Annotated in this window: 50 protein-coding genes (2 of these 50 cut by a window edge); 28 read left to right on the top strand and 22 right to left on the bottom strand. The window is 69.2% G+C overall.

Features of this window, described 5'->3' with window-relative positions; all coding sequences use genetic code 11:
- Positions 1–37 carry the 3' portion of an RluA family pseudouridine synthase gene (locus GTZ93_RS14015; protein WP_121781816.1) on the top strand. It extends 926 nt beyond the left edge of the window, so the window shows 37 of its 963 coding nt (coding positions 927–963); its start codon lies off the left edge, out of view; the stop codon is at positions 35–37.
- A gap of 30 nt (positions 38–67) precedes the next feature.
- A complete protein-coding gene (locus GTZ93_RS14010) occupies positions 68–2,641 on the top strand; it encodes a penicillin-binding protein 1A (RefSeq protein ID WP_139916605.1) in 2,574 nt (857 codons plus the stop codon).
- Positions 2,642–2,672: 31 nt separating this feature from the next.
- On the opposite strand, the gene pyrF is transcribed toward GTZ93_RS14010, so the two are convergent.
- On the bottom strand, positions 2,673–3,524 hold the full coding sequence (gene pyrF / locus GTZ93_RS14005) for an orotidine-5'-phosphate decarboxylase (RefSeq protein WP_139916606.1): 852 nt from the start codon (positions 3,522–3,524) through the stop codon (positions 2,673–2,675).
- A 14-nt stretch (positions 3,525–3,538) separates the two neighbouring features.
- Complete coding sequence (locus GTZ93_RS14000) at positions 3,539–4,300, bottom strand: SDR family NAD(P)-dependent oxidoreductase (protein ID WP_120581071.1); 762 nt, start codon at positions 4,298–4,300, stop codon at positions 3,539–3,541.
- 152 nt (positions 4,301–4,452) lie between these two features.
- Between GTZ93_RS14000 and GTZ93_RS13995 the strand changes: the two genes are divergently transcribed.
- Entirely contained in the window at positions 4,453–4,851 is a 399-nt protein-coding gene (locus GTZ93_RS13995; protein ID WP_139916607.1) for a response regulator transcription factor, read from the top strand.
- 6 nt (positions 4,852–4,857) lie between these two features.
- Here the strand turns inward: GTZ93_RS13995 and GTZ93_RS13990 are convergent, their stop codons facing one another.
- Complete coding sequence (locus GTZ93_RS13990; RefSeq protein ID WP_139916609.1) at positions 4,858–6,675, bottom strand: AsmA family protein; 1,818 nt, start codon at positions 6,673–6,675, stop codon at positions 4,858–4,860.
- A 140-nt stretch (positions 6,676–6,815) separates the two neighbouring features.
- Complete coding sequence (locus GTZ93_RS13985) at positions 6,816–8,315, bottom strand: arylsulfatase (protein WP_139916611.1); 1,500 nt, start codon at positions 8,313–8,315, stop codon at positions 6,816–6,818.
- Positions 8,316–8,487: 172 nt separating this feature from the next.
- On the opposite strand from GTZ93_RS13985, the gene GTZ93_RS13980 reads away from it, so the two are divergent.
- The 8 genes from GTZ93_RS13980 to GTZ93_RS13945 all read left to right on the top strand — a co-directional run bounded on the left by GTZ93_RS13980 (position 8,488) and on the right by GTZ93_RS13945 (position 17,713).
- Positions 8,488–9,444 (top strand): hypothetical protein, encoded by a 957-nt coding sequence (locus GTZ93_RS13980; RefSeq protein WP_139916613.1) that lies wholly within the window; start codon positions 8,488–8,490, stop codon positions 9,442–9,444.
- A gap of 72 nt (positions 9,445–9,516) precedes the next feature.
- Entirely contained in the window at positions 9,517–9,867 is a 351-nt protein-coding gene (locus tag GTZ93_RS13975; RefSeq protein WP_139916615.1) for a DUF2019 domain-containing protein, read from the top strand.
- 67 nt (positions 9,868–9,934) lie between these two features.
- The gene (locus GTZ93_RS13970; protein WP_139916616.1) at positions 9,935–10,906 is read left to right on the top strand and encodes a CorA family divalent cation transporter; all 972 of its coding nucleotides are present in this window, start codon (positions 9,935–9,937) and stop codon (positions 10,904–10,906) included.
- Between the two features lie 318 nt (positions 10,907–11,224).
- A complete protein-coding gene (locus tag GTZ93_RS13965; protein ID WP_219629052.1) occupies positions 11,225–12,220 on the top strand; it encodes an HAD family hydrolase in 996 nt (331 codons plus the stop codon).
- Positions 12,220–13,122, top strand: a complete 903-nt coding sequence (locus GTZ93_RS13960; protein WP_139916618.1) for a bile acid:sodium symporter family protein — start codon at positions 12,220–12,222, stop codon at positions 13,120–13,122. The genes GTZ93_RS13965 and GTZ93_RS13960 overlap by 1 nt, the downstream gene beginning before the upstream one ends.
- 109 nt (positions 13,123–13,231) lie before the next feature.
- Positions 13,232–14,989, top strand: a complete 1,758-nt coding sequence (locus GTZ93_RS13955; protein ID WP_139916620.1) for a SulP family inorganic anion transporter — start codon at positions 13,232–13,234, stop codon at positions 14,987–14,989.
- 4 nt (positions 14,990–14,993) lie between these two features.
- Entirely contained in the window at positions 14,994–16,445 is a 1,452-nt protein-coding gene (locus GTZ93_RS13950) for a hypothetical protein (RefSeq protein ID WP_139916622.1), read from the top strand.
- Complete coding sequence (locus GTZ93_RS13945) at positions 16,442–17,713, top strand: threonine/serine exporter family protein (RefSeq protein WP_139916624.1); 1,272 nt, start codon at positions 16,442–16,444, stop codon at positions 17,711–17,713. The genes GTZ93_RS13950 and GTZ93_RS13945 overlap by 4 nt, the downstream gene beginning before the upstream one ends.
- On the opposite strand, the gene GTZ93_RS43415 is transcribed toward GTZ93_RS13945, so the two are convergent.
- From GTZ93_RS43415 to GTZ93_RS13910, 8 genes are all read right to left on the bottom strand, one after another.
- The gene (locus GTZ93_RS43415; RefSeq protein ID WP_390624874.1) at positions 17,595–17,912 is read right to left on the bottom strand and encodes an MgtC/SapB family protein; all 318 of its coding nucleotides are present in this window, start codon (positions 17,910–17,912) and stop codon (positions 17,595–17,597) included. The genes GTZ93_RS13945 and GTZ93_RS43415 overlap by 119 nt on opposite strands.
- Positions 17,891–18,136, bottom strand: a complete 246-nt coding sequence (locus GTZ93_RS13940; RefSeq protein ID WP_219629054.1) for a hypothetical protein — start codon at positions 18,134–18,136, stop codon at positions 17,891–17,893. Before GTZ93_RS13940 ends, GTZ93_RS43415 begins: the two co-directional genes overlap by 22 nt.
- A gap of 86 nt (positions 18,137–18,222) precedes the next feature.
- Positions 18,223–19,617, bottom strand: coding sequence for a DUF2254 domain-containing protein (locus tag GTZ93_RS13935; RefSeq protein ID WP_139916626.1), 1,395 nt, complete (start codon positions 19,615–19,617; stop codon positions 18,223–18,225).
- A gap of 63 nt (positions 19,618–19,680) precedes the next feature.
- Positions 19,681–20,682: a formylglycine-generating enzyme family protein gene (locus tag GTZ93_RS13930; RefSeq protein WP_139916628.1), complete on the bottom strand. Its 1,002-nt coding sequence runs from the start codon at positions 20,680–20,682 to the stop codon at positions 19,681–19,683.
- A gap of 122 nt (positions 20,683–20,804) precedes the next feature.
- Positions 20,805–22,472, bottom strand: coding sequence for an arylsulfatase (locus GTZ93_RS13925; protein WP_139916630.1), 1,668 nt, complete (start codon positions 22,470–22,472; stop codon positions 20,805–20,807).
- Positions 22,473–22,556: 84 nt separating this feature from the next.
- Positions 22,557–23,309: a DUF5953 family protein gene (locus GTZ93_RS13920; protein ID WP_139916632.1), complete on the bottom strand. Its 753-nt coding sequence runs from the start codon at positions 23,307–23,309 to the stop codon at positions 22,557–22,559.
- 1 nt (position 23,310) lies between these two features.
- Positions 23,311–23,964, bottom strand: coding sequence for a DUF6310 domain-containing protein (locus GTZ93_RS13915; RefSeq protein WP_306464182.1), 654 nt, complete (start codon positions 23,962–23,964; stop codon positions 23,311–23,313).
- A 290-nt stretch (positions 23,965–24,254) separates the two neighbouring features.
- Complete coding sequence (locus GTZ93_RS13910; RefSeq protein WP_139916636.1) at positions 24,255–26,168, bottom strand: SulP family inorganic anion transporter; 1,914 nt, start codon at positions 26,166–26,168, stop codon at positions 24,255–24,257.
- 143 nt (positions 26,169–26,311) lie between these two features.
- Here GTZ93_RS13910 and GTZ93_RS13905 point away from each other — a divergent pair, with 143 nt between their 5' ends.
- From GTZ93_RS13905 to GTZ93_RS13880, 6 genes are all read left to right on the top strand, one after another.
- Positions 26,312–26,965 carry a glutathione S-transferase family protein gene (locus tag GTZ93_RS13905; RefSeq protein ID WP_139916638.1) on the top strand — a complete coding sequence of 218 codons (654 nt, stop codon included), beginning with the start codon at positions 26,312–26,314 and terminating at the stop codon, positions 26,963–26,965.
- Positions 26,966–27,041: 76 nt separating this feature from the next.
- Entirely contained in the window at positions 27,042–27,845 is an 804-nt protein-coding gene (locus GTZ93_RS13900; protein ID WP_139916640.1) for a hypothetical protein, read from the top strand.
- A gap of 41 nt (positions 27,846–27,886) precedes the next feature.
- Positions 27,887–28,510, top strand: coding sequence for an LURP-one-related/scramblase family protein (locus GTZ93_RS13895; RefSeq protein ID WP_139916642.1), 624 nt, complete (start codon positions 27,887–27,889; stop codon positions 28,508–28,510).
- Positions 28,511–28,554: 44 nt separating this feature from the next.
- Positions 28,555–30,126: an FAD-dependent monooxygenase gene (locus GTZ93_RS13890; protein ID WP_161662813.1), complete on the top strand. Its 1,572-nt coding sequence runs from the start codon at positions 28,555–28,557 to the stop codon at positions 30,124–30,126.
- Between the two features lie 17 nt (positions 30,127–30,143).
- On the top strand, positions 30,144–30,869 hold the full coding sequence (locus tag GTZ93_RS13885) for a hypothetical protein (protein ID WP_139916646.1): 726 nt from the start codon (positions 30,144–30,146) through the stop codon (positions 30,867–30,869).
- Between the two features lie 21 nt (positions 30,870–30,890).
- Positions 30,891–31,595, top strand: a complete 705-nt coding sequence (locus GTZ93_RS13880; protein WP_161662812.1) for a hypothetical protein — start codon at positions 30,891–30,893, stop codon at positions 31,593–31,595.
- A 7-nt stretch (positions 31,596–31,602) separates the two neighbouring features.
- Here the strand turns inward: GTZ93_RS13880 and GTZ93_RS13875 are convergent, their stop codons facing one another.
- Positions 31,603–32,649, bottom strand: coding sequence for a histone deacetylase family protein (locus tag GTZ93_RS13875; RefSeq protein WP_139923611.1), 1,047 nt, complete (start codon positions 32,647–32,649; stop codon positions 31,603–31,605).
- A 91-nt stretch (positions 32,650–32,740) separates the two neighbouring features.
- Between GTZ93_RS13875 and GTZ93_RS13870 the strand changes: the two genes are divergently transcribed.
- From GTZ93_RS13870 to GTZ93_RS13850, 5 genes are all read left to right on the top strand, one after another.
- On the top strand, positions 32,741–34,804 hold the full coding sequence (locus GTZ93_RS13870) for a methyl-accepting chemotaxis protein (protein ID WP_161662811.1): 2,064 nt from the start codon (positions 32,741–32,743) through the stop codon (positions 34,802–34,804).
- Between the two features lie 30 nt (positions 34,805–34,834).
- On the top strand, positions 34,835–36,136 hold the full coding sequence (locus GTZ93_RS13865) for an MFS transporter (protein WP_139923607.1): 1,302 nt from the start codon (positions 34,835–34,837) through the stop codon (positions 36,134–36,136).
- Between the two features lie 153 nt (positions 36,137–36,289).
- A complete protein-coding gene (gene tatB, locus GTZ93_RS13860) occupies positions 36,290–36,775 on the top strand; it encodes a Sec-independent protein translocase protein TatB (RefSeq protein ID WP_161662810.1) in 486 nt (161 codons plus the stop codon).
- 39 nt (positions 36,776–36,814) lie between these two features.
- Entirely contained in the window at positions 36,815–38,020 is a 1,206-nt protein-coding gene (gene tatC, locus GTZ93_RS13855; RefSeq protein WP_120578656.1) for a twin-arginine translocase subunit TatC, read from the top strand.
- A 12-nt stretch (positions 38,021–38,032) separates the two neighbouring features.
- Positions 38,033–39,124, top strand: a complete 1,092-nt coding sequence (locus GTZ93_RS13850) for a potassium channel family protein (protein WP_120578657.1) — start codon at positions 38,033–38,035, stop codon at positions 39,122–39,124.
- 15 nt (positions 39,125–39,139) lie between these two features.
- Here the strand turns inward: GTZ93_RS13850 and GTZ93_RS13845 are convergent, their stop codons facing one another.
- Positions 39,140–39,424 carry a DUF6289 family protein gene (locus tag GTZ93_RS13845; protein ID WP_139922315.1) on the bottom strand — a complete coding sequence of 95 codons (285 nt, stop codon included), beginning with the start codon at positions 39,422–39,424 and terminating at the stop codon, positions 39,140–39,142.
- 89 nt (positions 39,425–39,513) lie between these two features.
- On the opposite strand from GTZ93_RS13845, the gene GTZ93_RS13840 reads away from it, so the two are divergent.
- Complete coding sequence (locus GTZ93_RS13840) at positions 39,514–40,179, top strand: hypothetical protein (protein ID WP_139922317.1); 666 nt, start codon at positions 39,514–39,516, stop codon at positions 40,177–40,179.
- Positions 40,180–40,378: 199 nt separating this feature from the next.
- On the top strand, positions 40,379–41,197 hold the full coding sequence (locus tag GTZ93_RS13835) for a transglycosylase SLT domain-containing protein (RefSeq protein ID WP_139922319.1): 819 nt from the start codon (positions 40,379–40,381) through the stop codon (positions 41,195–41,197).
- A gap of 3 nt (positions 41,198–41,200) precedes the next feature.
- Here the strand turns inward: GTZ93_RS13835 and GTZ93_RS13830 are convergent, their stop codons facing one another.
- From GTZ93_RS13830 to GTZ93_RS13820, 3 genes are read right to left on the bottom strand one after another with little or no spacing between them, the layout of a single operon-like run.
- Positions 41,201–43,714 (bottom strand): amino acid kinase family protein, encoded by a 2,514-nt coding sequence (locus GTZ93_RS13830; RefSeq protein WP_161662809.1) that lies wholly within the window; start codon positions 43,712–43,714, stop codon positions 41,201–41,203.
- A complete protein-coding gene (locus GTZ93_RS13825) occupies positions 43,711–45,048 on the bottom strand; it encodes an alpha/beta fold hydrolase (RefSeq protein ID WP_139922323.1) in 1,338 nt (445 codons plus the stop codon). Before GTZ93_RS13825 ends, GTZ93_RS13830 begins: the two co-directional genes overlap by 4 nt.
- Positions 45,049–45,052: 4 nt before the next feature.
- Positions 45,053–46,345 carry an O-acetylhomoserine aminocarboxypropyltransferase/cysteine synthase family protein gene (locus tag GTZ93_RS13820; RefSeq protein WP_139922324.1) on the bottom strand — a complete coding sequence of 431 codons (1,293 nt, stop codon included), beginning with the start codon at positions 46,343–46,345 and terminating at the stop codon, positions 45,053–45,055.
- Positions 46,346–46,752: 407 nt separating this feature from the next.
- On the opposite strand from GTZ93_RS13820, the gene GTZ93_RS13815 reads away from it, so the two are divergent.
- Positions 46,753–47,679 carry an alpha/beta hydrolase family protein gene (locus GTZ93_RS13815; RefSeq protein WP_161662808.1) on the top strand — a complete coding sequence of 309 codons (927 nt, stop codon included), beginning with the start codon at positions 46,753–46,755 and terminating at the stop codon, positions 47,677–47,679.
- Between the two features lie 6 nt (positions 47,680–47,685).
- Here GTZ93_RS13815 and GTZ93_RS42290 read toward each other — a convergent pair whose 3' ends face one another.
- Entirely contained in the window at positions 47,686–47,838 is a 153-nt protein-coding gene (locus tag GTZ93_RS42290; protein WP_186820052.1) for a hypothetical protein, read from the bottom strand.
- Positions 47,839–47,915: 77 nt separating this feature from the next.
- On the opposite strand from GTZ93_RS42290, the gene GTZ93_RS42285 reads away from it, so the two are divergent.
- Both GTZ93_RS42285 and GTZ93_RS42280 read left to right on the top strand, forming a co-directional pair.
- Positions 47,916–49,913 carry an AHH domain-containing protein gene (locus tag GTZ93_RS42285; protein WP_186820051.1) on the top strand — a complete coding sequence of 666 codons (1,998 nt, stop codon included), beginning with the start codon at positions 47,916–47,918 and terminating at the stop codon, positions 49,911–49,913.
- Positions 49,910–50,557 carry a hypothetical protein gene (locus GTZ93_RS42280; protein WP_180946095.1) on the top strand — a complete coding sequence of 216 codons (648 nt, stop codon included), beginning with the start codon at positions 49,910–49,912 and terminating at the stop codon, positions 50,555–50,557. Before GTZ93_RS42285 ends, GTZ93_RS42280 begins: the two co-directional genes overlap by 4 nt.
- 112 nt (positions 50,558–50,669) lie before the next feature.
- Here the strand turns inward: GTZ93_RS42280 and GTZ93_RS13785 are convergent, their stop codons facing one another.
- Positions 50,670–51,293, bottom strand: coding sequence for a glutathione S-transferase family protein (locus GTZ93_RS13785; protein ID WP_139919525.1), 624 nt, complete (start codon positions 51,291–51,293; stop codon positions 50,670–50,672).
- 106 nt (positions 51,294–51,399) lie between these two features.
- Positions 51,400–52,395 (bottom strand): hypothetical protein, encoded by a 996-nt coding sequence (locus GTZ93_RS13780; protein ID WP_139919526.1) that lies wholly within the window; start codon positions 52,393–52,395, stop codon positions 51,400–51,402.
- Between the two features lie 87 nt (positions 52,396–52,482).
- Here GTZ93_RS13780 and GTZ93_RS13775 point away from each other — a divergent pair, with 87 nt between their 5' ends.
- Entirely contained in the window at positions 52,483–53,670 is a 1,188-nt protein-coding gene (locus tag GTZ93_RS13775) for a cytochrome P450 (protein WP_139919527.1), read from the top strand.
- An 8-nt stretch (positions 53,671–53,678) separates the two neighbouring features.
- Here GTZ93_RS13775 and GTZ93_RS13770 read toward each other — a convergent pair whose 3' ends face one another.
- Both GTZ93_RS13770 and pruA read right to left on the bottom strand, forming a co-directional pair.
- Positions 53,679–54,527: an aldose epimerase family protein gene (locus GTZ93_RS13770; RefSeq protein ID WP_120596020.1), complete on the bottom strand. Its 849-nt coding sequence runs from the start codon at positions 54,525–54,527 to the stop codon at positions 53,679–53,681.
- Positions 54,528–54,531: 4 nt separating this feature from the next.
- Positions 54,532–56,180 carry the 3' portion of an L-glutamate gamma-semialdehyde dehydrogenase gene (pruA, locus tag GTZ93_RS13765; protein WP_121760596.1) on the bottom strand. Its footprint extends 7 nt past the window's final position, so only the last 1,649 of its 1,656 coding nucleotides appear in the window; its start codon lies beyond the right edge, outside the window; the stop codon is at positions 54,532–54,534.

The following is a 56,180-nucleotide window of genomic DNA, read 5'->3' as shown; positions in this document are numbered from 1 at the left end:
ATTGACGGACGTGCTGAAGCGGGCGGCGCTCCTCTAAGCCTTGAGCCCAGGACTCGACACGACACGCATGGCCGACCCGAAGATTGACCGCAGCCGCTCCAAGCTGGTGCTCGACGGCGTTCCGCCCAAGCGCAACATCCTCTTGCGCTTGATGAAGCTCGTCGCCGTGCTGGGCCTCATGGGCGCCACCGCGGGCGTGCTCGCCGTCGTGGGCGCCTACTACGTCTTCTCCGACGGGCTGCCCGCCATCCCGAAGGTGGACGAGTACTGGCCGCCCATCGTCACGGAGGTCTACACCGACGACGCGGTGCTCGCGGGCGAGTTCTACAACGAGCGGCGCAAGGTGGTGTCCTACGAGCGCATCCCCAAGCGGCTGGTGCAGGCGTTCATCGCCAGCGAGGACTCCAGCTTCTTCGACCACTTCGGCGTGGACGTGCTGGGCACCACGCGCGCCGTCTCCAAGACGGTGATGACGAAGCTGGGCCTGCGCGCCGGCGGCGTGCAGGGCGGCTCCACGCTCACGCAGCAGACCGCGAAGGCGGTCCTCATCTCCGCGGAGGGCTACAAGGAGGCCACCGCGAAGACGCCCAAGCGCAAGATTCGCGAGGCCATCCTCGCCTTCCGGCTGGAGCAGGCGCTGACGAAGGAAGAGATTCTCTACCTCTACCTGAACAACGTCTTCCTCGGGCACCACAGCTACGGCGTGCAGAGCGCGGCGGAGAACTACTACCGCAAGGACGTGCGCGACCTGACGCTGGGGGAGATGACGCTCATCGCGGGCCTGCCCCAGGCGCCCAGCCGCTACTCGCCCTTCCTGCGTCCGGAGGCCGCGAAGAAGCGCCGCTCGTACGTGCTGGGCCGCATGCTGGTCGAAGGCATGATCTCCAAGGCCGAGCATGATCAGGCCAACGCGGAGCCCGTGAAGGTGTACCCGGTGGAGGACGTCTTCCACGAGTTCGCCCCGTACTTCGTGGAGCAGGTGCGCAAGGACGTGGTGGACCGCTACGGCAACCCCGTGCTGCTCAAGGAAGGCCTCAAGGTCTTCACCACCATGGACAGCGAGCGGCAGCGCGCGGCGCAGGACTCCGTGCTGGACGGCCTGATGTCCGTGGACAAGCGCCAGGGCTGGCGCGGTCCGGTGATGCAGCTGGCCACCGAGCCTGAGCGCAGCGCCTTCATCGCCAAGGCGAAGAAGGCGATGGGCAAGGAAGAGCTCGTCGAGAACCGCCTCTACATGGGCGTCGTCACCCGCATCGACGACGACGGCAAGGGCGCGGACGTGCAGGTGGGGCCGCACCAGGGCCGGCTGCCGCTGCTCGGCATGCGCTGGGCGCGCAAGGTGAACCCGGAGAGCTACTACCCGGCGAGCATGATCACCTCCGTCAAGAAGGCCGTGGCGGTGGGTGACGTGGTGGTGCTTCGCAACGTGGTGAAGAAGGAGCTCACGGACGACAAGGAGCAGTGGGACAAGAAGCTGGCGGAGGACATCCCCGAGGAGGGCGTGAAGCTCTTCCGGCTGGAGCAGACGCCGGAGGCGCAGAGCGCGCTGGTCTCCATCGACCCGCATCGCCAGTACCTCACCGCGATGGTGGGCGGCTACGACTTCGACGACAACGAGTTCAACCGCGCGTTCCAGGCGTGCCGTCAGCCGGGTTCGTCCTTCAAGCCGTTCGTGTACTCGGCGGCGCTGGAGCAGCTGAACTGGACGGAGGCCACCGTCATCGTGGACTCGCCCATCGTGGAGCACGACCCGGACAACAAGGTGTCGTGGAAGCCGGCCAACTACAGCGAGGAGTTCGTGGGTGACGTGCTGCTGCGCACGGCGCTGGTGAACTCCATGAACATCCCCGCGGTGAAGACGTTCGGCGCGGTGGGCGTGCACAACATGTCGGATTGGTCCAAGAAGCTGGGCCTGACGACGCCCATGAACATGGACTTCTCCGCGGCGCTGGGCTCGTCCTGCGTGTACCCGTTCGACCTGGCCTCCGCGTACGCGACCTTCAACCGCTACGGCCGCAAGAAGCCCACGTACTTCATCCGCAAGGTGGAGGACCGCTTCGGCCGCACGCTGGAGGACCACACCGCGTTCGACGACGCGTGGGCGCCGCTGCAGGACCGCGTGGCCGCGGGCTACGCGCGCCTCTTCGAGCCGGGCGAGCAGGTGATGAGCGCGGAGACGGGCTTCATCCTCACGCACCTGTTGCGCGGCGTGGTGCTCCAGGGCACCGGCGGTCCCGCGCAGAAGCTGGGCAAGCCGGCGGCGGGCAAGACGGGCACGACGAACGACTCCTTCGACGCGTGGTTCGCGGCCTACACCAAGGACCTGGTGACGGTGGCGTGGGTGGGCTACGACCTGAATCCGCACCCGCTGGGCCGCTACGAGACGGGTGGCCGCGCGGCGCTGCCCATCTGGCTCAACTACATGAAGCGCGCGCTGGAGGGCCGGCCCCAGTCGGAGTTCTACCCCTGGCAGTCCATGCAGCTGGCGCGGCTCTACATCGACAAGAAGACGGGCAAGGTGTCCAGCCCCGGAGCCAAGGGCGCGGAGCTGATGTTCTTCAAGAAGGGCACCGAGCCGAAAGAGGCCGTGCCCGACAAGAACCAGGTCGGCGTGGACCAGTTCATGATGGGCGCGCAGTAGCCCGCGCGCCGCATCGCAAACGCAGTGCCCTTCAGGCGCCTTCGCGGAATGCACGCGAGGGCGCCTGATGTGCTTCCAGGGCCTTCTTCAGCGCGGCCACGTCCGGGCCGGCCTCCAGCACGGAGCGCGCGGCGGTGGGCAGCACCTGCCGCTCGCGGCCGGAGAAGAGCTTGGGCAAGTCGTTGAAGCCCGCGCCCTGCGAGCCGATGCCCGGCGTGAGCAGCAGCGCGCCGCCCAGCCGCTCCACCACGTCGCGGTCGGCCGGAGGCAGCGTGGCGCCCATCACCGCGCCCGCGGGCAGCACGCCAGGGCCCGCCTTCTCGTTCAGCTCGCGCAGGCCGTCCGCCACCGCCTGGGCCACGGTGCGGCCGTCGCCGCCCACGGCGTTCTGCACGGGCACGCCCTCCGGGTTGGACGAACGCACCACCACGAAGGCGCAGGCCCCGTGGGCCCGCGCGCGCTCCACCGTCTTCGCCAGCGCGCCCAGGCCCAGGTACGCGGTGAAGGTGGCGGCGTCCACGTCGTAGGCGCTGCCCTTGCCGAACAGTGATTCCGCGTAGGCGTCCATGGTGGACCCGATGTCGCCGCGCTTCACGTCCAGCAGCGTGAGGGTGCCCGCGGCGCGGAAGCGCTTGAGCACGCGCTGGAGCACGACGAGCCCTTCGGGGCCGTGGCGCTCGAAGAAGGCGCTCTGGGGTTTCACCACCGCGAGCGTCTCTCCGGACGCGTCGGCCAGCCGGTCGCAGAAGTCGGACAGGCCCTGCACCGTGTCCGGCAGGTTCCAGCGGGCGAGCACGTCGCGGGACGGGTCCAGGCCCAGACAGAAGGGGGAGCGCTCATCGGCGAGCTTCGCGAAGCGCTGTGCGAAGGAAGGGGTCGTCATGGGAGGGCCCCCGCTCACTTCAACCGGCGCGCGGTGGCGTCGAACAGCGGATTGGGCATGACCTTCAGGAAGCGCATGGGCGTGGCCAGCTGCCAGGGGAAGCTCACCTCCGCGGCGCCCGTGAAGATGGCGCGGCCCATGCGCTCCACCGCGTCCTCGGTTTCCATGAGGAAGGGCATGGGGAAGGTGTTCTTCGCGGTGAGCTCGCTCTTCACGAAGCCCGGGTAGACGCACGTCACCTGGACGCCGGTGCCCTTGAGGTCCACGCGCAGGCTCTCCAGGAACGTGGCGAGGAAGGCTTTGGACGCGGAGTAGGCGGCGTGGCCCGCGAGCCCCCGCATCCCCGCGAGGCTGGACACGCCGACGATGTGGCCCCGGCGGCGCTCGACCATCTGCGGCAGCACCGCGCACAGCGTGGCGGCGGCGCCGGTGACGTTGGTGTCGATGATGGAGCGCGTGCGCTCCCAGTCCATGCGCTTGCCGTGCGTGGGCCCGCCGATGCCGGCGTTGGCCACCACCAGGTCCAGCCCGCCGCACTCCGCGTCGATGGCGCGGATGCGCTCCTGGGAGGCCTCCGAGGCGCTGACGTCCATGACGATGGGCTCCACCGCGCAGCCCGCGGCCTGGGCCTCCGCGGAGAGGGCCTGCAAGTGCGTCAGCCGCCGGCCCGTCGCGAAGACGCGCACGCCGTGCTTCGCCAGCCACAGGGCCAGTCCACGTCCCAGGCCGCTCGAGGCGCCAGTCACCAGCGCCGTCCGGTAGGTCATCTCCGCCATGCCATCCTCCGAAGGGTGTCGCAGCGGCCCGCCTTGTCGCACGGTTGCGCGTCCGAGGGCACGCAAAACACCTTCCCCCCACCGGAGGACGAGGTGCTGTCGCCAACGCGTTGACACCTGAAGGGAAGAGACGCTTCGGGAGTGTGCGACTCATGCCCTGGTGGAACTGCATCCTGGTGGTGGACGACGACCTGGACCTGCTCCGGGCCTACGAGGAGGCGCTAAATCTGGACGGGCACGAGGTGGCGCTGGCGCGCAACGGCTTCGAGGCGCTGCGCCTGCTGCGACAAGGCCTGCGCCCGGCGCTCATCCTGTTGGATTCGATGATGCCGGGGATGAACGCCTGGTCCTTCCGGCTGAGGCAGCTGGAGGACCCGGCGCTCGCCTCCATCCCGGTCATCGTCCTGTACGCGCTGGACGCGGGCGCCCGGGCGATGAACGCCCTGGGCGTGGACTGCTTCCTGGAGAAGCCGGTGGATCTGGACGTGCTGCTGGGCGCGGTGGCGGCCTATGTGAGGCCGGCCGGCTCCTCGGCCCATCCTCCCCAGTGACGGGCTTCAGCGGAACGGCGGAACCGGCTGGCTCTTGAACCACTCTGTCGCCTTCAAGAGGTGCAAGTCGTGCTTGCCGCCGGGCCGCAGCTCGATGCCGCCCGTCACCACGCCCAGCGACGTCAGCAGGGCGCCCGTGATGTTGCCCTGCACGAGGTCCAGGTGGCCCTCCATCGAGAAGCCCTCGCCCTTCGCTTTCAGCTCACGCAGCTGGAGTCCGCGCTCGTCAATTTGCACCTGCCCTGTCACCTCCACCTTGGGGATGTTGAGCAGGGACGTGAGGAAGCCGGGCAGCTTCTTGGACGAAGTGATCAGCGCGACGATGGGCTGCGTGTCGGTGAGCTGGCTCGCGAAGCGCGCCTTCAGCACCGTGGGGGACAGGGAGAGGCTGGCGCGCGGCAGGGTGAAGTTCCCGCTCCAGGCGCGGATGGGCACGTTGCCGTTGGAGGACACGTCTCTCAGCCGCAGCGTCGTCCCGCTCAGGCCCAGCTCCGTCATGTCCCAGGACAGGTGCCGCGCGTCTACCTCCACCTCCGCGCGCAGCAGGACCTTGTTGGGCCCCATGCGTCCGGAGACGAGGTCCGTGTCCATGCGCAGCTCCAGCGCGTTGCGCGCCTTCGCGCCCTTGGAGGGCTCCTCGCTGCGCACCGTCACGTGGCCGGCGTCGATTTCCAGCGTCTGGCCCAGCCAGGGATTGAGCACGCGCAGGTCCAGGGGCTTGCTCTTGGCCACGCGCAGCTCGGGCTCCAGGTCCAGGCCGGGCCGACCTTCACGCCGCCGGGCCTTCACGGTGAGGGCGACTTCTGGCACGTCCAGGTCGTAGCCCTTGGGGCCCGATACGTGCACGGGCGTGAAGGCCAGTCGCAGCGAGCCTGACGGCTGTCCCTTCGGCGCCTCGTCCATGGACGCCTGGAGACTCCACGGAGCCCGGGCCCGGACGGGGCCTGCTCGCAGGTCCAGCGCTTCACCGGAGGCCTTGAGCTGGCTGCCCGGCTCCAGCGTGTTGCGCTCCATGCGCACGTCCAGGTCCACCCGTCCCGCGCCGCCGCGCAGCGACACGGGGGCGCTCGCGCCCAGCTGGTCGTTGATCCAGTCCAGGGGCATCACGTCGATGCGCGTCTTCACCTGGCCGCCAAGGGCCTTGGAGAGATCGTAGCCCTTGTCGGCCTGGAAGGGCGCGTCGAGCCGGGCGCGCGAGTCGAGCGACTCCAGCCGCGCCACGCGCTTGCCGTCCACTTCGATGAAGCCCTCGGCCACGCGAACCGACGGCAGGTCCACCTGGAGCCGTTCGCGGGACTGGAGGTTCAGCATGCCGGTGACGTCCAGCGCGCCCACGAAGCGCACGCGGCTGAAGTCCAGCTCGCGCACTTCATGCAACGTGACGTCCTTCAGGTGGATGACCCAGGGCTTGCTGTTCGAGTCGGACGGTTGTTCGGGCACGCCGGACGGCTCCAGGTGGAAGCTGGCGCCGTGTCCGTCAATGCCGTCCACGTCCACGCGCTTGCGCAGCAGGCCCGTGAGCGACATGCCCGCCTCCAGCGCGTCCACCTCCACCTTCCACCAGACGTTGGAGTCCTGCTGGGTGAGCGTGAAGCCCTTCAGGTGGAGCCGGCCCACGGGCCACAGCCACCACGCGCGCTGCCACGTCAGCTGCGTGCGGTCCGTCGCGCGGCCCATGATGGCCTGGGTGACGCCCGTGTTGAGCGCGACGTTGATGGCGACCTCCAGCACCGCCACCGCCACCAAGGCCCACAGGGCGACGCGGCGCCAGCGACTGCCGCGAGGGGCTGCGTCCTGCACGTCCGGGGAAGGGGAGACGGTCATGTCGCGAGGTTCCGGGAAGGGGCCCTGGATGACTCATACTCCCGGGACGCACAAGGCGTGTTTCCTCGCGAAGATGGATTGGAAACACCGTCCAGCGCGGCGCGAAGGCGTAGCGTCCGCCTCCGCGCCGCGGGCCGTCCTCAGTGGACGGGGGCGGCGCCGTTCTCCATCGTCGCCATCACCTGGTCGATGGAGAAGCTGGACGGGTGCTGGCGCGACGGGAACTCCCGGAAGGTGGCCAGGAACCGGCCCACAATCGCCTGTGCGGGCACCAGGACGAAGGCACGGTCGATCATCCAGGAGAAGTAGCCGACGGAGTCCTCGGAGCGCTCCAGCGGATCCGCGCGCAGGTCGAAGATGAGCGGGACGCGGCGGGTGGTGAAGGGTTGCGACCACACCTCGATGCCCTTGGCGTTCTGCTCCTCGAAGACGAGCTTGAATCGCTTGTAGCGCATGGCGACCAGCTCGCCGTCGTCGCCGAAGTAGTAGAATTCCTCTCGCTTGGACTCCGGGGACTGGCCGGACAGCAGCGCTGTCTGGTCGTAGCCGTCCATGTGCACCTTGAAGTGCTTGTCGCCCGCGTCATGGCCGTCCAGCAGCTTCCGCACGACGTCCGGTTCGCCCGCGGCGGAGACCAGCGTGGGCAGCCAGTCCTCGGAGGAGAACAGCTCGTTGATCTGCGTGCCGGGCTTCACGACGCCGGGCCAGCGCACGACGCACGGGGCCCGGAACGCGCCCTCCCAGTTGGTGTCCTTCTCTCCGCGGAAGGGAGTCACGCCGCCGTCCGGCCACATGCTCGTCATCGCGCCGTTGTCGGTGGTGTAGATGACGATGGTGTCGTCCGCGATGCCCAGCTGGTCCAGCTTGTCGAGCAGCCGCCCCACGTGTCCGTCGTGCTCCACCATGCCGTCCGGGAAGAGCCCGATGCCCGTCTTGCCCTGGGACTCCTTCTTCAGGTGCGTGTGGATGTGCATGCGGGTGGTGTTGAACCAGATGAAGAAGGGCTTCTGGTCCTTCTGGGCGCGGTCGATGAAGTCCAGGGTCGCGCCGAGGAACTCCTCGTCCACGGTCTCCATGCGCTTCTTCGTCAGCGGGCCGGTGTCCTGCACGGTCTGGCCACCCTTGCCGTCCGCCTTGCTCTTGAGCACGCCGCGCGGACCGAAGTGCTGCCGGAACGCGGGGTCCTTGGGGTAGTCCACGTTCTCCGGCTCCTCCTCCGCGTTGAGGTGGTAGAGGTTGCCGAAGAACTCATCGAAGCCGTGCACGGTGGGCAGGAACTCGTCGCGGTCGCCCAGGTGGTTCTTGCCGAACTGGCCGGTCATGTAGCCCAGGGGCTTCACCAGGTCCGCGATGGTCGGGTCTTCCGGCTGGAGACCCACTTTCGCGCCCGGCATGCCGACCTTGGTGAGGCCGGTGCGGAAGGGGCACTGCCCGGTGATGAAGGCCGCGCGGCCGGCGGTACAGCTCTGCTGGGCGTAGTAGTCGGTGAAGAGCGCGCCCTCCTTCGCCAGCCGGTCGATGTTCGGCGTGCGATAGCCCATGACGCCCAGGTTGTAGGCGCTGAGGTTCCAGTAGCCGATGTCGTCTCCGAAGATGACCAGGATGTTGGGCTGCTTCTTCTTCGCGGGCTTCGTCGCCATGCAGGCACGCTCCAGTGTTTGTGTTTGGGCGTAGGGATGGGGACTCGGAGGGCAGCGGACAACCAGAAGGGGAGCGGCGTGGCGGGCGGAGGGCGTGGCTGGATGTCATTGCCTCGGTGCACAGGCGTTCACATTCTCCTGGGGAACCCCCTGTGGAAGGACAGGTGTACCGATGGGAATCGCGGGCCGTGCGGGACCCATCGATGCGCTGCGCAACCTGACGTTGTCGCTGCAGCGCATGGTGGCGACCGAGATCGCGACCGGTGTGGTGCGTGGCACGGCTGAAGGGCTCCGCGAGGAGGCACCCGACGGCGACGGTCAGTTGCACACCTTGCTCCAGGACCTGCTCACGGTGCTGAGCCGCATGGCGCACGAGGCCGCCGGGCGTGAACCTGGAGCGTCGGCGGGCTCGACCGAGGTGCTGGCGGGTGCGGCCATGGAGGGGGCGCTGAAGGCGTTGGAGCGGGAGTGGAACGAAGGGGGCCTGCCGCTCCATGGCTTCGTGGTGAGGCTCAACCACCTCTTCGACGAAGTGGTGACGTTCGCCCATTCCCGCACGGATGAGATCCGCACGCCGGGCGAGCGCGCCCAGGTGATGGCCCGAGGCGTGGTGAAGGCGGCCACGGAGCAGCTGCATGACTCCCTGCCGGCCATCCTGGAGGACGCGCGCGGCGTGGTGCCATTGGGGGAGGAGGTGGCCTCGAAGGTGGGCCGGGGGCTGGTGTTGGGCGTCGAGTCCACGCTGCGCGAGGACTCCGCCTGGCTGTTGGGGTTGGTGGAGCAGGCAGGGCAGGGGCTGGTGCGGGGCCTGGCGGCGGGCCTCCACGAGGAGCTGGCGACGAATCCGAAGGCCTCTGGAGAAGCGCTGGGCGCAACCCTGGCGACGCTCGCCGAGCGCACCGCGGCGGCGACTGTCCGGGGCGCGGGGGGCGCGCTCACGCAGGAGGAACTCCGCTGGCGGCAGGCTCCATGCAATCAGGACCTCTTGCGGCGCACGAGCCGGGAGGTCACGGCCGGAGCACTGGAGGCCCTGGGGGAGCAGCTACGACGGCCCCTGAGGGTGCTTGCTGGTGCGGGCGGTGCGCTCATCGCGCTGACAGTGCTGTCGTCTCGTTGGCGCCACGCGTGACGAACGACTCTTCTCGGCGGAGTGTGACTTCGGGCTGCAAGCCATCGAGAATGTCCGGATGGGTTGCTGGTGATGGATACCAAGACGCTCGTCGAACAGTTCGCGCGCCATGTTGCGGCACAAGGCGACTGCATCCGGGACGGTGACTCCAGGAAGGGCAACAAGCACGCCCGGAAGTACGGGGCTGCATTGGAGGCGCTGCTTTCGCAGGGAGACGCCGGACGGGAGGCGCTCTCGGTCCTGCTGAAGCATCCCCGTGCGGACGTGCGGGGCATGACAGCATCATTCCTGCTGCGTTACCGAACGAAGGAGTCGAAAGCGGTTCTGGAAGCCATCGCCGCGGAGGGTGGTCTGGCGGCCATTGGCGCCACCTTGAATCTCCAGCGCTGGGCCGAAGGCACCTGGTCGCTCGACCCGGGGTGAGCGGGCGCCAGGCTGTTGCGCTGCCCGGGACCTTGGTCCCTGTCCACTCCCTCGCCACCTTCCTTCCATGGACGGGTTCGAGAACGCCTTCGCGCTGCTCCTGGATGGCAGCGGGGGTGCGCGCTCGCTCACCCTGGAGGAGACACGGAGCTGGCGGGCTTCGGATGGCATGCTCTGGGTCCACCTGCCTCCGGACCTGCCGGACCTTCCCCGCGTGCTGGAGGCCGTCTTCCAGTTGCCTCCCCGGGTGCGTGAACCGCTCCTGGCCGACATGGGCCGTGTGCGCATCGAGGTGCTCAACGAGAACGAGCTCGTCCTGCTCCTGCTGCATCCAGACCCCGCGCCCACGAACGTGTCGTCCCCGCGCCAGCTGCGCGCCTGGATGACGGCGGACCGCTGCGTCACCGTGGCGCCCACGAATCAGCGCGCCATCGTGGCCGTCCGTGAGCAGCTCGCCCATGGCCAGGGGCCTCGTGGCACGGACCTCTTCCTTGCCTTCGCTACCACCGCGCTCTCCACGGCCGCGCTCCGCACCAACGAACTGGACGACACGCTGTCGGGCCTGGAGACCCGCTTCGAGGAGCGCCGCGACGACTCCGTCGATGTGCCGACGGCCCTGCGCAGGCTGCGCCGCACCCTCGTGGAACAGCGCCGCTTCGTCTCACTGGTCCGCGACGCCATCCTGCGCGTCAGCCTGCTCACCGTGGAGTGGGTGCGCGCCCAGGAACTGGAGCTGCGCCAGATGGCCGAGCGGGCCGGCGGCGCCCTCAAGGAGATGGATGCCCTGGTGGAGCGCGCCCGCATCCTCCACGAGGACGTCAAGGCCCGGCTGGACGCCCGCAGCCAGCGCATCCTCTACATGCTCACCATCATCTCCGGCGTCTTCCTGCCCCTGTCCTTCATCACCGGCCTGCTGGGCGTCAACGTGGGCGGCATTCCCGGCGCGCAGTGGCGCGGCTCGTTCCTGCTGCTGGTGCTCGTGCTCGTCGTCCTCGCCGCCGCGGAGTGGCGCGCCCTGCGCCGCCGCGAACTCGTGTGACAGCAGGCACGGTCCCGCGTCAGCGGACATCCCCGTGCGACCCGCGTTCCGTGGCGACCTCCTCCACTTCCTCACCAGCTTCATCCCCGGGCGCGGCACAGGCAGGGGGAGGACTTGATGGCGGGAGTCCGAACGCGCTGCTTGCTGCTTGGACTCATCGGGGGCCTGTGCCGCGCCGTTTCCCCCTTCGCCAGACGTCGCCTCCTCACGGACGGCCGGGCTCAGCGGGCCCTCCTCCCGAGCCCTCCACGCCGCGTTGTGGAGTGACTCCCGCGTTCCCAACCTCATGTCTGGGATTGCACCGGACAGGAGGCGACCTTGAGGCGACGCACGTGGAAGGGCCCGGCCTGCCTGCCGTGGGCGTTGGCGCTGCTGCTCGCCATTCCCCTCCAGGCACTGGCGGCGGATCCGCTGCCGTCCTGGAATGACGGCCCGGTGAAGCAGTCCGTCATCGACTTCGTCACCCGCGCCACCACCGAGGGCGGCCCCGGCTACATCCCTCCGGAGGAGCGCATCGCCACCTTCGACAACGACGGCACGCTCTGGCAGGAGCAGCCCGTCGTGCAGGGCGCCTTCCTGCTGGAGCAGGCCAAGGCGGCCGTGAAGGAGGACGCGTCGCTCGCGAAGCGGCAGCCCTTCAAGGCCGTGCTGGAAGGGGACGTGGCCCTGCTGTCCTCCATGGAAGAGCCCCAGTTGATGGAGTTGTTCGCCGCCACCTACGCGGGCAAGACGCCGGATGAGCTCACCCGCGAGGCCCGCGCCTTCTTCCAGACCGCGCGCCACCCGAAGCTGGGCGTGCCGTACACGCAGCTTGCCTACGCGCCCATGCTGGAGCTGCTCCAGTACCTGCGCGCCCATGGCTTCCAGACGTGGATCTCCTCGGGCGGAGGCACCGACTTCATGCGCGTCGTCTCCGAGGACACCTACGGCATCCCGCCCCAGCAGGTCATCGGCAGCGACCTCAAGGAGAAATTCGACGAAGGGAACGGCCACCCGGTGCTGCGGCGCGAGGCCCGCCTGGACCACCTCAACGACAAGGCCGGCAAGCCGGTGGGAATCGAGCAGCACATCGGGCGGCGGCCCGTGTTCGCGGCGGGCAATGTCCGGTCGGGCGGTGACATCCAGATGCTTCAGTACACGAAGGAGCAGCCGCGCCCTGGCTTCTCGTTGCTCATCAACCACGACGACGCGGAGCGCGAGTTCGCCTACCAGGAGAAGAACGGCGCGTCACTGAAGGCCGCGCGCGAGGGCGGCTGGACCGTGGTCAGCATGCGCCAGGACTGGAAGCGAATCTTCCCGGAGGAGGGACGGTGATGGACACCTTGCATGCCTTCATCGGGCTGATGATTTCGACCTTCATCATCGCGCTCGGATTGTCGCAGGGCCTGTCGTGGCGCCTGGCGGACCTGGGCCAGGGCGTGCGCGATCCAGCGTTCGCGCGCGGGCTGGGCGTGTGCCTCGTCGGTGTGCCCTTGCTGGCCGTCATCGTGGTGAAGGTGCTGCCCGTCGCCCCCATCGCGGCGGGTGTCATCGCGCTGATGGCGTTCTGCCCGGGGCTGCCCATGGCGCTCAACGTCGTGTCGCAGCAGAAGGGCAACCTGGCCCTGGCCCTGGCGCTGTCCATCACCCTGTCGCTCGTCGCCATCGTGCTGATGCCGCTGTCCCTGCACCTGCTGGAGCGGCTGTTCCCCCTGGCCATCCAATCGCCGCCGTACAGCACGCTCCTGGGCAGGGTCATCCTCCCGTTCCTCGTGCCCTTCGTGCTCGGCATCGGCCTCCAGAAGGTGGCGCCGGTCTGGGCGCACCGGCTGCGCAAGCCGGTGAAGCTCTACTTCAACTTCGCCGTGGCCGTGGCCGCGCTGACGCTGGTCGTGGCCAGCTTCCCGCTGTTGAAGCGCCTCCACGTCTGGGTGTTCATCGCGATGGGGGTGGTGACGCTGGGGTCCACGGCCCTGGGCCACATCGCCGGCCGGCCCAGGCCCGGGGACCGCACGGCGCTGGCCATCTCCGCCGTCTTCGGCAACCCCGCATTCGCCTTCTGCCTGGGCGGCAGCACCTATTCCATGAAGAGCCTGCTGGGTGTCATGGGGCTGTACCTCTTGATCCGCACCGTGGCCATGCTGCCGTACCTGCTCTGGAACCAGCGCCACCAGGCATCCGAGCGCGGCAGCGGGCCGTCACTGCCGTCAGGCAGGCGGGCCTCCGCGGGCACGTGAGCCTTCCCATGTCGTGAAGCCGATGCGCGCAACGCACCCGCGTGGGTGATGCCGCGGGGCCCGAGGGCCTCCACCCTTCCTTGCGTCCAGGAGGCACGGGGGAAGGGCCATGAAGCGCACCGCGGTCACGGCCGTCCATGTCCTGAATCGGTTCCTCCCTGGCGTCGAGCAGGCGCGGACCTATGAGCGGCGGTGGCTGCGCGCGGACCTCCTGGCCGCGCTCACCGTGGGCGCGATGCTCATCCCCCAGGGGCTGGCCTACGCGCAGATTGTCGGCGTGCGCCCCGCGGCGGGCCTGTACGCGGGCGTCTTCGCGATGTTGGCCTATGCGCTGTTCGGTCCGTCGCGCCACCTGCTGCTGGGGCCGGAGGCAGGCGCGGCCATCCTCACCGCGACGGCGCTGGGCCCCATGGTGGCGGGCGGCGGGCCGGAGCGGCTGGCCTCCCTGGCGGCACTCCTCGCGTTGATGGTGGGCGGGGTGAGCCTCCTGGGCGGACTGTGCCGCGCGGGGGCGCTGGCGGACTTCCTGTCGCGGCCCATCCTCATCGGCTACGTCAACGGCGCGGCGTTCATCATCATCGGCAGCCAGCTGGCCCGGATGCTCGGGCTGGAGCGCAGGTCGAACGAGTTCGCGGGGCAGCTGCACGAGGTGGCGGCGAACGTGGGCCACACGCACGCGCCCACGCTGGTGTTGGGGCTGTGCATCGTCGTGGCGCTGGTGGCCATGCGCCGCTTCCTGCCGCGCTGGCCCGCGCCGCTGGTGATGGTGGTGCTCACCTCGCTGGTGACCTGGGCGTTCCAACTGGAGCACGGCGGCGTGAAGGTGGTGGGGCCCATCGCCGCGGAGGCGCCCGCCTTCGGCCTGCCCTCGTGGCGCTTCGAGGACGTGCGCACGCTCCTTCCGGCGGCCTTCAGCATCGCGCTGGTGAACTACGCCAGCTCCGTGCTCACGGGCCGCATCTACGCGGACCGCTTCGGCTACCGGCTGGACACCCATCAGGAGTTCTTCGGCCAGGCGGCGGCCAACCTGCTCACCGGCCTCACGCAGGGCTTCCCCGTGACGGGCAGCGACTCGCGCACGGCGGTCAACGCGTCCATGAAGGGACGCACGCAGCTGGTCGGCGTGGTCGCGGCCGTGGTGGTGCTGGTGTTCTCGCTGTTCTTCACGCCGCTGCTGGCGAAGCTGCCCCTGGTGACGCTGGGGGCCATCGTCATCGTCGCGGCGGTGTACCTGCTGGAGGTGAAGCCCATCCTCCGGCTCTGGCGCGTGCGTCCGGTGGAGGCGGTGCTCGCGGTGGTGACGATGCTGGGCGTGCTCTTCCTGGGCATCCTCCAGGGCATCCTCATCGCGGTGGCGCTGGCGCTGGTGGACCTCATCCGCCGCGCTGCGCACCCGCACGACGCCGTGCTGGGCGAGCGCGAGGGCCTGCCCGGCTGGCACGACGTGGAGGGCCACGCGGACGCGGAGACGATTCCTGGCCTCGTCGTCTACCGCTTCGACGCGCCCCTCTTCTTCGCCAACGCCCGCTTCCTGCGTGAACAGGTGCACCGGCTGGTGGCCGACTCGCGTCTCCCGGTGCAGTGGTTCGTGCTGGATGCGTCCTCCGTGTTCGACCTGGACATCACCGCCGCCGAGAGCCTGGAGACGGTTCGCTACGAGCTCACGGACGAAGGCATCGTCTTCGCGGTGGCCCAGGCGCGCGCGCCGATGCGCCGGGTGCTGAAGCGCTCGGGGCTGGCCGCGCGGATTGGCGAGGACCGGCTCTTTCCCACCGTGGGCGCGGCCGTTCGCGCCTACCTCGAATCGCGAGACGACGCGCGGACCGCCGTTGGCGGCGAGCCCGTCTCCTCGCCACAGGTGCACTGACGCCATGACTCCAATCCAATCCAGGGCCCGAGGTGGCGCCGTGACGGGCGCGGTGCTGGGACTGCTCGTGTCCGTGACGGCGCTGGCGCAGGACGCGCACTACACCACGCGGCAGTTCGGCAACCGGGCGTGGCTGCTGGGCGGCTCCTTCGTGGGCAACCCGAACGACATCAGCGCCGTCTATTACAACCCCGGCGCGCTCGCGCTCCTGGGCGCGCCGGAGTTGGAGCTGACCGGTAGCGTGTGGGAATACGTGCGCGTGAGCGTGAAGGACGGGCAGGGCACGGGGCAGGACCTGACCGACTCCAACGTGGACGTGCTGCCGTCGTTGATCGCCGGCTCGCTGCGCTTCGGGTTCCTGGGGAAGTCCCGGATGGCCTACTCGCTGCTCACGCGCCAGGGCTTCTCCTACAGCCTGCAGTCGCGAGGCACGCGGCTGGGCACGGACCTGGCCGGCGTGCAGGGCCTGGACCTGCTGTCCACGGACGTGCGCCTGGACCAGACCGTGAGCGAGTTCTGGACGGGCCTCTCCTGGGCCTACCCCGTTACGGAGCACCTGGGCCTGGGGCTGACGCCGTTCGTCGCGACCCGGCGTCAGGAGCTGCGCTTCCAGACGCTGGCGCAGGGCTCCGGTGCCGCCGGCCAGCAGCTGCTGGCGACCCTGGGCCGCGACCTGGAGTTCGACCACGTCCGGGTGTTGTTGAAGGTAGGCGCCAGCTACCAGCACGGCCCCTGGGCCGTGGGGCTCGCCGTGACGACGCCGAGCCTGGCGCTGTGGGGCCGGGGCTCGGTGGGGTACGAGCGCGCCGTCCAATCCCAGGGAGTGGACTCGAACGCTCCCGCGCCCGTGTTCAACTTCCAGGAGGACCTGCCGGCGCACTTCCGCAACTCCTGGTCCGCGGCGTTCGGGGTCAGCCGGAGCTTCGGCGAGTCGACCGCGGTGTACGCGTCCCTGGAGGGCTACGCACGCGTCTCGTCCCTCTCCCTGGTGGACGCCGAGCCCATCGTGCCGCGCGGCACCACCGAGACCATCAACGGCGGCTACGACTTCGCGCTCAAGCCCTTGCTGAACGGGGCGCTGGGCGTGGAGCAGGCGCTGGGGGAGCGGGTGCGGGTGTATCTGAGCGGTCACACGGACTTCAGCGCGTTGGATTCGACGCCGGGGACGAACGCGCTGCTCGGCGGCTGGGACCTGTACCACGTCGCCTCGGGCATCCACTTCTTGCTGGGCCGCTCACGCTTCACGCTGGGCGGCAACCTGGCGTGGGGAAGCAAGCAGACCGACCGCCTCGCGGAGACGTTCCAGCAACTGGGCCTGTCCGCCCCCATGCGCACCCTGGACGTCCGCTACTTCCAGGCCACGCTGCTGATCGGCGCCAGCTTCTCGTTCAAGGACACGCAGGCCACCAGCGGCAAGGGCAGCGTGGACGAAGCCCCCAAGGCGGATTCCCCATGACGCGGGAGCACGGCGGCGCGGTGGACGAGGATGCTGCCTCCGCCTTCCTGCTGGACCTGGCGAAGGCGCTGCACCTGGCCTACCAGCCGTCGCTGCTCGTGGAAGCGCGCGTGCGCCGGGTGGCGAAGGCGTGGGGACTGGACGTGCAGGTCTTCACGCTCCAGAGCCTGGCGATGACGGAGGTGGTGTCATCGCGGCGCCCGCACGTGGTCTTCGAGAGGCTGCCCTTCACCCCGCACTGGAATCTGGGCCGGGCCGCGGAGCTCCTCCGGCTGGCGGATGCCATCTCCGAAGGGCGCGTGCGACTGCCCGAGGCCCGCGCGGAGCTGGACCGCATCCTGACCCCGCACGCGCTGTATCCCGAGTGGCTCGTGTTCGTGGCCTACGGCGTCTACGGCGCGGCGGTGGCGGCGCGAGTGGGCGGGGCGTGGTGGGAGATGCTCGCGGCCTTCTTCGTGGGCCTCAGCGCGGGTGTCATCCACTTCGGCACGCTGAACTCGCATCGGGTGGACTTGCAGAAGAGCTTCCTCGCCGCGTTCCTGGGGACGCTGGTGGCGCTCGGGCTCACGCTCCTCCTGCCGCCCTTCAACGCCGTGCGGGCGCTGTTCGGTGGGGTGACGCTGCTGGTGCCCGCGATGGTGGTGACGCTGGGCTCGCTGGAGCTGGCCCTGGAGGCGGTGGAGGCGGGCCTGTCCCGGCTCATGTACGGCCTCTTGCGCTTCCTGATGCTGGGCGTGGGCATCGCGGCGGCGGGGACGCTCTGGCGCTTCGGTGGGCCGCTGCCGCCGCACTTCGAGCAGCACGCGCTGCCGCTGCTCCTGACGTTCATCGTGGTGGCGGTGGGCGGGGTGGCGCTGTCGGTGTGCATGTCCGGGCGGCCGCGCGACGCGGCGTGGATTGTCGGCGGCGTGCTGCTCGCCTACGGGACGCAGGAGCTGACCAAGATGCTGCTCGGGCACCGGGGCAGCCCTCTGGTGTCCGCGTTCGTGCTGGGCGTGGCGGGGCTGCTCTACGGGCGTGGGAGGGACCGGATGCCCATGACGGTCATCATGCCGGGGATGTTGCAGCTGGCGCCGGGCTTCATCGGCACGGAAGCCATCGTCGCGCTGCTCGGCGCGGGCGCCGCGGGCGCGGAGGACGCCCGGCTGTTCAACGTGCTGCTGGTGGCGCTCCAGTTGGTGCTGGGGCTGATGTTCGCCACGGTCGTGGTGCCGCCGCGCGACCTCGTGGACCGCGGCGCGCCCCAGTCTCCTCCTGCGCGGCCATGACGCGTTTGCGGCGGAAGACACGGCGTTCGAGCAGCCCCATCAGCCAGCTCGTGAGGGCGATGGACGGCGCGACGCAGGCCGCGCGCATCAGGTTCCCCAGCGCGGCATCGCAGCCCACCGCGGCGGCGATCCAGATGGAGGCGGCGGTCGTGATGCCGAAGATGGCGCTCCCCCTCTTCAGGACGCTCGCCGCGCCCACGAAGCCAATGCCGGAGGCCACGCCCTGGACGATTCGCAGCGTCCCCTCCGGGGCCCCATCAAGCTTGCCCCGGAGATGCAGAAGAGCGCGGCGCCCAGCGTCACCAGGTAGTGGGCCCGGACGCCGCCCGGCCGCTTGCGATAGGGGAGACCCAGGATCATGCCGGCGGCCCCTGCCACCAGCAGTCGAATGAGCACCTCTCCTCCTCCGAACGTCGCGGCCATCCAGGCTCCTCGCCTGCACCCACGTGTCGAAGCTGCTCCTCCCTCCGCGCGCTCGCAACGCACCTCCAGGCAGGGCCAGGAGGAAGTCAGAAGCCGATCGCCGGAAGCGGCGGCCAGGGTCCCCCGTCGAGCGCCTGCTCCAGTGCCTCCGCGTGACCGCGAAGGAGGGAGTCCCTGGGAGCTTCGGGCCGCGCCTGCTCCGCGACGGCCAGGATGTCACGGAGCAACTCGCGCGCCGCGTGCCGGTCCTCCGCCTCCCGTGCGCGCAGCCCCACGGCGGCGGCCAGGCGCAGGAGGCGGAGCGTCACGGCGGGTTCGGCGGCGCCATAGCGGAGGATCTGATCCGTGGCCAACGCCAGGAAGTCCCGCAGCGCGGGGCCGTGCAGGAACACGCGCGGGGTCCCGGACTCGTCCGCGAGCACGCGAGGCCCCAGGTTCATCCCGCTCAGTTCGCTCAGGAGGAAGGTCAGCTGGTCCAGGGCCTCCACGGCGGTGTACGGATCATTGATTCCCGGTGAGAGCGCCTTGATGGCCACATCCACCAGTTGACGCACCCCCAGGGCGACATCCCGGTCCGTGCTCCTCCATCCGCCCAGGTGGATGGCGCGCCACACGAGCGCCTCGGTGGGCCCGCGCGGCCGCGCTTCGAACCAGCCCACCTCCTCCCCCTGGACCACCGGCTCGCCCACCGCCCGCTCCAGGTGGACGACGAGCGGGTGCGCCGTCGCCACCTTCAGCAAGGCCCCCGCGTCGACGGAGACGATGAAGCCGTTCCTGGGGGCCCGCAGCGGCCAGTCCTTCCCCGCGTCACGCGTGCGAGCGCGGAGGGGAGGAGATGGTTCGACATCCGTCGACCGGAAGCGCTCGAGCATCCACGCGGTGGTCAGCGCGCGCTGGCGCACCTGCTTGACCAGGTTCTCCACCCGCATCAGCTGGAGTGTCTGGAGCACCTGGAAGACGAGCGTGCCCTCGCAGACGACGAGCAGCAGCATCGCCAGGGCGAGCGCGGGACGCGGCGCGCGTTCGAGCTCCGGGACGAAGCCGAAGGCCTGCGCCGCCACCAGGCAGAAGACGCTCGTGGCGACGAACAGCGGGATGACGACGCGGATGCCCGCGCCGTGGAGGTACAGGCGCAGCAGGCGCGGGGAGTATTGCCCCGCCGCGTTCTGCACCACGAGCATGGTCAGCGAGAGCACGATGCTCAGCGACGTCAGCGCGACGCCCAGCACCGCCGAGAGCATGCTTCGGGCTTCGGCGGCCGTGCCCTGCCAGGCCACCCCTCTCAGCATCGCGGCCACGAGGGGTGGGGGCTTCACGAAGATGATGCCCAGGCAGGCCCCCAGGACCGCCCCCGCGACCGGAGGAATCCACAGCCGGTGTTGGAGCCACCCCCGGAGGGATGCGCCCTCCCGGTGACGTCGAACCGGCTTGGGTCTCCATTGCCGCCCGCTGGCTCGCGGAAGCGCCCGTGTGCCCGCCATCCGCCCCACCTCCACGCCGCTCCGTGCACCGCGTCCGCGAACGAGCTCCTCCTTCTTGCAGGGCTAGGGCCGCACGATGCAGCGGAAGCCGATGTGGCTGGCGCCGCTGTCCACGGCCTGGGGCGAGCGCGCGGCGGGGCGGTAGCGGCGGCAGTAGTTGGGCGCGCACAGGTGGCTGCCTCCCTTGAGGACGCGGCGCGGGATGGTGATGGCGGGCGTGAAGGGGTCCTGGCTGCCCTTCGCGGTGGAGGGGCCGCGCGGGTTGACGGGGATGCAGCACGCCTTGCCTTTGTTGCCCTGGTGGCGCTCCTGGTACCAGTCGGCGGTCCATTCCCAGACGTTGCCGGCCATCTCATGCAGGCCGTAGCCATTGGGCGGGAAGGCGCCGACGGAGCAGGTGCCGTCGTGGCCGTCCTCGCGGAGGTTCTGCCACGGGAAGTAGCCCTGCCAGGTGTTGGCCAGGTGTTCGCCGTTCGGGGTGAACTCATTGCCCCAGCAGAACTCGTTGCGGTCCAGTCCGCCGCGAGCAGCGCGCTCCCACTCCGCCTCGGTGGGGAGCGTCTTGCCGGCCCAGGTGGCAAAGGCCTCCGCGTCTTCATAGGCGATGTGGACGACGGGGTGGTCGCGGCGGTGTTTCACGGAGGAGCGGCGGCCTTCGGGGTGTTTCCAGCAGGCCTCGGGGACATAGCTCCACCAGTTGGCCACGTTGCCCAGGTCCACGGGGCCCTGGGCCTTTCGAAAGACGAGCGAGCCGGGGACGAGCGTCTCCGGTGTAGCGCCGGGGTAGTCCGCGGGATTGAGCGGGCGCTGGGCGACGGTGACGTAGCCGGTGGCTTCGACGAAGCGTGCGAACTGTTCGTTCGTCACGGTGAAGCGGTCCATCCAGAAGCCTGAGACGGTCACCTGATGAGCGGGGGCCTCTTCGGGATAGTGATGGTCGGAGCCCATCCAGTACGTGCCACCGGGAATCCAAACCATGTCCGGGAAAGGAGCACGGCCGGGGCGCGCGGCGGTGTCAGTGGGCTCCACGTCGGGAGTGGCGTCGAGGCTGTCATTCCGGTGCATGGCTTGAAGTCCTCCAACGGAGAACATCCGGCCCGGTGGACGGAATGACACTCGCACCAGGGAACAGGACGGGTGTCGGGCAGTGGAGGATTGGCCGCTCCACGGCCCGACGCCCCGGACGGCTAATGGTGCGACTGCTGGAAGCGGTGGATGAAGTGCTCCACGTCATCGGCCAGGGACATGACCTGGTCGCTGATGCTGGGCTCCTCCTTCTTCTTGCGCGCCTCCTCCATCTGCTGTTTCACGCGCGCCTTCATCGGCCCGATGCTCAGGCTGCCCGGGGCCTGGCTGGGCAGGAACTCGATGAGGCTCTCCGCGAACTGCTTTACCAGCATCTGCGCGGGGACGAACGTGAACATGCGCTCGCCGTACCAGGATGTGTACAGGCCGGAGTGGGGCCCGTACTCGAACGGGTCCGAGCGCAGGTTGATGAGGTAGGGCCACGATGGGTTGAAGCGCTTGCCGCTGAACCACATGTCCGGGCCTTCGCCGTCCTGGTAGCTGAAGATGATCTTCCAGTCCTTGTACCGGACCGCCGCCAGGTCGCCGCTGTCGAGCACGTAGATGAACTCGTTCCGGCGGCCCTCCTCCGTACCGGCCAGGAGCCCGTTCTGGTCATACCCGTCCAGGTGGACCCGGAAGGTCTTGGGCCCCACCTTGTGGCCGTGCTTGCACTTCTCCACCAGGTCCGTGGGGCCGCCCGCCGCCGCCACCATCGTGGGCATCCAGTCCTCGTGCGCGAAGATGTCGTTGATGACGCGCCCCGGCTCCACCACGCCCGGCCAGCGCACCATGCACGGCACCCGCACGCCGCCCTCCCACGTGGAGCCCTTCTCCCCGCGGAACGGGCTGTTGCCACCGTCCGGCCAGCCCATCTTCTCCACGCCGTTGTCGGTGGAGAACACGACCAGCGTGTTGTCCGCGATGCCCAGTTCATCCAGCTTGGCCAGGAGCACCCCGACGATGTCGTCCAGCTCCCGCATCGCGTCCGCGTAGAGGCCGTAGCCCGTGGCGTTCCGGTACTTCTCCTGGAGGAACGTCCAGACGTGCGTGCGCGTGGTGTTGTGCCAGAGGAAGAACGGCTTGCCGTCCTTCACGGCGCGATCCATGAAGTCCAGCGACCCCTTCAGGAACTCACCGTCCACGGTCTCCATGCGCTTCGTGGTGAGCGGACCGGTGTCCTCGATGCGCTGGCTGCCCACGATGCCCCAGCGCGGCTCCTCGGTGACGTCCTTGCGGTTCGTGGCCCAGCTGTGCAGCACGCCGCGAGGCCCGAAGTGGGCCTTGAAGGCCGGGTCCTTGGGGTAGTCCGGGCACTCCGGCTCGTTCTCCGCGTTGAGGTGGTAGAGGTTGCCGAAGAATTCGTCAAAGCCGTGATTGGTGGGCAGGTAGGGATTGGAGTCGCCCAGGTGGTTCTTGCCGAACTGGCCACAGGTGTAGCCCAGCGGCTTGAGCATCTCCGCGATGGTGGGGTCGGAGTCCTGCAGGCCGTACTTCGCGCCCGGCATGCCAATGGTGGTGAGCCCCGTGCGCAGCGGGTTCATGCCGGTGATGAACGCCGCGCGGCCCGCGGTGCAGCTCTGCTGGCCGTAGCAGTCCGTCATCATCGCGCCTTGTTTCGCGATGCGGTCGATGTTGGGCGTGCGGTAGCCCATCATCCCCTGGTTGTAGGCGCTGATGTTCCAGAAGCCGATGTCATCACCCCAGATGACCAGGATGTTGGGCTTCTGCTTCGCCTGCTTCGCCTGCTTGCCGTGTCCGTTGCCCGTGGGTTTCGCCTTGCTTGCCATTCAAGACCTCCTGGGCACGAGGTGTTCACAGAAGTTGGCTCAGGCATCGTTCCAGGAGGCGGGGGCAGGCGGGCACCCAGGAGCTCAGCGTGAGTCGCGTCCGCCGATGACAGGGAACCGCTCGTAGGCCCGCCGGAGTGCTTCGATGTGCTCGGGGTTGTCGTAGTCGAGCGGGGCCTCCGTGAGCTGGACCACCCAGCCGCCAGCAGGCGTGCGCCGTGAGCGCGACAGCAGCTCTGCGTCGCGAGCAGCGCCCGGGAAGCCGATGGCCTGCGCGGCGGCTTCGGACCAGTAGTTCAGCCACCCGAGGTAATGCGGGATTTCAGGTGCACGGAGTTGCTCTGTGAGTTTGAGCGCTGGAAGTCCATGAGGAGGGCTGCCTGGCTTGCGTACTGGGTCCCGGACCTGCCGTGAGGCTTGGACGGCTGAGTCGAATGGCGTCGCATGTCCCCAGTAGCCATGAGCCGCTTCCGCGACGTTCTCCAGCAGGGCAGTGGCGAGACTGGATGTTTCCAGAGGCAGTTCGGCGTGGACCTCGAGCAACGCATGGCCCCCGGGCCCAAGCCTTTCAGGCCCATCCACGCCGAAGAGTGTCACGGGCCGCCCCTCATCGTTGTTGCAGAGAAGCTGAAAGCCGCCGCCGCTCCTGGCCTTGGCGAGCCAGGCGTCTCGTTGCGGAATCCTCACGACCTGCTGCTCATCGGAAACGGTCCAGTCCAGGCGTGTGCCAGGGAGCGCGCGTTCCACGCCAAGGGCCATCTCCAAGGGTCGACGGTCGGCACCTATCATGGCAGGCGCGTGGATGCGCACGGTCAAGGTGTTGTGCATGAAGGCCATGTCAGCACCACGTCATGAGGACGATGTTGAAGTCTGGCAACAGTGCTTCGAGGAGCTTCTTGTGGGCTTCAGTGCGGACGCCAATCGAGAACTGGAATCCGCAAGCCTCCGCGAGAGCGCGCTCGCGTTTTGCCTCATCGACCTGCTTCTGAAGCTCGGCCTGGCGAACGAACGGGCTGTAGGTCTCGATGTCGTTGGTCTTGACCTCCCACAGCATGCGCGCCGCGCCTTGAAGCCCATCGAAGTTCTTGCCGTCGACGAGTGCATCCCATCCGGAAAAGGTGTTCCGCGGAATCCGGTCGGCGCATTGGTTGTGCAGGTTATTGCCGCCCAGATGAGGAACCCGCCTGGGACTGCAGTTCGGATTCCGCTCGCGGTCGGAAGGACCACCCGGAACGGGGGGAAACCAATCCTGTCCAGAGGGTTGGGGTTGAGGCTTTCGCTTGGGCAGGGAACTCTGGATGGCCACCTGTGTTTCTGGCACAGCCCGCGTCTCCTCGGGATACAGCTGGCGGAACTCGTATGCGTCCAGTGCCTCCTGAATGGCGGCAGCGACCACCACCGCGCCAATGATGAGCACTGCCCCCACGGCGATCTCAGATGCGGCCAGGACGCAAACCCCAATTCCCAGCGCCGCCGCGTCCGCGGAGGCCACGGTGCACCGTCCCGTGGTGTCGCGAAACCGGAGCCGGTCCTGGTCGAGTTGCTGAAAACAGCGCTCCACGACCGTGGGCCACGGACGAGCTGCCTCTCTGACGACGCATTGGCCTTCATCGGTCCAGGGCAGTTTCGCTGCTCGTTGGAGATTCGAGAGACCTGGGCCGCGGGCCCCAGCGACCGTTGGCGGCGTCGTGACGCAAGCAGAGAGCAGGACTCCCAACATGATGCCGGCATAGCAATGCATTGGAGCAAATCGTAGCCGCTTGGCTCAGCGCTCCCTATCGCTCAGTGCACGGGCCCTCGCGAGTCGTCATCGGCCGGTGGATGCGGCAGGTTCCGAAGCAACTCCCGCATGCGCGTGTCCGCCTCATCCAGCCGGATGAGCAGATCCTCCTGTCTGTGACGCTCCTCGCCGTGCAGTGTCGCGCCCGCTTCGTCCACGCGTGAGCGCACCAGGTACAGGCCATCCTGGATGAGGCGCCACTCCTGCCAGGCCTGGGACTCGTGGCGCGCCATCCACGCCTCCACGCCCGCATGCACGTGCGGATACACGTTCTGCCTTCCCACCTTCGCCAGCACTCCCGTGCGCTCCATCAGTCTCTGCGCCGGTGCGTGCACGCGCGCCAGCGACAGCGTGATGCGCCGGTGGGACAGGTCCTCGTGCAGTCCCGCCAGCATGTCCGCGCCCGGCACGTCCAGGTCGTCCGTCAGCTCCAGGTCCAGCAACACCTCTCGCACCGGCACCTTCGCGTCGCGCACGCGCTTCAGCACCTCGTCCCGCAGCGACGTGGCGTTGGCGAAGAACAACCCTTCCTCCGGACGGAAGACGTCCAGGCCGGGCAGGGTGATGGCGGAGGCTTCTCGGTGCGTGGCCGCCAGGTCCAGCGTCCCAGGCACCCGCCCCAGCTCGCTCAGGCGCGGCCGGCTGGCGCGGTACACCGTGAGGAACAGCGATAGGCCCACCGCGATGAGCAGTCCGGGCAACACGTCGAAGGCCAGCACGCCCACGAGCGCCACCGCCGCGCTCAGGAAGTCCGCGCGGCGCAGGCGCGCCAGCCGTACCAGTTCCTTCACGTCCATCATCCCCAGGATGGCCACCACCACGATGGCCCCCAGCGTGGCCTCCGGCAGCGCGCGGAACAGGCCCGTGAGGAACAGCGCCACCAGCAGCGTCAGCCCCGCCGTCACCAGCGAGGACACCTGCGTGGTGGCCCCCGCCTGATCATTCGCTGCGGACTTGGACAGACTGCATCCCATGCTGAAGCCCCGGAACAGACCTCCGCCCAGGTTCGCCGCACCCAGGCCCACCAGCTCCCGGTTGGGGTCCACCTCGTAGCCGTGCTTCGCGGCGAACATGCGCGCCGGGCCAATGGCCTCCGCGAACGCCACCAGCGCGATGCCGCACGCGCCCGGCAACAGGTTCACCAGGTCGCCGAGCTTCACATCCGGAAGCTGGGGCGGCACCAGGCCCGCGGGGATGTGCCCCACGATGGCCACCCCCTTCGCCTCCAGGTGCAACAGCGACGACACCGCGATGCCCAGCACCAGCACCGCGAGCGCCGCAGGAATGCGCCGGGACACACGTCCCAGGAGCAGCAAAACCGCGATGCTCGCCGCCCCCACCGCGAGCGTCAGCGCGTGCGTCTGTCCCAGGTGGGTGAGGATGTAGCCCAGCCGCTCGAAGAAGCCTCCCTTCGCGCCCTCGATGCCCAGCAGCTTGGGCACCTGCTTGATGGCGATGATGAGCGCCAGCCCGAACACGAAGCCGCTCAGCACGGAGGAGGAGAAGAACTGCGCCACGCGCCCCAGCTTCAGCACGCCCGCCAGCGCCGCCACCGCGCCCGCCATCAGCGCCAGCGCGGCCGTGAGCGCCACGAAGCGGGGCGTGCCCTGCTGCGCCATCGCGCCCACCGTGGCGGCGGAGAGCACCGACACGCTGGCGGACACCGCGATGATGAGCTGCCTCGAGCTGCCGAACAGCGCATACAACGCCAGCGCCGCCGGAGTGGAGTACAGCGCCGCCTGCGGAGGCATCCCCGCCAGCTGCGCGTAGGCCATGCCCTCCGGGATGTGCAGCGCCGTCACCGTGAGCGCGCCCACCAGGTCCTTCTTCAGGCGGGTCCCGTCATAGCCGCGCAGCGAAGCGACGAAGGGACTGACGCGGGTGAGCCATGGGGTGCGGCTCCGAGCGGTGCCCATGCGCACGAAGTGTCCACCCGAACCGACAGGAGCATCGTCCTCTCGGGGGGGCCGGCCAGCGGCGCATCCGTCTGGTCACTCAGGCGACATGCGTCATGCATGATGGTGGTCATGCCTGTCGCAGTGGCGCGAGGCTGCCGCGCATGATCACTGTCAGTGCATTCAAGTGGGTGCCGCCGTTCGCGCAGGGCGTGGTTCGTGACCTCCGGGTGAGGTGGGCGCTGGAGGAGGCGGGCCTGCCGTACGAGGCGCGGCTCATCGACCCCCAGGTGCAGAAGTCCGCGGACTACCGCGAGCAGCAGCCCTTCGGTCAGGTGCCGGTGTTCCAGGAGGACGGCCTGACGCTCTTCGAATCGGGCGCCATCGTGGTCCACATCGCGTTGAAGAGCGAAGTGCTCTTCCCCAAGGACGAGGCGGGCCGGGCGCGCGCGCTCACGTGGGTGTTCGCGGCGTTGAACTCGGTGGAGATCTACCTCCAGCAGCTCGCGGAGATCGATCTGTTCGCGCCGGATGCCCAGTGGGCGAAGCTCCACCGGCCCGAAGTGGAGGCGCGGATCCACCATCGCCTGGGCGAACTGGCCACGTCGCTGGGGAGCCGTGAGTACCTGGAGGACCGCTTCACCGCGGGCGACCTGATGATGACCACGGTGCTGCGCATCCTGCGGCACACCGAGGTGCTCGACGCGCATCCCACGCTCAAGGCCTACAAGGAACGCTGTGAGGCACGGCCCGCGTTCCAGCGCGCGCTGGCAGCGCAGATGGACGCCTTCAAGCAGCACGAGCGGCGCGAGGCCTGACGCACGGGCATGACGCGGCGTGTCTTGGCGGGGGATTTCGCGCTATCCTGCGCTTCCCCTCCCAGGAGCGCTCCCCATGCCCCGTGGCATCTTCAAAGCAGGCTCTGGCCCCTCTCTGCCTCCGAAGCGCAAGCACGACGACCTCACCTCGCCCATCCGCAAGCCGGAGGTGGAAGGGCCCGCGGTGAAGAAGCAGCGGACCCAGGAGACCCTGCCGCAGCAGCAGGTGCAGAAGCCGCCCACGGACCCCTCCATGCACGCCGCCTACGACAAGATGGCGCATGAGGAGATGCTGAAGAATCCGAAGTACGCGGCGCTGGCGAACGACGCCTCGCAGGCGTCCGATGGCAAGACTATCAATGTCGTCACCAAGGACCAGGTCCAGGGCGGCATGTTCTACTCGGGCCCGAAGCAGATTGGCCTGCGGCCGGACCTCACGGGCCCCAAGCGCGCTGGCGTCATGGCGTTCGAGATGACGAACGCCGCCCAGCAGAAGAAGTTCAGCAAGGTCACGGGCGACGCCTTCCAGAACGAGGTCAACGCGGCGCTGGGCAAGCCGCACGTGGGCGGCAGCCTGTCCGCCCGGCGGGAGAACTTCGCCAAGAGCATGGAGCGCATCGAGTACGACGGCATCAAGCGCCACCATGAGGTGATGAAGGACGGCATCCAGAACCAGGGCTGGCCCAAGGAGATGGACCGGTTCGGCAAGCGGCTGGAGGGCGCGGACCCCAGCTTCGACAGCTATTGGGCGCGCCAGAACGTCCCGGACGCGAAGACGGGCAAGAGCCACTCGGACGTCTACCGCACGCAGTTCGACAACATCCACACCAAGGCCAACGAGCTGGTGGCGAAGAGCAAGCAGCAACAGGGCATTCCGTAGGCCCCTGGCTCCGCGCGCCGCTTCGCGCTAGGGAGGGAGTCATGTCCTCCGCTCTCCAGACCCGTCCCCGGAGTGAGCTTGCCTCCGGGCGCTTCGGCCAGACCCGCTTCATGCTCCGCCGGAAGTTCTTCAAGCTGTTCGGCGGCGCGTTCCACATCTACGACGAGGCGGGCAACGTCGCCTTCTACTCGAAGATGAAGGCCTTCAAGCTGAAGGAGGACCTGCGCGTCTACAGCGGCGAGGACATGCAGGAGGAGCTGATCACCATCCAGGCCCGCAGCATCCTGGACTTCGGCGCCACCTACGACGTCACCGACGCGGCGACGGGAGAGCGCGTGGGCGCGCTGCGCCGCAAGGCCCTGAGCTCCATCCTGCGCGACACCTGGCTCATCCTGGACGCGGACGGGCAGGAGGTGGGCAAGGTGGAGGAGGACAGCATGCTGCTGGCGCTCGTGCGGCGCTTCCTCACCAACCTCATCCCGCAGACCTTCACCGGGACCCTGGGCAGCGACCAGGTGTTCAGCTTCAAGCAGCACTTCAACCCGTTCATCCAGAAGATCGACCTGGACTTCTCCGTGGACACGCAGCGCCGGTTGGATCGGCGTCTGGGAATCGCCGCGGCGGTGCTCCTGTGCGCGATTGAAGGCCGTCAGTCCGGCGGCTGAAGAAGCCTGGACGCGGTGCGCGCCCGGGCCCTATGTGTCCGGGCATGCACGCCCCGTCCTCGCAGGTGCAGCCGGTCCCGGTGCTCATTGTCGGTGGTGGCCTCGTGGGCCTCTCGACGGCGTTGTTCCTCGCCCATCAGGGCGTGCGCTCGTGGGTCATCGAGAAGCACGCGGGCACTTCGCTCCATCCCCGCGCACGAGGCTTCCATGCGCGCACCGTGGAGTTGTTGCGGTCCACATGCGCGAGGGAGGAGGTGGAGCGGGCCGGGTCCGTTCCCGCCGGCACGGTCGTTGGAGAGTTGGTGGCCGTCACGCTCGCGGGGCCGGTGCATTCGTGGAAGACGCGGACGGTGTCCACGCAGCGGACGGATGTCAGCCCGTGCCCGTACGTCTTCCTGGGACAGGACCGGCTGGAGCCCATCCTCCTGGAGGCCGCGAGGAGCCAGGGCGTGGAGGTGCGCTTCCGGCATGAGCTGACGGGCTTCACGCAGGATGCGCAGGGCGTGCAGGCCACGGTGCTCGACCGCGAGGCGGGGACGGTGTCCACCGTGCATGCGGCGTATCTCATTGGCGCGGACGGGGTCCGCAGTCCGGTGCGCGAGGCGCTGGGCATCGCGCTGCGCGGCCGGGGCTCCTTTGGCCACAACATCTCCACACTCTTCGACGCGGACCTCTCGCCTGTGCAGCGGGAGGTGCCGCTGGCCTTCGCGGTGCTCACGCATCCGGAGCTGGGCGGCGTCATCGCGGCCACGGACGTGAAGGACCGGTGGATCCACGCGACGCGGATCGACGTGTCCCGGGAGAAGGCCGAGGACTTCACGGAGGCCCGGTGGACGGAGCGGCTGCGCACGGTCACTGGCATCGCGGACCTCGAGCCCTCGCTCCACGGGACCTTCGTGTGGGAGGCCGCGGAGCGCGTCGCGGAGCGTTTCGGTTCAGGCCGTGTGTTCCTGGCCGGAGACGCGGCGCACCAGATGCCGCCCACGGGAGGCTTTGGCGCGAACACCGGCATCCACGACGCGGCGAACCTCGCGTGGAAGCTGGCTGCGGTGTTGAACGGCCACGCGGGTCCCGCGCTGCTGGAGACCTACGACGCCGAGCGAAGGCCCGTGGCCGCCGCCACCGCGAACCAGGCCGCGCTGCTCGCGCTGCGGATGGCGAAGCAGGCACTTCCGGCGGACGCGGAGTTCGTCGACGAGGATGCGGTCACCCTGGGCTACCGCTACGGAGACGGGCCGCCGCTGCCGAAGACGTTCGTCCCCACGGGCGAACCCGGCACGCGCGCGCCGCACGTGTGGTTGGAGGGTCGCAGGTCGATCCTGGATTTGTTTGGCAACGGCTTCGTCCTGCTGACCGGAAACGAAGCGTGGAGCGACGCAGGCCGGAGACTCGCGGAGCGCATGCCGCTGCGGGTTCACGAGGTCCAGGGCTGGCAGCACGCGTATGGGGTAGGGGAGGGTGGCGCCTGTCTCGTGCGCCCGGACGGCATGGTGGCCGCGCGGTGGAGTGAGCCCGTCCGGGACGCGGAGCAGGTGCTCGATGCCGAATTGGAGACGCTGCTGTGTCGCGCGGGTCTGGGCTCCGTCAGGACCCCACCCACGGAGCCCGTCCGGTGATGGAGGAGGGCCAAGGCATGAAGTGGCTTTCGGGGGGACTGTTATGCGTGTTCGCGGCTTGCACCGCGGCCCACCGGCCGGAGCTACCCGCCGACCCCTATGCGATCGAGGCGGACCCGAGGTTCGTCAAGACCGACCGCCTTGGCACCCGCACCTGCTTCACCGCGACGGGGTCCAGGTGGCCCGATCTGCTTCCTCGCGGGGCTCTTGCCCTGAACCTGGGGTCGTTCCTTGAGATGGACCGTCGCAGCCAGGACAGCCAGGACTCAAGCCAGTGCAGGTGCTCGCTCATTCTCCTGCTCTTGAATGAGGCCTCGATGCTTCCCCTGGCTCCGGACAGCGAGGTCTACCGCTTCACCTGGATCCCCTCCTTTCACGCGAACAGGATCATTCGCGTCGAGCGCCGGGGGAACGTCTACTCCCTTCACGTCAAGGTCGAGGGGAACGACGAGGGCGCCTTGGCCACGGACCGGCGCATCCTGCTCACGCCCACGCAGTGGCAGGCCCTTCAGCAGCGTCTGGAGCAGGCCCGATTCTGGTCCCAGGTTCACTTCTCCTCTCCTCTTCCCTATGCGTACTCCGACGGGGCGACGTGGCTGTTCGAAGGAGGCCGGAGCGGGCGCTACCGGGCGCTGGACATTCACAGCCCCAACCGTGATGGGCTCGCGGGCCCTTTCTACGAACTGGGCGCGTTCCTGCTGGAGCTGTCTGGCATTCCCATGACCGAATACACGCTGTACTGAGCGGCTCGAACAGGAGGGGACTTGAAGGCATCCGCCATCATCGCAGGACTGCTGCTGCTCGGAGCCTGCACCACCGTTCAACCGCGGGTGGAGCCGCCCCTGGGGTTCATCGAGGACGGATTCCCGTCCAGCGGCACCTGCGGCAAGGAGTGGCCGGCGCCCCTGCGCGATGTCTTTCCGCGAGGCGCTTTTGCCCTGTCCCTGATGCCCGGCCTGGAGGTGAAGTTCCACAGCGAGCGCGAGCAGGAACTCATGCATTGCTGGAACTCCGGCATTCTGCGGGCCTTGAAGGAAGGCCCGCTCCTTCCCGTGGCATCCGGTGCCGAGGTCTACCGCTTCACGTGGATCCCTTCTTCTCGTGGGCCCTTCGTCATCCGCATCGAGCACCTGGGGCCTCTCCACTCCCTGCACGTGAAGAGGGCCGGCACGCAAGAAGGGACGTTGGCTGTCGACCGGCGCATCCTGCTCACGCCCACCCAGTGGCAGGCCGTGCAACAGCGATTGGACGCGGCCCGCTTCTGGTCCATGGACCGCTTCTTCGCGTCTCGGAACCTCTCCTACCTCGACGGGACGGAGTGGCTCTTCGAGGGAGGGCGGGATGGGCGCTACCGGATGGTGAGCATCCACAGCCCGGACCCGGAAGGGCCCGCGCGTGCCATCCATGACCTGGGAGCGTTCCTGGTGGAGCTGTCTGGCATGTCCATGGACGACGACACGCTTTACTGAGCGGTCTTCAGCGCACGCTGGCCCAGAATGGCTTGAGCGCCTCGCGGCTCGTCGCCAGCGCCGCCCTCGCGTCCGCGTTCACGTTGCCGGACGCGAAGCTGTCATCGCGCCCCGCCAGCACTTCGATGCACGCGTGCACGGAGTTCGACAGCCCCTCCAGCGAATAGCCACCCTCCAGCACCAGCGCCAGCTTCCCGCCAGAGACCTCCTCCGCCAGCTTGCGCACGGCGGTGCACATCGCCGCGAAGCCGCGCTCGGTGACGTCCATGCCGCCAATCGGATCCGCGCGGTGCGGGTCGAACCCCGCGGACACCAGCACCAGGTCCGGCCGGTACGCCTGCGCCACGGGGAGCAGCAGCTCTTCGAAGATCATCCCGTAGTCCGCGTCCGTGTTGCCGCCCGGCAGGCCGCAGTTGACCGTGAAGCCCTGGCCCTCTCCGCGCCCCACCTCCGGCGCCGCGCCGCTGCCCGGGTAATAGGGGAACTGGTGCACCGACTGGTAGAGCACGTCCCTGCGCCCCCAGAACGCCGCCTGCGTGCCGTTGCCGTGGTGCACGTCCCAGTCCAGCACCAGCACTCGCTCGGCTCCCAGCCGCCGCCCGGCCTCCGCCGCGATGGCGACGTTGTTGTAGAGGCAGAAGCCCATCGCCCGGTCCGGCTCCGCGTGGTGGCCGGGCGGACGCACCAGCGCGAACGCGTTCTTCGCCGTCCCCGCCATCACCGCCTCCACGGCCTGCACCGCCGCGCCCGCCGCCAGCCTCGCCGCGTCGATGCTGTCCGGCGACACCGCCGTGTCCTCGTCGATGCGCTCGAAGCGGCCGCCCAGCTTCTCCATCGCGTCCAGGTGCGCCGGGGTGTGCACCGCCAGAATCTCCGCGTCCGTGGCGGAGCGGGGATGGGTCATCACCGTGCCCGCGACGGGGTTTCGCGCCAGCACCTGGAGGATGCGCCGCAAGCGTGCGGGCGACTCGGGGTGGCCCTCTCCGGCGTCGTGCTGGAGGAAGAGCGGGTCGGTGAGCAGCAGCGTCGCGGTCATCCCCTGGACCTTACGCATCCTGTCCCCGGGAACCCAGCGTCCGTCCCTGGCAGGCGGGGAAGTCCGTTCCTTGCCCTGGACGGGCCACCCTCCCTACAGTGCGCGGGCCTTGCCACGTCGCCTCAAGAAACCCGGTCTCCGGGGCATCCTCCTGGGTTCGTTCGGCCTCGCGCTGGCCGTCATCCTGGGGACGCTCTACTTCGTCGTTCCCCGCCAGGTGGGCAACCACCTGAGGGAGCGCATGGCTTCGCGCGCCCAGAACAAGGCCAGGGAGGTAACGGCACTCGTCGAAAAGCAGGCGGGCACCCAGCCGGTCCCCAACCTGGAAGGGCTCTATCTCCAGGACGACGACTTCAGCGTCGTGGCGGTGCTGGACGCCCAGGGCGTGCCCCGCGCCACCTCCCCGGCGACAGCGCCTGCGTGGTTCACCCAGGGCCTGGAGAAGCGCCTCCAACAGCGCCCGCTCCCGTCTCTGGAGCAGGTGGAGTTCGAGAACGACAGCTGGGCGGTGACCAGGCCGGTGGCGCTCGCGGGCGGCGTGCCCGGTGAAGTCGTCGTGGTGGTGGATGGGGCGCGGCTGGAGGGAGTGCTCACGGCCCTGCGCCACACGGTGCTGCTGGCCTTCCTCGTGGGCCTGGTGCTCTTCCTCGTGGTGGCGTTCCTCATCTCGCGCGCGTTCATCCTCCACCCGCTGGACGCGATGATGTCCATGGCGAGCAAGCTGGCGGAGGCCGACCTCACCGGCCGCGCGGACGTGCGCAACAACAGGGACGAACTGGGCCAGCTGGCGGAGGCCCTCAACCGCATGGCCCAGTCCTGGCGAGACACGCTGGGCCGCGTGCGCGGCGTGTCCGACGTGGTGGCCGGCGTCATCGAGCAGATCCACCGCACCGGCACCACCGTGTCCTCCGGCGCGGGCACCGTGCAGTCGCGCGTGGAGGAGACGTCCTCCTCCATGGTGGAGATGATGGCCAGCATGCGCGGCATCGCGGAGAACGTGGAGGTCCTCTACCAGAGCGCGGAGGAGAGCAGCTCCTCCATCATGGAGATGGCCGCCACCAACGACGAGGTGGCGGAGAACGTCCAGGCCATGGCCGCCAGCGTGGAGGAGACCACCAGCGCCATCGAGCAGATGACGTACTCCATCAAGGAGGTGGCCAAGAACATCGAGGACCTCTCCGCGTCCACGGAGGACACCTCCTCCGCCATCAGTGAGATGGACGCCGCCATCGGTCAGGTCGACGCCAACGCCAACGAGACGGCCCGCCTGTCCGAACAGGTCTTCGAGGACGCGCAGACGGGCGTGGAGGCCCTGCGCAAGACGCTCTCCGGCATCGACCGCATCAAGGACACCAGCCGCACCGCCGCGGGCGTCATCGACAGCCTGGGCCGGCGCATCAGCGAGATTGGCAACATCCTCAACGTCATTGACGACGTGGCGGAGCAGACGAACCTGCTGGCCCTCAACGCCGCCATCATCGCCGCGCAGGCGGGCGAGCACGGCAAGGGCTTCGCGGTGGTGGCGGAGGAGATCAAGGACCTGGCCGAGCGCACCGGCGCGTCCACCAAGGAGATCGCCGAGCTCATCCGCGGCGTGCAGGAGGAGAGCCGCAACGCCGTGGTGGTGATGAACCAGGGCGTCAAGAGCGTGGAGGAGGGCGTGCAGCTGGGCCGCGAGGCGGAAGGCGCCCTGCGGAAGATCAACGACAGCACCCAGAAGTCCACGCAGATGGTGAAGGCCATTGCCCGCGCCACCGTGGAGCAGGCGCGCGGCAGCAAGCAGGTGACGGCCGCCATCCACCGCATCTCCGCCACCGTGTCGATGATCTCCCAGGCCTCCAACGAGCAGGCCCGGGGCGGCGAGCAGATCATGAAGAGCGCGGAGCGGATGAAGACGCTCACCCAGCACGTGCAGCGCTCCAGCCAGGAGCAGGCGCACGGCAGCAAGCAGATCACCCGCTCCATCGAAAGCATCAACGAGATGGTCACCCACCTGAACCGCGCCCAGAAGGAGCAGACCAAGGGCAGCGAGCAGGTGCTCAAGGCCGTGGAGACCATCAAGGGCGTGTCCGAGCACCAGACGCGCTCGGTGCGCCAGCTGGAAGAGGCCATCGACAACCTCACGCGCCAGGCGGAAATCCTCCGCGCCGAGGTGCGCCGCTTCCGCGTCTGACGCACCAGCCGTTCCCCGTTGAAAGCCTCCATGCCCGAGTCGTCCGAGTCCGCCTCTCCCCGTTCCGTGTCCGAGCGCGCCGTGGTGTTGCTCATTGGCGCGGTGCAGTTCGTCAACATCCTCGACTTCGTGATGGTGATGCCGCTGGGCCCGGACTTCGCGAAGGGGCTGGGCATCGAGTCCTCGCACATCGGGACCATTGGCGGCAGCTACACCGCCGCCGCGAGCGTGGCGGGACTCCTGGGCGGCTACTTCCTGGACCGCTTCGACCGGCGCAAGGCGCTGGCCGTGTGCATGCTGGGGCTCGTCGCGGCCACCGCGGCGGGGGGATTCGCGGTGGGGCTGTCCACGCTGCTGCTGGCGCGGGTGTGCGCGGGGCTCTTCGGCGGACCGGCGACGGCGCTGTCCCTGTCCATCATCGCGGACCTCATCCCGATGGAGCGCCGGGGCCGGGCGCTGGGCGCGGTGATGGCGTCCTTCTCCGTGGCCTCCGTGCTGGGCGTGCCCCTGGCCTTGAAGGTCGCGGAGCTGGGCAGCTGGCGGACGCCCTTCTTCGTGGTGGCGGCGCTGGGGCTGGTGTTGGTGCTGGCCGCGCTCGGGCTCCTGCCGCCCGTGCGCGGGCACCTCAAGCCCGGCGGCAGCGCGGACCGGGCCCCGGGCGTGGCGGAGCTCCTGGGCAACACCGACGTGCAGCTGTCCTACCTGATGACGGCGCTGGTGATGATGAGCGGCTTCATCGTCATCCCCAACATCTCCGCCTACCTCCAGCAGAACCTGGCCTACCCGCGCGAGAACCTGTGGATCATCTACGCCGCGGGCGGCATCGTGAGCTTCTTCACGCTGCGGCTGACGGGGCCGCTGGTGGACCGCTTCGGCTCCTACCGCATCGGCACGGTGGGCGTGGTGCTGGCGGCCCTCACCACGTACGTGGGCTTCATCCACTACCCCGCGTGGCTGCCCATCCCCCTGCTGTTCATGGTCTTCATGCTGGCCATGGGCGTGCGCAACGTGGCGTACAACACGCTCACCTCGCGCGTGCCGGACAACCCGGTGCGCGCCCGCTTCATGTCGCTGCAGTCCGCCACCCAGCACATGGCCTCCGCGCTGGGCGCCTTCCTGTCGTCACGCCTGCTGGTGGACCTGCCGGACGGGACGCTCGGCGGCATGGACACCATCGCCTGGGTGTCCATCGGGCTGGCGGTGGGTGTTCCCGTCATGTTGCGGGTGGTGGAGGGGCGGGTGCGCTCGCGAGAGCAGGCCCGGGCCCTGGCGGTGCCCCCGGCGCAGGGGATGGCCGCGCCGCTGTCTCCCGAGGCCAATCCCCACGGCTGATGGGGCAATGTGCCCCAGGAGTTCCAGGGAGCCCGGCCGCCCGCCTCCTGGACACGAGGCCAGACGGACGCTGGATGGTCGCTGACGGTTGCGCGGGCCGCCTGTGGGCGCGATAACCCCGGGACGTTCCCTCCAAGGGGAAGACGACCCTCCATGTTCAACATCGGCGCAGGCGAAATGGTGTTCATCCTGGTGGCCGCGCTGATCGTGCTCGGCCCCCAGCGGCTGCCTGAGCTGGCGCGGGCCATTGGCAAGTTCATGCGCGAGTTCCGCCGGCAGACGGACGACGTGCGCAACGTGGTGGAGCGCGAGTTCTACTCCATGGACGAGGAATTCAACCGCATGCCCCCGACGCGTCCGGGCACGCGCGTGCCGTCCCCTCCGCCGGAGCTCGCCCCGTCCTCCCTTCCGGGCGCGGCCCCCGCCAACGTGCTCGCCGAGCCCGCCCCCGCGCTCACCGCGACGGTGGACCCCGAGAACGTTCCCGCGCCCGCCGAGGCCGCCGTGGACGCTGATCCCGCCACCGGCACGCAGGCCGCGGCGGAGACGGGGGCGGCGCCGGCGCAGGACGAGAACGGCCTTCCGCAACTCGCCCCCATCCCGGGCACGGTGGCGCGCAACGCGCCGAAACGGAGCTGAGCCCTGAATCGCCAAGGGGTTGACCTGTCGGATTTCCGGATGAGCCTGGCGGAGCACCTCACGGAGCTGCGCTCGCGGCTCGTGAAGTGTTCGCTCGCGGTGCTCGTGCTGGGCGCCGTGTCGCTCATCTTCGCCAAGCCCATCTTCGGCGTGTTGATGCGGCCGGTGCTGGACGCGCTGCCCCCGGAAGGGCGCTCGCTCGTCTACACATCCGGCATCGAAGAAATCAACGTGCTGATGAAGGTGGGCGTGTACTGCGGCATCTTCCTCACCACGCCCGTCATCCTCTGGCAGATCTGGGGCTTCGTGGCGCCGGGCCTCTACCCGGAGGAGCGCAAGTACGCGTCGCCCTTCGTGGTGCTGGGCTCCGTCGCGTTCATCGTGGGCTCGATGTTCTGCTACTTCCTGGTGCTGCCCTCCATGTTCAAGTTCCTCCTCAACGAGGAGGAGACGCTCGCCCTGGAGCAGCGCCTGGACACCGCGCGCATGGGCGGCGAGGACGCGCTGCGCTTCCTGCGCATTGGCGAGGTGGAGCGCGCCGGCCACGTGGCCAAGGAGACCAGCGCCGTGCTGACGGCCGCCGGTGAGGGCCAGGTGAAGGACCCGGAGGTGGCGTCCGCGAAGAGCGTGGAGCTCACCGCGCGCCTCAAGGGCCTGGGCGACCTGCTGGACGCCGCCGCGGATGGGCTGGGCGTGCCCGCGCGCGGCGTGCTGCGCCAGGCGGTGGAGAAGCGCGTGGAGGCGGTGACGGCCTTCGGCAAGCAGGACTACGTCGCGTCGGAGGCCGCCATGGACCAGGCGGCCAGCCTGCTCGCGGGCGTGGCGCCCACTCGCGCGGAGGAGATGTCCGGCCTGTGGCGGCTGCAGAAGGAGCTGGCCAAGGGCCACGCGGAAGCGGAGGCCGCGCGCTGGACCCGGCCCATGCTGACGATGAACGAGCAGCTGTCGCTGGTGCTGCTGCTCATCCTCGCCTTCGGCGTCATCTTCGAGCTGCCGCTGGTGATGGCGCTGTTGGGCATCGTCGGGGTGGTGCAGTCGAGCTTCCTCATCCGCTACCAGCGCCACGCGTTCGTGGTGTGCCTCATCGCGGCGGCGGTGCTGACGCCCACGGGTGACGTGGTGAACCTGTCGCTCATGGCCGGCCCCATGCTGCTCTGCTACGAGCTGGGCGTGTTGGCGGTGTGGCTCATCGAGAAACGCCGTGCGAAGGCGGAAGCCTCCACGGACATCACCCCGGCGGCGTAGACTCCCGCGCGCATGAAGAGCCCTGCCGCGCGCCTGATGATGGACCTGCGGTACCTGCGCGCGCTGTCGCGGAGGTTCCGCAGCACGTTGCTGCTCGCGGCGGTCATCTTCGGGGTGGGGCCGGCGCTGTACCACTGGCGCTACGTGGGGCCGGGCGGGGACCGCATCTCCTACGGAGAGGCGCTGCACCACGTCTACTTCCTGCTCTTCGGCCAGCCGTCGCTGCCCTACGTGAGCGACTGGTTCGTGGAGACGCTCAACATCCTCATCCCGCCGGTCAGCATCGCGCTGGTGGTGGATGGCGTGGTGCGCTTCGCGTACCTCTTCTTCGCGCGGCACAAGAACGACAAGGAGTGGGTCACCGTGGTGTCCGAAACGATGAAGGGCCACGTCGTCGTGTGCGGCGCGGGACGCGTGGGCTACCGCGTGGTGACGCAGCTGCGGGAGATGGGCAAGGACGTCGTCGTGGTGGAGAAGCGCGAGGACGCGACGTTCGTGTCCGCGCTGCGCGACGAGAACATCCCGCTGCTCATCGACGACACGCGCAGTCCGCTGTGCCTGCCGCGCACGCACGTGAAGAAGGCGTCCGCCATCGTCTGCGCCACGGACGACGACCTGGCGAACCTGAACATCGCGTTGGACGCGCGGCGGTTGAACCCCGGCATCCGCGTGGTCATCCGCCTGTTCGACGACGACCTGGGCGCGAAGGTGCGCGACACGTTCAAGGCGGAGGCCCTGTCGAGCTCCTCGCTGGCCGCGCCCGCCATGGCGCTGGCGGCGTTGGATCCGCGGCTCGTCCACTCGTTCCGCATCGGCAAGCACCTGATGGTGGTGTCGCTGTTCGTGGTGCGGGACGGACTACCGGGGATGAACATCTCCCAGGTGCGCGACCGCTTCGGCGGGCTGGCCCTGTCGCTCATCCGGGGTGAGGAGGAGACGCTGCACCCGAACGGTGACGTGGTCCTCCAGGTGGGGGATCAGATCACCGTCCAGGCGTCGTATCCGGAGTACTGCACCCTGCGCGCCTTCACCGGTGAGGCGGACGCGCCGGCGTACGCGGACCACGACAACTTCCTCATGCCGGGCTACCGCCCCACGGGGTAAGCCCTCCGCGGCCTGCTAGGGATTGCAGGGCACCGCGGAGAGACTCCAGATGGAGGTCACCGTGCCAGTCGTGGTGACGGTGCCGGAGCAGGAACAGACGCGCTGGCCCACCTGATTCGTCTTCGCGGCGTCGCTGTAGAAGAAGATGCGCGTGTTCTGGCCCACGCGGCACTGCGGGAGGATGGCCTGTTCGGCCGTCCCGACGTCCGTCGCGGCGGCGTCCTCCGCCGGGTCACCGCCACCACATGCGGCCAACAGCAGGGTTCCCGCGCACATCAGGCCCGTCAGAAGATGTCGCATCGTTCCTCTCAGGTTGGGGAAACGAGATTAAGTTGCTAGGGGCGTCTATGTCGACAGGTCGGACTTCGGATGGTGGATATCAGGCAGGGGTGCGGCGCTCCTTCGCGGTGGGCTCGGAGATGGCCTGGGCCGCCTGGGGTGAGGCGTCAGGATTGGTCCGCTGGGTGGGGGACTGCGCCCAGGCGCTGACGGAGGGCGAGCAGGTCGCGCTCGTGGACGGGACGCGCATCCAGGTGGTGCGTCAGGTTCCGCCCAAGCAGCTCCGCCTGCGACTGGAGCGTGACGAGTGGCCCCGGGCGCGCACCGTGCAGCTTCGCGTGCTGCCGTCGGTGCATGGCGTCACCGTGGCGCTGCACGCGGAAGGACTGCCGGACGCGGACACTCGTGAAGCGCTGCTGGCGCGCTGGACGCGTGCACTGGAGGGCTGGAGCGCCTTCTCCGGAAGGACCGTGGAGGTGACCCGCGAAGGGGCTCCGAAGCGCGAGCCCCCGGGGAAGAAGGGCGCGAAGAAGCCCCCCACGTTGGAGCAGGGCCTCGCGGAGCAGGGCGCGGCCTTGCTGAAGAAGCACGGCCCCGCGCGAGGCACGAAGAAGGCCGTGGCCACGAAGCTGCCTCGGGCCGTGAAGAAGGCCGCGCCGGTGAAGAAGGCTCCGGTCGCGAAGAAGGCTCCAGTCGCGAAGAAGGCTCCGGTCGCGAAGAAGACCGTGAAGCCCTCGCGGGCCGGGCGTCGGAAGCCCTCCGGGCGCACGAAGTAGGGCGCATCGCGACTGGTGACCGCTGTTGGCGAGCGGTGACTCCAGTCACCAGGGACGGGCCCCGGTTCGTCCCACCGCGCCTCGCGCTGCCTCAAGGAACTCAATCACTTGGCCTCAAGCAGGTGTCAGCCCATGGGTTGGCATGTCCCCTGCTGTAGGTGTTCCTCGTCAGCCGCACTCAAGCTCCCGAGGAAATCCCATGGCCATCGCGCCCACCTCCGCCCGCGCCGCTTCCTTCCGCGTCCCCTCGCAGGACTTCGCTTCCCGTCCGGATGCCGTGTCCGGCGGCCGCGTGCAGGGCGGCTCCTGCCAGAAGCCGGGTTCGAACCTGGCGTCCCAGTTCCAGCAGGATGGCTTCAGCGCGGGCCCCGCGAAGGGCGCGCAGTGGAAGCAGTTCGCGGAGGGGCTCGAGGACGTGGTGAAGCAGCTGCAGCAGCTCGTCCAGCTGCTCCAGACCCAGATGGGTGGCGCCGCTGCCTCCGCGGACGGCGCGGCCGGAGTCCAGGCCCCGTCGGGCGTGTCCAGCACGGGTGGCGCTCCCAGCGTCGACGGTGCGTCCAGCACGGGCGGTGCGCTTGGCGCGGGTGACTCGTTCCAGACCGGAGCCGCTCAGTCGTCCGGCGCCACTCAGTCGGCCAGCCCCGCGGGCGACGTCCCGAAGGGCGAAGTGGGCGATTGGATCAAGCAGGCCATGGACATCCTCAAGGCCAACGGCGTCCCGGTGGAGAAGATGAACCCGCAGGACATCGCGAAGATCATCCAGCACGAGTCCAGCGGCGACCCGAACGCCATCAACCTCTGGGACCAGAACGCCAAGGACGGCCACCCCTCCATCGGCCTGATGCAGACCATCCAGCCGACGTTCGACGCGTACAAGGTCCCGGGCCACGACAACATCCGCAACCCGGTGGACAACATCGTCGCGGCCGTTCGCTACTCGGTGGACCGCTACGGCTCCGTGTCGAACACGCCGGGCATCCAGGCGATGAATGGCGGCAGCGGCTACGTGGGCTACTGAGCCTCACCGCCCCCGCAGGTTCTGGGCGATCTTCAGGATGTCCGCGAGGACGCCCGCCGCCGTGACAGGGCCGCCTGCACCCGCGCCCTGGACCAGCAGCGGGTAGTCCGCGTAGCGCTCCGTGGAGAAGGCCACGAACGCCTCCGAGCCGCGCAGCCGTGTCGCCGGATGCTCCTTCGGCACCGCCACCGGGCCCACCCGCAACACGGGCCCGTCCTTCGCCGCCGGGTCGATGCGCGCCAGGTAGCGCAGCACCTTGCCCTCCGCGCGCAGTCCCTCGATGCGCGAGGTGAACGTCCGGTCCAGCTTCTCCAGCCCCGAGAGGAAGCGCTCCACGTCCGCCTCCTCCAGGTACTCGCGCGGGACGAACGGCTCCACCTCCACGTCCTCCATCGACAGGTTCAAGCCCTGCTCACGCGCGAGGATGAGCGCCTTGCGCGCGGCATCCGTGCCCGCCAGGTCCTCGCGAGGGTGCGGCTCCGTGAAGCCCTTCTCGCGCGCCGTGCGCACTGCCTTCGACAGCGGCACCCCATCCATCAGCTGCTGGCTCAAGTAGCCGAGCGTCCCGGAGAACGAACCCTCCACGCCGTGCACCCGGTCCCCCGTGCGCACCAGGTCCTTCAGCGTCTGGATGACCGGGAGTCCCGCGCCCACCGTCGTCTCGTAGTGGTACGCGCGGTGGTTCAGGTGCGCCGTGCTCCGCAGCCGCTCCCAGACCTCGAGCGGCTGCGTCAGCGGCTTCTTGTTCGCCGCCACCACGTGGATGCCGCTGCGGAACGCCTCCAGGTACAGCTCCTCCATGCCCGATGCCGCCGTGCAGTCCACCAGCACCGGCACGGGCAATCTGCGCAGCGGCTCCAGCAGGGCGCGCACCACGGGCGGTGACGCGCCTTCGGGCACGGCTTCGATGCGCTCGCGCCACTGCTTCAGCGGGATGCCCTCCGGCGAGAAGAGCACCCGCCGGCTGTCCGCGAGCCCTACCAGATTGAGCTGGATGCCGTGCTCCTGCGCCAGCGTCTCCTGCAACGTGCGCAGCTGCTCCAGCAGCTGGCTGCCCACCACGCCATGGCCCAGCACCAGCAGGCTCACCTCTTCATGCGAGAAGTGGAAGGCCGCGTGCACCGTACGCACCGTCAGCGCCGTCTCCGCCCCATCCACGATGAACGAGATGGAGCGGGCGCTCGCCGTCTGCGCGATGGCGCGCACGTTGATGCCCAGCGCCCCCAACGGTTGGAACAGCCGTCCCGCCACGTTGGCGCCCTGACCCATGGCCTCCGCCACCAGCGCCACCTGCGTCACCGGCGCGCGCACCTGCGGCGGCTGCAAGGCTCCGCGTTCCAGCTCCGGTGCCAGCTCCCGTCGCAGCACCTCCTCCGCGCGGGCCGCGTGCGCCCGTCGCAGCACCACCGCCACCGAGCGCCCCGGCGACGACTGCGCCGCCATCCACGCGTCGATGCCCGCGGCATCCAGCGCCTGCAACGCGCGAGGCCCCACAGGCCGCGCCGCTTCCTCCGTGCCTCCCTCCAGGCCCAGCAGCGCCAGGTCCTCCAGGGACACCACGCACGTAGGCACGGTGCCGTTGCCCGCGCCGCGCACGTCGATGAGCGTGCCGGGTTCGTCAGGCTGTTGCAGGTGGCGCACGCGCAGCGGGATGTCCGCATCGCGCAGCGTGGACAGCGCGCGCGGGTGCAGTGTGGGCAGGCCCAGGTACACCAGCTCCAGCGCCTCCGTGTAGCTCAGGTGCGGCACTGGCCGCGCATCCGCCACGTGCAGTGGATCCGCCGTCATCACGCCGGGCACGTCCGTCCACAGCGTCAGCGGCGTGCCCAGCAGCACGGACAGCACGGCCGCCGTCTCGTCCGCGCCCTCCACGCCCAGCGTCGTGGATCGGCCATCCACCGCCGTCCCCCGGCCACCCGCGTGCAACGTCAGCCGCCCCTCCCACGAAGGCCGCAGCGTGGCCACCCGGGCGCGAGTGTGCTCGCGGTTCACTCGTGCCTGCCCAGGCTCACCCTCCGTCACCGTCCAGTCCGCCGCGTCCACCTCGAGCGACGGCACGCCGCGCGCACCGAGCAACTTCGCCAGCAGCGCCGCCGTCAGCCGCTCGCCGGTGCCACGCACCACGTCCTCCAGCGCGGGCCGCCGTTCGCGCACCAGACTTGCGCCATCCAGCGCGCGGCGTGCGGGCTCCAGCAGGGACGCGAGCGTGCGCGTGCCGTCCGCCTCCACCGACGTGGAGCCCGGGGGCGCACCCAACCGGCGCTCGGCCTCCTCCAGCATCAACAGGCCGCGCGCGAGCAGGCCGTCCAGTTCCTGCCGGGCCAGCGTGGAGTTGCCCTTCAACGCGATGGACAGCGCGGACTCCAGCCCCGCCGCGAGCCAGGGTGGTGAGGACACGATGGCTGCGCGCGTGTTGCCCGCGTCGCGGCGCGACAGGTGCGTGGCCACGGATGCGAGTCCCAGGGCGGTGTCGAGCAGGAAGGGGGCGTAACGGGTGATGCTCACAGGGGCGGTCATGAAGTCTTCCGGGCGCGGACGCCGGCAGTGGATGAAATGCGGGCGTCGCGGCCCACGCCCGGAGGCAGGGCCAGCGCGCGGACCAGCAGGGGCGCGAGCGCGTCCCATTCGATGAGGAAGCCGTCGTGGCCGTGCACGCTGCACAGGGCCGCGTATTCGGCATGCAGTCCCTGCGCGCGCAGGCGGCGGGACAGGTTCTTCATGTGCTCGGGCGGAAAGAGCGCGTCCCGGCCGATGCCGATGGTGAGCGTGCTCGCGCGGATGCGGTCCACGCCGGGCCCACCGTTTGGCGTGGGCACGCGCGTGAGGTCGTGATGATCCATGGCGCCCAGGAGCGCCAGGTACGCTCGCGCGTCGAAGCGCACTTCCAGCTTCGCACCCTGGTACTCCAGGTAGCTCTCCACCGGGTACAACGCGCGTGACGACCACGCCTGCGGACGGGGCTGGAGCGCCTCCAGTCCGGCCTCCGCGCGATAGGTGAGCGTCGCCAGCTGCCGCGCCAGCTCCAGGCCGCGCCGGGGGGATTCGGGGTACTCGGGGTCCAGCAGCACGGCCTGCCGGGCCACGTGGTTCCAGCCCACCACCCACGCGGACGCGGCCTCCGCCGTCGCGATGGGCACCATGCGTTGGAAGCGCTCCGGTGCCAGCGCCGCAAGGCACAGCACCACCATGCCGCCCAGCGAACCGCCGGTGACGAGCGCCACCTCGTCCACGCCCAGCGCGTCCAGCGCCGCGAGGATGGAGCGCGCCTGGTCCCACGGCGTGATGGTCGCGGGCAGGCTCCGTTCATCCAGGCGCAGGTCGCCCTTGGTCAGCACCGGCGCCGGGCCGAAGCGCGTGTCGTCGGTGCGCTGCGGGAAGCCCTCGTCCGCAGGGCCGGAGGTGCCGTAGCAGGAGCCCAGGTTGTTGAAGCACAACAGCCGCACGCGCGATGGGTCCAGCGGCCGGCCAGGCCCGATGACGGGGGCCCACCAGCCGCCTTCTCCTCCGGCGTTCATGTCCCCGGTGAGCGCGTGCACCAGCAGCACGGTGGGCACCGGAACCGGCGTGCGGCGGGGACCGGTGCGGCGCGCGTCGGTGGCGGTGTCGCGCAGCTCGGAGGCGGTCCTCCGCACCACGCGCAGCCGGCCTTCGCGAGCCGCTTCCTCGGAATGCACGCGGGCTCTGGACTGCAACCACGCGAGGTCCTCCGGAGGCCCCCACCACCAGCCGCGCACGAGGTGGGGCGCCACGCGGGCGCCGGCCTCCAGCGGCAGGTCCGGCAGCGATATGTCGAAGACGCGCGGGGTCTCCGCGCGCGGGGGGATTTCCTGGCCAGGCCTCACGGGTCGCATGGCGTCAGACCGCGCTCAGGGCCTGATCGAGATCGGCCACGATGTCGTCCAGGTGCTCGATGCCCACGGACAGGCGCACCAGGTCGTCAGTGACGCCCGTGCTGGCGCGCTCCGCCGGGGTGAGCTGTTCGTGCGTGGTGGACGCGGGGTGGATGATGAGCGAGCGCGTGTCGCCGATGTTCGCGAGCAGGCTCCACAGCTTCACGCCATCAATCACCTTGCGCCCGGCGGACAGCCCGCCCTTCACGCCGAAGGTGACGAGCCCGCCGAAGCCGCCCTGGAGGTACTTCTTCGCGTTGAGGAACGAGGGGTCGTCCTCCAGGCCCGGGTAGCGCACCCACTCCACCTTCTTGTGCTGCTGGAGCCACTTCGCCACCGCGAGCGCGTTCTGCGAGTGGCGCTCCAGCCGCAGCCGCAGCGTCTCCAGGCCCAGGATGAACGCGTGCGCGTTGAAGGGGCTGAGCGCGGGTCCGAGGTCGCGCAGGCCCTCCAGGCGGGCCTTGAGGATGAAGGCCGCGGGCCCGAAGGCCTCACGCAGACGCAGTCCGTGGTAGCCGGGGTTGGGCTCGGTCAGCTCCGGGAACTTGCCGTTCTCCCAGGGGAAGTTGCCGCCGTCCACGATGACGCCGCCAATGGAGGTGCCGTGGCCGCCGATGTACTTCGTCGCGCTGTGCAGCACGATGTTCGCGCCGTGGCGCAGCGGGTTGAAGAGGGCGGGGGACAGCGCGGTGTTGTCCACGAAGAGGGGCAGGCCCGCCTCGCGTGCCACGGCGCCAATGGCGTCGAAGTCCGGCACGTCCAGGCGCGGGTTGCCCAGGGACTCCAGGTAGAGCGCCTTCGTCTTCGGGCCAATGGCCTGGCGGAACGCGTCCGCGTTGCTCGCGTCCACGAACTTCGTGGTGATGCCCAGGCGTGGGAGCGTCACCTTGAAGAGGTTGTACGTGCCGCCGTAGAGGCTGGCGCCGGAGACGATTTCATCCCCCGTCTTGAGGATGTTGAGGATGCCCAGCGTCTGAGCGGCCTGCCCGGACGCGACCGCGAGCGCGCCCACGCCACCTTCGAGCGCGGCGATGCGCTTCTCGAAGACGTCCGTCGTGGGGTTCATGATGCGCGTGTAGATGTTGCCGAACTCCTTGAGGCCGAAGAGCGCGGCGGCGTGGTCCGCGTCGCGGAAGCGGTAGCTCGTCGTCTGGTAGATGGGCACCGCGCGAGCGCCCGTGGTGGGGTCGGGCGAATAGCCGGCGTGCAGCGCGAGCGTGTCGGGGTGCAGCGGGCGTTCGTTGTTGGGCGTGCTCATGGCAAGGGACTCCTGTTCGCGTCGCTCCGGAAGGAACGCGCGTGCGTGAAGGCGGACGGGTGGTGGGGACGTCAGGGCACTGCGGGCGGCGGGGAGGACTTCAGGACACGGCGGGCGCTGCGACGCTCCTCGGCAGGGGTGCGAGAGCGGAGGCCCGGAACGACGAAGCCCACCGACCCTCGCGGGTGGGTGGGCTCCGTTTGGCTCGCCAGGGGCAGGCTGTGCGTCAGCCGGCCGCGGCGGGCTTGGGCCCACCCGGAACAGGCATCGAACACATGCACATGGCGGAGGTGACGAACATTCTGCGAGAAGAAGTAGACGCGATGGCGCGAGCTGTCAAGCCACCCTCCAGAACAGCACCGCATGTGTCGCGGACCCGTGACACCGATTCACTGCGTATTCCCAGAATGACGTCCTCCCGCTCTGTCCTCCTGTTGGCCTGTCTGTTCCTCGCTGCGTGCTCCAAGCCCGCGCCGCCCACATCCGTGAACATTCGAAAGAGCTTCCGCACGCAGTTGAAGGAGGAGCCCACGCAGCGCGCTCCCGCGCCCACGCCGCCGAAGGAACTCTTCGAACTGGTGCGCTATCCCTCGCCGCTGGGCAGCAACGCGGCCTACGTCACGCCCGTGCGCGAGGGCGCGAAGCGGCCGGCGGTGGTGTGGATCCACGGTGGCATGGACTTCGGGATCGACGGCTTCGCGTGGGCGCCTTCGCCCCGGAGCAATGATCAGAGCGCGCGGGCGTTCCGTGAGGCGGGGCTGGTGTTGATGCTGCCGTCGCTGCGCGGGTCGGACGACAACCCGGGAGCGCGCGAGTACTTCCTGGGCGAGGTGGATGACGTGGTCGCCGCCATCGACTTCGTGGCGAAGCGCCCGGATGTGGACCCCGCGCGCATCTACGTGGCGGGGCACAGCACGGGCGGCACGGTGGCGTTGATGGCGGCGGTGCTGTCACCCCGGTTGAAGGGCGCCTACGTGTTCGGTCCGGTTCACGACGTGACCGAATATGCGCCCTATGTGCCATTGCTGGGACAGGCTCGAGGGACGGAGCTGTGGCTGCGAAATCCGGTGAGCTACGTGGAGCACCTGCGCGTGCCCACGCAGGTCATCGAGGGCTCGGACCACGGCAACATGGATGCGTTCGAACCGCTGCGCGTGGCGGCGAAGGGCGCACCGCTGTCGTTCCTGGCGGTGCCTGGGGCCACTCACTTCAGCGTGCTCGCGCCCGTGACGGAGCTGCTGGCGAAGCGGATCATGGAGGCCAAGGCGGACGCGCCCACGGTGAAGCTCACGGACGCGGAGGTCCGTCAGGCCGTGGCGGCTGAACAGGAATAGGTCGCGTCAGCGCACGCGCGCGTTCGCGGAGTAGGGCGGCAGAGCGCCCAGGAAGCCGGGCTGGGTCTTCACTCGCTCCATCCATGCGGCCACGGACGGGGTGCCTTCAAGCCGCTCCCGCAGTGAGCGGTTACCCGCCGCGCAGCGGCTGTAAGTCATTGTCATTCCCACCCGGCCGGTCCTTCACCTCCGGTCCGGGTGGCTGAATCCTCTCAGTCCCGAGACCTGGGGGGAACATGACGATTCAGTTCGGGTTCATCGACCAGAGTGATGGCGCCAACCTCCGGACGCTTCCCGCGGAGATGAAGGGCTCCACCTGCCTGACGCCAGCGCCCCTGCCTCCGGGCACGAGGGTGAGCGTCATCCGGGACCATGCCCAGGCGCCTGGCTGGTCCTACGTCTCCACCGTGGTGGGGGGATACCTGCTGCAAGGCTATCTGCAGACCTTGCGCATCACGACGCAGCTGCCGGAGCCCGCGGCGACGCTCTATCAAGTCCGCCCAGGGGACCGCCTGGAGCCCATCGCCGCACGCATCTACCGGCAGGCCATCCAGCCGGGGCGGGACCTGCGCTTCTACGAGAATGTCATTCATCACGTGAACGTGAAGAGTGGCCGCAAGGGGGTCCAGCGCATCGACGGTGACGTGCGGCTGGTCGCGGGCGAGCGCATCTGGCTGGTGAGCATCGCCTTCGCCAACCAGCTCCAGGGAATCGTGTCGAGCGGCTCCATCACCCACGAGGCGATGGCCAAGGCACGCAAGGCCGCCCTGCACCTGGAGGACGTCATCACCTCCGTGCGGCAAGCGGACCAGTACTTCGGTGAGGTCACGGGCCAGTACGGCAAGGCCATCCTGGACAACTGGCTGGAGATCTCCGCGATGGTGGTGGGCTTCATCGCCGCGGAGGCGCTGTCCACCTTCCTGGCGGCGACGCCCACCGGCGTAGGACAGCTCGCGGCGGCGCTCATCCAGCTGGGCCTGGCAGCGTTCGGGGCCCATGGACTCATCGAGGCCGGAGGAGAGGCCTTGAAGCACGCGCAGCTGTGGCTCACCCAGGCCTGGGAGGCCAACGGCTCCCCGGAGAAGCTCAAGGAGGCGAGCAAGTCCTTCCTCCGGATGCTGGTGAGCATCGCGATGGCGGCGCTGGCGCTGATGGGCGTGAAGACCAACGCGGGACGTGGGCTCAAGCTGATGACGTCCGTGAAGATCATCCCACCCCGCATCTACATGATGGCAGTGGCGGGTCCCGGCGGTGCCTACGCGGGCGTCCCCGTGTTCCAGCCGGGCTCCATCACCGCCGCCCCCGCCATCCCGCTCCCCTTCAATCCCTGGGCAGCCGGCACGCCGTTGCTGTCAAAGGCCGTCAAGGACGGTGGATCTTCCACGCCGGACCCCGAGCCCACCCTGACCGAGCGCATGCTCAGTGACGCCGAGTTGGAGAAGCTGCTGGAGAAGCTTCCCAACTGGGACAAGCTCAAGGACTTCGTCGGACGCCGCATCCCGCAGGAAGGAACGCCTGAGTTCAGCGCGTTCAAGCAGGAGCTCCAGGCCGCCGGATACCGCCTGGAGAAGTTGAGCTCGGACACCCAGCCCTACCGGCTGCGCCGTCCGGACGGAAAGTCCCTGGGAGAAGAGTACGGGGCGCTCACGGTGACCCAGGATGGACTGGTGGTGCTCAAGGCAGGCAAGGGCACGCTCCGCCTGAGCGTCTTCACCCGCTACCGCAGGAACTACCTGGACTGGGTGGAGAAGACCCAGGGCCCGGCGGCGCGGGCGGCGGCGGAAGTCCGGCTCTCCGCGGGCCATCCCATGCATCACCTCATTCCCGATGAGATCGCCCAGACCCACCCGTTGATCCGCACGGCCATGGAGCGGCTCAAGGGCTACACGATTGACCGGGGGTCGAACATCCTAGACATGCACTCCGGGCTCAACGTGGAAGGCAAGCTCATCCACTCGGGCAGCCATCCGCGCTACAGCAAGTTCGTGGAGACCCGGCTTGATGACGCCTTGAGGAAGCTGCGCACGAAGGGTCCGTCCTCCAGTTGGACACCCAAGGTCATCGAGGAGGCCATCCTCAAGATCGAGAACGAGCTTCGCCAGGCCATCCAATCCGGGAGCTTGAAAGAGCCGGTCATCAAGATGATCCAGGAGCAGCGCGGCGGTAGGGTGCTCACGGGGAAGAAGCTGGCCTTGCTGGAGTTGTCCTCCCACGAGGAGTCACACACCACATGATGTACGCATTGACGGCTGACACCTCCCACATCGAGGAGGAAGGTGTCTATGACGCCAGGCTCATCGAGTTCGACGGCTTCGAGAACGCGACGTTCTTCGAGCCCGGCATCGACTATCAGAGCCAGCAGGGCGCGCCTGGGGTCATCGAGTTCGTCGGCAACCTGGAGAGTGCCGCCCGGCTCGACCACCTGTTCACCGCGCCCATGGGGTGGTTGCTGCTCTCCCGGCGCATGGTGCGCGTGCTCGAAGCGGTGGGCCCGTTCCGTCACCGCCTCATCCCCACTGTCATCTATTCGGAACGCATCAGGCACCTCGTGAGCAAAGGGTACCCTCGGAGGCGAACCTGGCATTCGGTGACGGACGCGTCGCTGAAGAACGAGGACTTCGTCATCCTCCAGTTGCTGGAGCGGACCGATTGTCTTGACCGGGAGCGCACCCTCGTGAAGGGCGTGCCCTTCCACCAATGCGGCGAAGAGTTCCTGGGTCAGGAGGAAGCCGAGCCGCTCGTGCTCCGCCCTCCGCCAGGAGGTTTCCCGCCCGTGTTCTCCGTCCCCGAGTTGGTCTTTTACTGCTACACCGAGGAAACACGGCAGGCGTGTGAGCAGGCGGGGCTGAAGGGCCTGTGGTGGCGCCCCCAACCGTGAGACCGTGACGGAGTTGCTGGCGAAGCGGCTCATGGAAGCGAAGGCGGACGCGCCCGCGGTGCGGCTCACGGACGCGGAGGTCCGCGAGGTCGTCGCCGCTGAGCAGGAGTAGTCAGCGAACGTGCGCGTTCGCGGAGTAGGGCGGCAGGGGGCCCAGGAAGCCAAGCTGGGCCTTCACGCGCTCGAACCATGCGGCCACGGACGGGTAGGGCGTCAGGTCCACGCCCGCGTCCGGCGCCAGGTGCGTGTACGCGAAGAGGCAGAGGTCCGCGACGGTGTAGCGCTCCTCGACAAGGAACGCGTGTTGGCCCAGGTGCCGCTCCATCGCGGCCAGCGCGCGCTCACCGCCCTGCACGCGGCTCCGGAGGACGTCGGACTCCGGCGGCTGCCGGCCCGTGAGCAGCCAGAAGCGCGCGGTGCCGAGGTTCGGCTCCACCGTGTTCTGTTCGAAGAACATCCACTGGTGCACCTGCGCGCGAGCGAAGCGGTCCTCGGGCAGCAAGCGCGTGCCCTCCGCCAGGAACAACAGGATGGCGTTGGACTCCGCGAGGAACCGCCCCGGCTCCGGCTCCAGCACGGGGATGCGGCCGTCCGGGTTCTTCGCGTGGAAGTCCGCCGTGTGGCTCTCCCCCGCGAAGATGTCCACCGGCACCAACTCGCACGTAAGCCCCAACTGCTTCAGCAGCGTGCGGACCTTGTAGCCATTCGCGGAAGGCAGATAGTCGTAGAGGCGCATCCGGTCTCCATCAAGAGGATGCGCGCGACGCTATCGACCGCACTCACTCCGCGCACTCCGCTTCTTGCGATGGAATCACCGCGAGAAGCGGAGCAGGGGAGGATGCCTACTGCGCGGTGGCCTCGTTCCACACTTCCGTGACACGGCCGACCTGGTCGAACGGCTGCGCGCAGTGCGCCGCGCCCGCGATGACCTTGTCATTCACCGGGAACCCGAGCCCGCCCAGGTACGCCTCCGCCGCCTGGATGTCCTGGAGGAGGTAGTCCTGGTCGCCGTAGGTGAACCAGAACTTCGTGCCGCCGCGCAGCGCCGCGTTCGACGCGTCCCAGTTCATGCTGCCCGACCACGGCTTCTCACCGCCGCAGCTCAGCGCGTAGATGCCCGGGTAGCGGTCTCCGTAGCGCGGCAGGAAGCTGGCCGTCAGCTGGATGGATCCACCCGACGAGCCACCGAAGAGGATGGGCCCGTCCTGGATGTCCCAGCCCTTGCGCAGGGCCTCGATGAGCGACACCAGCTCCGCGGCGTTCTTGCCCTCCAGGTCGCGTTCCGTCAGAGGCGCTCCGTCCGGCGAGCAGGTCGTGTACTCCGGCTTCACCCACCACGCGCACTTGTTGGGCGCGAGCGCCGTCACGTAGAGCGTGTTGTGCCCGTACGTCCAACCGCCGTGCGTGAACAGCGAGCGAGGGCTGCCGCCATTGGTGCCGGTGTACGTGGCCGCGCCGTCACCGTGCAGGTAGATGGCCAGCCGCATGGGCGCGGGCGCGATGCCCTGCTTCGGCTCGATGTACTTCACCTCCGTCGCGCCCACCTGCGCCACGCAGTACGTCAGCGTGCCCGCGTCCGTGCTCACCGTGCCCGTCTTGCTGCACGCGAGCTTCCCGGAGCCGTGCGAGCTGCCCGTGCCGGCATCCACGTCCGTGCCCGCATCCGTCCCCGCGTCCACGTCCGTCCCGGCGTCGGTGCCCGCGTCCGTGTTCGTGCCGGCATCCGTGCCCGCGTCGGCGGTGGGATTCGTGCCGGAGTCGGGAATGACTTCATCGGGGTCGTCGGAACATGCGGACAGACCCAGGGCGAGGACGGCGGCGAGGACGAAGCGGGACATGGTGACTCGAGGGAGGGGGAGGCGGCGCCTCTGTTCAGCAGCCAGCATACCGGGTATAGATTTCCAGTCGGGAAAGGAAATTCTTTCATGACTGGACGCGTGAACCTGCTGGCGCCGGAAGTCCGGGCGAATCCCTACCCCGTCTACGCGGAGCTGCGCCGCACCGCGCCGGTGTGTCAGGTGGAACCCGCTGGGCTGTGGGCCATCACCCGCTTCGAGGACGTGGCCGCGGCCTTCAAGAACCCGCAGGTGTTCTCCTCCGCTGGGGTGCGCACGACCACCGCGCCGCCGTGGCTGGGTCACAACCCCTTCTCCGAGTCGATGATCGTCATGGATCCGCCGCACCACATGCGGCTGCGCACGCTGGTGAGCCGCGCGTGGACGCCCGCGGCGGTGAACCGGCTGGAGCCGCGCATCCGGAGCTTCGCGCAGATACTCGCGGAGCGACTGTCCCCCGAGCGCGAGGTGGACCTCGTGGACGCCTTCGCCATGCCGCTGCCCGCGAGCGTGATTGGCGAACTCTTCGCCTTGGACCCCACCATGACGGCCCGCTACAAGCGCTGGTCGGTGGACCTGTCCAGCGTGTCCGGCACGACGGAGAAGGACACCCACCGGCACGAATCCATCAAGGCCACCGTGCGCGAGATGGAGGCCTACCTGTCCGAAGTCGTCGCCGAGCGCCGCCGCCATCCGCAGGACGACATGGTGTCGGACCTGGTGAAGACGCGCGTGGAGGGCGAGGCGCTCAGCGACGCGGAGCTGATGAGCTTCCTGTTCCTCCTGGTGGTGGCGGGGCTGGAGACCACCGTGCAGCTCGTCAGCCACTGCGTGCGCATGCTGATGGAGCAGCCGCACCTGGTGACCCGGCTGCGTGAGAACCCGTCGCAGGTGGGGCGCTTCGTGGAGGAGGTGCTGCGCTACGAGCCCTCCGTGCACGGCCTGGTGCGCGTCACCACGAAGGAGACGCAAGTCGCGGGCGTGGTGATTCCGGAGGGTGCGCGCGTGGCGCTGATGATCGGCTCCGCGTGCCGCGACGGCGAGCGCTTCAAGGACCCGGACACCTTCGACATGGACCGCGAGGGCGTGAACAACATGCCCTTCGGCCACGGCATCCATTTCTGCCTGGGCGCGCCGCTGGCCCGGCTGGAGGCGCGCGTGGGGCTGGAGGTGCTGCTGTCCCGCTTCACGCGCTTCACGCCCACGGGCCCGGTGAAGTGGAACACCTCCCTCACCGTGCGCGGCCCGCTGAGCCTGCCCCTCATCCCGCACGCCTGAGGCGAGCGTTACGCCTCGATGTCGAACGCGAGCGACACCCGCTCGCCCGGGTCCACGTGCAACAAACCCTCGCCGGTGGCCAATGCACCGGCTGCGGCCGTCCACGGCTCCACGCAGACGAAGTCCTTCCCCGTGAGCGTCCACACGACGAGCATGCGGAACTCCCCGCTCCACGACAGCTTCACGGGGGACAGGCCCGGCCCGCGCTCCAGCACCGTGCCCGGCGCGGAGTGGTCACGCAGGTGCATGTCCACCTCCTGCGCCGTGAGGTCCAGGCCGGTGAAGGGCACCTCGTGCTTCGCGCGGTTGTCCCACGCGTGCGTGGCGTCCGTCTCCACGCGCGCCTGCGCCTTGTTCCCTTGAGGCACGCGGAAGTACGGGTGGTAGCCCAGGTGCAGCGGCAGGGGCCGCGTGTCCCGGTTCTCCACGTCGAAGTCCACCGTGAGCCTCCGGCCCGCCAGCGAGAACGCCAGCTGCGCGTCGAAGGCCCACGGGTACTGGCGCAGCGTCTCCTCCGACGACGTCAGCCCCAGCACCAGCAGCGAGTCCTCCGCCTGGCGCACCGTCCACGGCAGCTTCCGCGCGAAGCCGTGCTGCGGCAGTGAGTACGCCTTGCGGTCCGCCGGATACGTGTCCCCGGGCAGGGGACCGGCGTTGGGAAAGAGCACGGGGATGCCCCCGCGCACGCTCTTCGTGAGGTCGGCGACGGTGCTCTCGTCCAGATAGAGCACGTCCTCGCCGTCCACCACCATGCGCGTGACGAGCGCGCCGCGCGTGGGGATGATCTCCACGCGGCAGCCGCCGTCCTCCAGCGCATACGTCTCCAGCCCCGCGATGCCCGGGAACGGTCCGCTCATGGAACTAGATGGCCCCTTCCTTCGGGTCGCTGTCCATGAAGGGGTAGGGGACCTTCACCGGCGGCGCGAAGTTCTCCTTGATGGTGCGCGGGCTGCTCCAGCGGAACAGGTTGATCATCGACCCGGACTTGTCGTTGGTGCCGGACGCCCGGCTGCCGCCGAACGGCTGCTGGCCCACCACCGCGCCCGTGGGCTTGTCGTTGATGTAGAAGTTGCCCGCCGCGTTGCGCAGGGCGCTCATCATGTGCTCGATGGCCTTGCGGTCGCGCGCGAAGATGGCGCCCGTCAGCGCGTAGCTCGCGGACTGGTCGCACTCCTTCAGCGTCTCCTCCAGCTTCGCGTCCGGGTAGACGTACAGGCCGACCAGCGGCGCGAAGATCTCCTCCGTCATGATGCGGTGGCGCGGGCTGTTGCACTGCACCAGCGTGGGCTGCACGAACCAGCCCTCGCTCTTGTCCGTGCCGCCGCCCGCGACGATGGTCGCGTCACCGCCGGACTTCGCCAGCTCGATGTACGAGGACACCTTCTTGAACGAGCGCTCGTCGATGACGGCGCCCATGAAGTTCCGGAAGTCCGCCACGTCGCCCATCTTGATTTCGCTGATGAGCGCCTGGAGGCGAGGCTTCAGCTTGGGCCACAGGGACTCCGGCACGTAGACGCGGCTGGCCGCGCTGCACTTCTGGCCCTGGTACTCATAGCCGCCGCGCACGATGGCGACCGCGAGCGCCTCCAGGTCGTCCGCCGCGGACGGGTGCGCGAAGATGAAGTCCTTGCCGCCCGTCTCACCCACCAGCCGCGGGTACTGCTTGTAGCGGCCGATGTTCTCTCCCACCGTCTTCCACAGGTTGTTGAACGTGGGCGTGGAGCCGGTGAAGTGGATGCCGCCCAGGTGGGGGCTCGCCAGCACCGGGTTGCCCACCGTGGGGCCGTCGCCGGGCAGCATGTTGATGACGCCGTCGGGCAGGCCCGCCTCGCGCATCAGCTCCAGGCTGTACCAGGCGCTCAGCGCCTGCGTGGAGGACGGCTTCCACAGCACCACGTTGCCCATCAGCGCGGGCGACAGACAGAGGTTCAGCGCGATGGAGGTGAAATTGAACGGCGCGATGGCGAAGACGAACCCGTCCAGCGGCCGGTAGTCCGTCATGTTCCACATCTGCGGCGAGTTCTCCGGCTGGATGGCCAGGATCTGCTGCGCGAAGTGGACGTTGTAGCGAAGGAAGTCGATGAGCTCGCACGACGCGTCGATCTCCGCCTGGTGCGCCGTCTTCGACTGGCCCGCCATGGAGGACGCGTTGAGCAGCGGGCGGTAGCGCGTGGCGAGCAGCTCCGCGGCGCGCAGGAAGATGGCCGCGCGAGCGTGGAAGGGCATCCGCGCCCAGTCCTCCTTCACGCTCATGGCGTTCTGGATGGCCTGCTCCACGTGGCCCGCGTCGGCCTCGTGCAGGGTGGCCAGCACGTGCTGGTGCCGGTGCGGCATGCGCACGGTGTCCGTCTTGCCGGACTTCACGTGCTTGCCACCGATGACGACGGGGATCTCGATGCGCTCCCCGCTCATGCTCTTGAGGGTGGACTGGAGCTCCGCGCGCTCCGGAGTGCCGGGGGCGTAGGAGAGGACGGGCTCGTTCTTGGGAGCCGGGACGCGGGGAGTGGCGT

Origin of the sequence: Corallococcus exiguus, from assembly GCF_009909105.1 — a bacterium.
GTDB classification, from domain to species: domain Bacteria; phylum Myxococcota; class Myxococcia; order Myxococcales; family Myxococcaceae; genus Corallococcus; species Corallococcus exiguus.
Note: the sequence above shows the minus strand (reverse complement) of the source record. Positions and strands in the feature narration are given on the sequence as shown.

Excerpts from the sequence above, each read along its gene's own strand:
- GTZ93_RS14010 (WP_139916605.1), top strand. The coding sequence starts at position 68 with ATGGCCGACCCGAAGATTGACCGCAGCCGCTCCAAGCTGGTGCTCGAC.
- pyrF (WP_139916606.1), bottom strand. The coding sequence starts at position 3,524 with ATGACGACCCCTTCCTTCGCACAGCGCTTCGCGAAGCTCGCCGATGAG.
- GTZ93_RS14000 (WP_120581071.1), bottom strand. The coding sequence starts at position 4,300 with ATGGCGGAGATGACCTACCGGACGGCGCTGGTGACTGGCGCCTCGAGC.
- GTZ93_RS13995 (WP_139916607.1), top strand. The coding sequence starts at position 4,453 with ATGCCCTGGTGGAACTGCATCCTGGTGGTGGACGACGACCTGGACCTG.
- GTZ93_RS13990 (WP_139916609.1), bottom strand. The coding sequence starts at position 6,675 with ATGACCGTCTCCCCTTCCCCGGACGTGCAGGACGCAGCCCCTCGCGGC.
- GTZ93_RS13985 (WP_139916611.1), bottom strand. The coding sequence starts at position 8,315 with ATGGCGACGAAGCCCGCGAAGAAGAAGCAGCCCAACATCCTGGTCATC.
- GTZ93_RS13980 (WP_139916613.1), top strand. The coding sequence starts at position 8,488 with ATGGGAATCGCGGGCCGTGCGGGACCCATCGATGCGCTGCGCAACCTG.
- GTZ93_RS13975 (WP_139916615.1), top strand. The coding sequence starts at position 9,517 with ATGGATACCAAGACGCTCGTCGAACAGTTCGCGCGCCATGTTGCGGCA.
- GTZ93_RS13970 (WP_139916616.1), top strand. The coding sequence starts at position 9,935 with ATGGACGGGTTCGAGAACGCCTTCGCGCTGCTCCTGGATGGCAGCGGG.
- GTZ93_RS13960 (WP_139916618.1), top strand. The coding sequence starts at position 12,220 with ATGGACACCTTGCATGCCTTCATCGGGCTGATGATTTCGACCTTCATC.
- GTZ93_RS13955 (WP_139916620.1), top strand. The coding sequence starts at position 13,232 with ATGAAGCGCACCGCGGTCACGGCCGTCCATGTCCTGAATCGGTTCCTC.
- GTZ93_RS13950 (WP_139916622.1), top strand. The coding sequence starts at position 14,994 with ATGACTCCAATCCAATCCAGGGCCCGAGGTGGCGCCGTGACGGGCGCG.
- GTZ93_RS13945 (WP_139916624.1), top strand. The coding sequence starts at position 16,442 with ATGACGCGGGAGCACGGCGGCGCGGTGGACGAGGATGCTGCCTCCGCC.
- GTZ93_RS13940 (WP_219629054.1), bottom strand. The coding sequence starts at position 18,136 with ATGGCCGCGACGTTCGGAGGAGGAGAGGTGCTCATTCGACTGCTGGTG.
- GTZ93_RS13935 (WP_139916626.1), bottom strand. The coding sequence starts at position 19,617 with ATGGCGGGCACACGGGCGCTTCCGCGAGCCAGCGGGCGGCAATGGAGA.
- GTZ93_RS13930 (WP_139916628.1), bottom strand. The coding sequence starts at position 20,682 with ATGCACCGGAATGACAGCCTCGACGCCACTCCCGACGTGGAGCCCACT.
- GTZ93_RS13925 (WP_139916630.1), bottom strand. The coding sequence starts at position 22,472 with ATGGCAAGCAAGGCGAAACCCACGGGCAACGGACACGGCAAGCAGGCG.
- GTZ93_RS13920 (WP_139916632.1), bottom strand. The coding sequence starts at position 23,309 with ATGGCCTTCATGCACAACACCTTGACCGTGCGCATCCACGCGCCTGCC.
- GTZ93_RS13910 (WP_139916636.1), bottom strand. The coding sequence starts at position 26,168 with ATGGGCACCGCTCGGAGCCGCACCCCATGGCTCACCCGCGTCAGTCCC.
- GTZ93_RS13905 (WP_139916638.1), top strand. The coding sequence starts at position 26,312 with ATGATCACTGTCAGTGCATTCAAGTGGGTGCCGCCGTTCGCGCAGGGC.
- GTZ93_RS13900 (WP_139916640.1), top strand. The coding sequence starts at position 27,042 with ATGCCCCGTGGCATCTTCAAAGCAGGCTCTGGCCCCTCTCTGCCTCCG.
- GTZ93_RS13895 (WP_139916642.1), top strand. The coding sequence starts at position 27,887 with ATGTCCTCCGCTCTCCAGACCCGTCCCCGGAGTGAGCTTGCCTCCGGG.
- GTZ93_RS13890 (WP_161662813.1), top strand. The coding sequence starts at position 28,555 with ATGCACGCCCCGTCCTCGCAGGTGCAGCCGGTCCCGGTGCTCATTGTC.
- GTZ93_RS13885 (WP_139916646.1), top strand. The coding sequence starts at position 30,144 with ATGAAGTGGCTTTCGGGGGGACTGTTATGCGTGTTCGCGGCTTGCACC.
- GTZ93_RS13875 (WP_139923611.1), bottom strand. The coding sequence starts at position 32,649 with ATGCGTAAGGTCCAGGGGATGACCGCGACGCTGCTGCTCACCGACCCG.
- GTZ93_RS13865 (WP_139923607.1), top strand. The coding sequence starts at position 34,835 with ATGCCCGAGTCGTCCGAGTCCGCCTCTCCCCGTTCCGTGTCCGAGCGC.
- tatB (WP_161662810.1), top strand. The coding sequence starts at position 36,290 with ATGTTCAACATCGGCGCAGGCGAAATGGTGTTCATCCTGGTGGCCGCG.
- tatC (WP_120578656.1), top strand. The coding sequence starts at position 36,815 with ATGAGCCTGGCGGAGCACCTCACGGAGCTGCGCTCGCGGCTCGTGAAG.
- GTZ93_RS13850 (WP_120578657.1), top strand. The coding sequence starts at position 38,033 with ATGAAGAGCCCTGCCGCGCGCCTGATGATGGACCTGCGGTACCTGCGC.
- GTZ93_RS13845 (WP_139922315.1), bottom strand. The coding sequence starts at position 39,424 with ATGCGACATCTTCTGACGGGCCTGATGTGCGCGGGAACCCTGCTGTTG.
- GTZ93_RS13835 (WP_139922319.1), top strand. The coding sequence starts at position 40,379 with ATGGCCATCGCGCCCACCTCCGCCCGCGCCGCTTCCTTCCGCGTCCCC.
- GTZ93_RS13830 (WP_161662809.1), bottom strand. The coding sequence starts at position 43,714 with ATGACCGCCCCTGTGAGCATCACCCGTTACGCCCCCTTCCTGCTCGAC.
- GTZ93_RS13825 (WP_139922323.1), bottom strand. The coding sequence starts at position 45,048 with ATGCGACCCGTGAGGCCTGGCCAGGAAATCCCCCCGCGCGCGGAGACC.
- GTZ93_RS13820 (WP_139922324.1), bottom strand. The coding sequence starts at position 46,345 with ATGAGCACGCCCAACAACGAACGCCCGCTGCACCCCGACACGCTCGCG.
- GTZ93_RS13815 (WP_161662808.1), top strand. The coding sequence starts at position 46,753 with ATGACGTCCTCCCGCTCTGTCCTCCTGTTGGCCTGTCTGTTCCTCGCT.
- GTZ93_RS42290 (WP_186820052.1), bottom strand. The coding sequence starts at position 47,838 with ATGACTTACAGCCGCTGCGCGGCGGGTAACCGCTCACTGCGGGAGCGG.
- GTZ93_RS42285 (WP_186820051.1), top strand. The coding sequence starts at position 47,916 with ATGACGATTCAGTTCGGGTTCATCGACCAGAGTGATGGCGCCAACCTC.
- GTZ93_RS42280 (WP_180946095.1), top strand. The coding sequence starts at position 49,910 with ATGATGTACGCATTGACGGCTGACACCTCCCACATCGAGGAGGAAGGT.
- GTZ93_RS13785 (WP_139919525.1), bottom strand. The coding sequence starts at position 51,293 with ATGCGCCTCTACGACTATCTGCCTTCCGCGAATGGCTACAAGGTCCGC.
- GTZ93_RS13780 (WP_139919526.1), bottom strand. The coding sequence starts at position 52,395 with ATGTCCCGCTTCGTCCTCGCCGCCGTCCTCGCCCTGGGTCTGTCCGCA.
- GTZ93_RS13775 (WP_139919527.1), top strand. The coding sequence starts at position 52,483 with ATGACTGGACGCGTGAACCTGCTGGCGCCGGAAGTCCGGGCGAATCCC.
- GTZ93_RS13770 (WP_120596020.1), bottom strand. The coding sequence starts at position 54,527 with ATGAGCGGACCGTTCCCGGGCATCGCGGGGCTGGAGACGTATGCGCTG.